The following is a 56,577-nucleotide window of genomic DNA, read 5'->3' on the forward strand; positions in this document are numbered from 1 at the left end:
CCTCGCATGTGGATTGGTCGGCGGGTGCGGTCGAGTTGGTCACCGAGACTGCCGCGTGGCCTGAGACCGGCCGGCCGCGCCGCGCGGCCGTGTCCGCCTTCGGTGTGAGCGGCACCAACGCCCACGTCATCCTCGAACAGGCTCCCGCCGAACCCGACACCGAGAGCACTCCCGACGACCACGTCGAGGGCCCCGTGCTGTGGCCGCTGTCGGCGGTTGACGAGGGCGCGCTCCGGGAGCAGGCCGCCCGACTGGCCTCCTTCGCGGCCGGGTCACAGGAGTCCCCGGCCGACGTCGGCTGGTCGCTGGCCACGGCCCGCACCGCGCACACGCACCGCGCGGTCGTGGTGGGAGCCGATCGTGATCAGCTCGCGGCGGGCCTGTCGGCGCTCGCACAGGGGACCTCGTCCACCGCCGTCGTGGCAGGCCGGGCCGTCGAGGGCAACGTGGTGTTCGTCTTCCCCGGCCAGGGCAGCCAATGGGTCGGGATGGGCCGCGAACTGCTGCGGACGTCGCCGGTGTTCGCCGCGTCGATGCGGCGCTGCGCCGACGCGTTCGCCGAGTACTTCGACTGGGACCTGCTGGAGATCCTCGACGACGCCGACGCACTGGAGCGGGACGATGCGATCCAGCCCGCGCTGTTCTCGGTCATGGTGTCGCTGGCAGAGCTGTGGCGCCACCACGGTGTCGTGCCGGCGGCCGTGGTCGGCCAGTCGCAGGGCGAGATGGCGGCGGCCCACGTGGCGGGCGCGCTGAGCCTGGACGACGCGGTCCGGGTCGTCGCGCTGCGCAGCCAGATCATCCGGGCGACGCTGGCCGGACGCGGCGGGCTGGTGTCGGTGCCCAGGTCCGCCGACGAGACCACGGCGCTGATCGCCTCGTGGAAGGGCCGGCTGTCCATCGCCGCCTACAACGGACCGCACACGACCACGGTGGCGGGTGATCTGCCCGAGCTGGAGGAGTTCCTGGCCGAGTGCGAACGGACCGGCGTGCGGGCGCGGCGCATTCCGATCGCCTACGCCTCGCACAGCCCCCACGTCGAGCAGGTGCGCGAACGCCTGCTGGAGGTGCTGGCCGGACTGCGGCCGACGCAGGCGACCACCGCCTTCTACTCCAGCGTGACCGGCGGGTTCCTCGAGCAGACCGAACTGGACGCCGAATACTGGTACGAGAACGCCCGCAGGCCCATCGACTTCGTCGGAGCCATGGCGGCGCTGCTGGAGGACGGCCACCGGGTGTTCGTCGAGTGCAGCCCGCACCCGGTGCTGACCGCGACCTTGCAGGACATCGTCGAGGAGGCGGGCGCGGACGCCGCCGTGATCGAGTCGCTGCGCCGCGGCGATGGAGGCATCGACCGGTTCCGCCGGTCGATGGCCGCCGCCCACACCGGCGGCGTGCCGGTGGACTGGGCGGCGGTGCACGGCTCCGGCCGCCGCGTGATCGACCTGCCGACCTACGTCTTCCGGCGGACGCGGTTCTGGGTGGACGACCGGCCGGAAACGGCCGCCGTCGACGCGGCGGGTCTGGGGCTGGAGACGTTCGACCACGCCCTCCTGGCCGCGGGCACGGCCCTGCCGGACGGCGAGGGACACCTGTTCACCGCCCGGTTGTCGACGGCCACGCATCCCTGGCTGGTCGACCACAAGGTGCGCGGCGTCGCCGTCCTGCCGGGGACCGCGCTCGTCGAGCTCGCGGTACAGGCCGCTGATCGCTCGGGATGCGCGCGAGTGGCGGAGCTGACGATGCTCGCGCCGCTCACCCTGCCCGCCGGATACGGGGTGCGGCTCCAGGTACGGGTCTCGGCCCCCGACGGGGCGGGGGCGCGGACGGTCACGGTGCACTCGGTCACCGACGCCGCGCCCCCCGACGCGGAATGGACCCTGCACGCGACCGGAACGTTGACGCCCGAGCCGGGACCGGAGCCGGTCAGCCTGCTCCAGTGGCCGCCTGCCGCGCCGGAGGTCGACATCACCGGCCTCTACCAGCAGTTCGCCGCCGCCGAGGTGGATCACGGTCCTGCCTTCCGCGGGCTGCGCCGAGTGTGGCGTACTGGCGAGGTGACCTTCGCCGAGGCGGAGCTTCCGGAGGGGACCGGACCCGAAGGGTTTGTCCTGCACCCGGCACTCTTCGACGCCGCCCTGCATGCTGCGATGGCCGGAGCCGAGGGTGAGGAGCCGCGGCTGCCGTTCGCCTGGTCCGACGTGATCCTGCACGCCGCGCACGCCTCCCGGGTCCGCGTGCGGCTGACGCGCGCGGAGTCGGGGATGACGACGGTCGATCTCTGCGACGCCGACGGCGTGCCCGTCGCAACGGCGTCGGTCGTGGTCCGTCCGCTGGCCGAGGCCGCGCCGGAGACCGGCCGGGCCGCCGGTGCCCTGCCCTATCGGCAACTGTGGAAGTCGGTTCCGACACCGTCCCCCGTCCCGGTCGTCTTCGTGGACGATCCGGCCGAGCTTCCGGCCGCCGAAGCGTTGCCGCCGGTGGTCGCCGTCCGGCTCACCCGGTCGTCGGATGCGTCGGACGCGGCGGCCCGCGAGCACACCCACCGCGTGCTGAAGCTGATCCAGGCGTGGACGGCCGACCCGAGGTCCGCCGCCGCGTGCCTGGTGTTCGTCACCGCAGGCGCGGTGGGCGAGGATGCGTCCGACCCGGCGCAGGCGGCGGTGTGGGGCCTGGTCCGGTCTGCCCAGGCCGAGCATCCGAACGCGTTCGTGCTGGTCGACGTCGCCCACCCCGACGACGGCTCCCTGGTGGGTGCCGCCGTGGCGACCGGCGAGCCGCAGGTGGCGGTCCGCGCGGGAGCGCTGCAGGCGCTGCGGCTGGTCCCGACCGTGGGGCCGCTGGGGGAAGTCCGTCCGATCGCGGATCCAGAGGGAACGGTACTGGTCACCGGTGCGACCGGAGGGCTGGGGCGGGTGCTGGCCGGGCATCTGGTCGCCGAGCACGGTGTCCGGCACCTGACCTTGGTGTCGCGCCGCGGCGCCGACGCGCCGGGCGCGCGGAAGCTGGTGGCCGAGCTGGAGGAACGGGGCGCGGCCGTCGCGCTGGTCTCCTGCGACGTCTCCGACCGGACCGCCCTGGCCGGGTTGCTGCGCGGACTCGACCGTCCGCTGCACGCCGTCGTGCACGCGGCCGCCGTGTTGGACGACGGCGTCGTCACAGCGCTCACCCCGAACCGACTGGACACCGTCCTGGCGGCCAAGGCGGACGCGGCGCTCCACTTGGACGAACTGACCCGAGAAGCCGACCTGCGGGCGTTCGTGCTGTTCTCCTCGCTCGCGGGCGTGCTCGGCGGACCAGGCCAGGGCAATTACGCGGCGGCCAACGCCTTCCTGGACACCCTGGCCACGACGCGCCGCGCCGCCGGACTGCCCGCGACCTCGCTGGCGTGGGGCATGTGGGAGCAGGAGGGCGGCATGGCCGGGCAGGTGGGCGCGGCCGACCTCAGGCGGGTCGCGCGCGACGGACTGCTGCCCCTCACCGACGAGCAGGGGCTCGCGCTGTTCGACGCGGCGCTGCGCCTCGACCACGCCGTGCAGGTCCCGGTGCGCCTTGACGTGCGGACCGTGGCGGCCACGCCGGGCGGGCCGCGGCCGATCCTGCGTGAACTGGCGGCGGGTCCGGCACGGCCCGTGGCGGCGGGAGGCCCGGTTTCCGCAGGTGGCGCGGACCTCGCCGCGCGCTTGGCGGAGCTGCCGCCCGCACGACGCGACCAAGCGCTCGCCGACCTCGTCCATGCCGAGATCGCGACGGTCCTCGGACACGGTGACCCCGCCCTGCTGGACCTGGCCCGGCCCTTCAAGGACCTTGGCTTCGACTCGTTGACGGCCGTTGAACTGCGCAACCGGCTGACCGCCGCGACGGGACTGCGGCTGCCCACGACCCTGGCTTTCGATCACCCCGACGCCGCCGCGCTGCTGGAGTTCCTGCGCACTGAGCTGTTCGGCGGCACTCACGAGCCGCCCACGGCGGCTTCCCCTTCGGTCGCCCTGCTCGGGGAGTTGGATCGGTTCGGCCACGCCCTGGCGAAGGCCGAACTGTCCGAGGCGGACCGCTCGGCCGTCGCCGCCCGGCTGCGGACGCTGCTGGACGGCTGGCAGGGCGCCGCTGACAGGCCGCGAGCCCACGACGACCTCGGGACGGCCACCGACGACGAGATGTTCGCGCTGATCGACTCGACGTTCGGCACCGAATAGGGCGGGGCCTGATCCGCCCGCCGCCCACCCGAATCCACTGAGAGGAACCAGGCAAGCTGTGCGCGTCATCTTCACCACCTTCGCCCAGTCCGCCCACTTTCTCGGCCAGGTCCCGCTGGCCTGGGCCTTCCGTGCGGCCGGACACGAGGTGCGGGTCGTCAGCCAGCCCGCGCTGACCGAAGCCATCGTGGCGGCCGGGCTGACCGCCGTGCCGGTCGGCGAGGACCACACCTGGCTGGAGGCCGTGGCGGGGGAGGACGGCGACGGCACCGGGGGTGGCTGGAACGCGGCCGTGGACTTCGACCCGGTCCACCCACGTGTGCACACCTGGGGCTTCCTCCAGGCGGCGAGTGAGCAGATGACCGAGCGGTTCTTCGCACCCGCCAACAACGCATCGATGGTCGACGGACTGGTGGAGTTCGCCCGCCAGTGGCGGCCCGACCTGGTGATCTGGGAACCGTTCACCCCCGCGGGGGCCGTCGCGGCCGAGGCCGTCGGCGCTGCGCACGCGCGGCTGCTGTGGGGAGCGGACCTGCTGGTCGACCAGCGTGAGGCCTTCCTGGAGGCGCTGGCCGGACGGCCGCCCGCCCAGCGCGCCGACCCCCTGGCCGCCTGGCTCGGCGGCGCGCTCGACCGGCACGGGCTGGTGTTCTCCGAACGGATGCTGCGCGGCCACTGGACGATCGACCAGATGCCCGCCGGGATCCGATTGCCGACCCCCGAACGCATCGTGCCGATGCGGTACGTCCCCTACAACGGCACCGCCGTGGTGCCCGACTGGCTGCGGGAGCCGCCGTCGGCCCCGCGCGTTTGCCTCACCCTGGGCATCACCGGGCGGGACGCCGAGTTCCTGGGGGTGCCGCTGCGCACGCTGCTGGACGCGGTCGCCGATCTCGACGTCGAGATCGTCGCCACCCTCAGCGCCGCGCAGCGGGAGGGGATCGGAGACCTGCCCGCCAATGTGCGTGCCGTCGACTTCGTGCCGTTGCACGCGCTGCTGCCGACCTGCTCGGCGATCGCGCACCACGCGGGGGCCGGGACCTGGGCGACCGCGGCCGCCGCCGGCGTGCCCCAGCTGATGTTCCCGTCGGCGTGGGACGACTTCTACCGCGCCCGGCGGACCGCCGAGCTCGGGGCCGGGCTGGTCGTGCCGTACACCGAACTGACCTCCGACGGGCTCCGCGAGGGGCTGCGGCGGCTGCTGGACGAGCCGGCCCATGCCGATGGCGCCGACCGGCTGCGCCGCGAGTTGCTCGCCGCCCCCGCTCCCGCCGATGTCGTCCCCCTTCTGGAGAAGCTCACCCTCGACCACCGGCAGTGACCACGTGGCCGGTGACCGCCGGCCACCGCGCAGGACCCCGACACCCCCCCACGAAACCCCAAGAGAAAGAGGACGCTGTGGACCCCCTCGCCGAAGCCGCGCTCACCGGAGCCTCTCCGGAGACCCTCACGAACCTTCCCGTGCCCGAGCGGTACATGGCCGCCCACCTCAGCGAGTCCGACACCGGAATGTTCACCGGCGTCGAGGACAAGGACGTGCGCAAGTCCATCCGGGTCGGGGAGGTGCCGATGCCCGAGCTCGCACCCGACGAGGCGCTGGTCGCGGTGATGGCCAGCTCCATCAACTACAACACCGTCTGGGCGGCCACGTTCGAGCCGCTTCCCACGTTCGGCTTCATCCGGCGCTACGGTCGGCAGGGCGGGTTCGCGGCGCGGCACGACCGGCCGTTCCACGTGATCGGCTCCGACGCGACCGGGGTGGTGGTGCGCACCGGTGCTGGCCTCAGCCGCTGGAAGGTCGGTGACCACGTCGTCATCTCGCCGTTGCAGACCGACGACCACGAGCCCGCCACCCACGCCGACAGTGTGCTCAGCCAGGGCCAGCGTGCCTGGGGCTACGAGACCAACTACGGTGGCCTGGCGACCTACACGGTGGTCAAGGGCAGCCAGCTGCTGGCCAAGCCCGCCCACCTCACCTGGGAGGAGGCGGGCAGCACCCAGCTGTGCGCCTCCACCTCCTACCGCATGCTCATCAGCGATGCGGGCGCCCGTATCAAGCTCGGCGACGTCGTGCTCATCTGGGGGGCGACCGGTGGCCTCGGGGCGTTCGCCGCGCAGCTCGTGCGCAATGCCGGGGGCATCGCGGTGGGCGTGGTCGGCTCCGAGGCCAAGGAGCAGGTGGCCCGCGACCTGGGCTGCGAGGTCGTGATCAACCGGGAGCAGATCGGGATGTCGGGGATCCCCACCCCCGACCAGGTCATCGAGCAGGGCAAACGCCTTGGAAAGATCATCCGCCGGGAGGTCGGAGAGGACCCGCACGTCGCGTTCGACTACGTGGGACAGGCCACCTTCGGGATCTCCGCCTTCGTCATCCGGCGCGGTGGCGCGGTCGTCACCTGCGGCTCCAGCACGGGCTACATGCACCAGTACGACAACCGCTATCTGTGGATGAACTCCAAGCGGATTCTGGGCTGCCACGCCGCCAACCTCCAGGAGCACGCCGAATGCGTCCGGCTGCTGGAGCGCGGACGCCTCGATCCGGTCGTTTCGCAGGTGTTCCCCCTTACCGAGGTCGGCGAGGCCACCCGCCACGTCCAGCAGAACCGGCACGTCGGCAAGGTCGGTGTGCTGTGCCTGGCGCCTGAGGAGGGGCTGGGCGTCACCGACCCCGCGCGCCGCGCGGAACTCGGCCTCGATCGGCCGAGCCCGCTGCGGGTGCTGGCGTCGAGCGAGAGCCGGACGTGACGACCGTATGAAGGCGCTCGTTCTCGCCGGAGGGTCCGGGTCGCGGCTGCGGCCCATCACCCACACCTCCGCCAAGCAGCTCGTTCCGGTCGCCAACAAGCCCGTCATGTTCTACGGGCTGGAGGCGATCCGGGACGCGGGCATCCGCGACGTCGGCATCGTCGTCGGCGCGACCGCCGCCGAGGTCCAGCACGCCGTCGGCGACGGTTCGCGGTTCGGCCTGGAGGTGACCTACCTCCAGCAGGACGCGCCGCGCGGCCTGGCGCACGCGGTGCTGATCGCCCGGGAGTACCTCGGCGACGACGACTTCCTGATGTACCTGGGTGACAACTTCGTCGTCGGGGGGATCCGCGACCTGGTGGAGCGATTCCACGCTGAACGGCCCGACGCCCAGATCATGCTGACCCATGTCGCCGACCCGCGCGCGTTCGGGGTCGCGGAACTGGACGCGGCGGGCCGGGTGGTGGGTCTGGAGGAGAAGCCGGAACATCCCCGCAGCGACCTCGCGCTGGTCGGGGTCTACCTGTTCACCCCGGCCGTGCACGAGATCGTCGCCGGGCTGAAACCGTCCTGGCGGGATGAACTGGAGATCACCGACGCCATCCGGGGTCTGCTGGAGCAGGGCCGCACGGTGTCCCCGACGGTGATCACCGGCTACTGGAAGGACACCGGCAACGTCTCGGACATGCTGGAGGCCAACCGGCTGGTCCTGGACGGACTGCGGCCCGCCATCGAGGGCGACGTGGACGATGACAGTGAGCTGGTCGGGCGCGTCGTGGTGGAGCACGGCGCGTCCGTCGTCCGCTCGCGCATCCTCGGTCCGGTGATCGTCGGTGCGGGCACCCTTGTCCGCGACTCCTACCTGGGGCCTTTCACTTCCGTCGACCGCGACTGCACCGTACTGGACAGCGAGATCGAGTACTCGATCCTGCTTTCGGGCACGCGGGTGGAGGGCGTCGGCCGGATCGAGGGCTCGCTGATCGGCCGGGAGGTGCGGGTCACCGCCGCGCCGCGCGCCCCCCATGCGCACCGCCTCGTGCTCGGCGACCACAGCACCGTGCAGATCAACAGTTCGAGGAGCGGAAGATGACACGCGTGCTGGTGACCGGCGGGGCGGGGTTCATCGGATCGCACTACGTGCGATCGCTGGTCGCCGATCCCGAGTTCAGGTCCGGGCTCGGGCCCCGCGGCGAGGTCACGGTGCTGGACGCGCTGACCTACGCGGGGAACCTGGACAACCTGGAACCCGTCTCGGGGGCACATACGTTCGTGCACGGGGACATTTGCGACGCCGAGCTGCTGGCCGAGCTGGTCCCCGGCCACGACGTGGTGGTCAACCTCGCGGCCGAGTCACACGTCGACCGGTCGATCGCCAGCCCGGGAGAGTTCGTCCGCACCAATGTGCTGGGCGTCCAGACGCTGCTCCAGGCGTGCCTGGAGGCCGGCGTGCCGCGCGTCGTGCACGTCTCCACCGACGAGGTGTACGGGAGCATCGGGGCCGGCTCGTGGGACGAGTCGGCCCCGCTGGCCCCCAACTCGCCGTACTCGGCGGCCAAGGCGGGCGGTGACATGATCGCCCGGGCGTATGCCCGCACCCACGGCCTGCCGGTGTCGATCACCCGGTGCGGCAACAACTACGGCCCCTACCAGTTCCCCGAGAAGGTCATCCCGCTGTTCGTCACGAACCTGCTGGACGGCCTGCCGGTGCCGCTGTACGGCGACGGCGGCAACGTCCGCGACTGGATCCACGTCGCCGACCACTGCCGTGGCATACAGACCGTTGTGGAGCATGGCCTGCCCGGCGAGGTCTACCACATCGCCGGAACAGCCGAGCTGACCAACCTGGAGCTGACGCGGCGCCTGCTGACGGAGCTGGGCGCCGACTGGTCGATGGTCGAGCGCGTCCCTGACCGCCCCGGTCACGACCGCCGCTACTCGTTGGCGGACGGCAGGCTGCGGGCCCTCGGGTACACGCCGTCCGTCTCGTTCGCCGACGGGCTGACCGACACCGTCCAGTGGTACGAACGCAATCGCGGCTGGTGGGAGCCCCTGAAGAAGGGCCCCCATCAGCCGCGGTGAGGTGAGGCGCCGCCGGTCGCTCAGACCACGCGCACGTCCGGGACGTACAGGATCCACTTGCCGCCGGCCGTCCGGAACGCCTGCTCGTTCGCCATGATCTCGTCGGCGTGGTTCCAGGCGAACAGCAGGGCGTAGTCCGGGTGGTCTGCGGCGAAGTCCTCGGGGCCGCGCACAGGGATGTGCGAGCCGGGCGTCAGCCGCCCCTGCTTGGCGGGGGTGGTGTCGGACACGAACTCGATCAGATCCGGGCCGAGCCCCGCGAAGTTGGCGACCGTCGCGCTCTTGGCGGTCGCGCCATAGGCCACCACCCGGCTACCCTCGGCGCGCAGTCGCTCCAGCAGGGCGCGCAGGTCGTCGCGGTTGCGCTGGACCGCCGCCCAGAACCTCTCCAGCGTCGCGGGCTCGGCCAGCCCGCGCTCCCGCTCCTCGGCGAGCAGCTCGGCCACCGCCGCCGCCGGCTCGCGCTCGCCCGCGCGGGCCAGCCAGTAGCGCACCTCCCCGCCATGCACCTCCAGCCGTTCGACGTCGACCAGCTCGAAACCGAAGCGCCGCGCCATCTCCTGCACCGAGCGGGCGGTGAAGAAGTAGAAGTGCTCGTCGTAGATCTGGTCGAACGAGGCGCGCTCGACGATCTCCCCCAGGTAGGGATCCTCGAAGACGAAGACGCCGCCGGGCTTCAGCAGCACGTCCGCCCCGCGCAGAATGGAGTCCAGGTAGGGGATGTGGCAGATGGTGTTGGCCGCGTAGATGACATCGGCCGGGCCTTCCTCCGCCGCGACCTCCCGCGCCGTCGACTCCTCGAAGAACGCGGTGCGGACCCGGATGCCCTTGGCCCGTGCCAGGTCGGCGACGCCGCCGGAGGGCTCGACGCCCAGATGCCGCACGCCCGCTTCCCGGACGGCGCCGAGCATCGCGCCGTCGTTGCAGCCGACCTCCACGATGAACGGTTCCGGCCCGGTCAGCTCGTCGTCCAGGAAACGCCGGGCGGTCTGCTCGAAGTGCTTGCGCATGACCGCCGACAGGGACGACTGATAGGGGTAGTCCTGATGGAACATCCGGTCCCGGGGGACCTCCTCGGTCAGCTGCACCATGGTGCACTCGGCGCACATCCCCACGGCCAGCCGGTAGAAGAACTCCCCCTCCTTCTGCTCGGGGGTGATGAAGGCGTCGGACAGGGGCTGTCGCCCGAAGTCGAAGTATTCGCGGACGGGACCGCCGCAGATCCGGCACTCGACCATGGTTTTCAGGGTCCTTCCTGTACTACGGACGGGTCAGGAGACTGCGCGTGCAGGCGACCAGTGTCCGGGCCTGGACGTTGAGGTAGTGGCTGTGCCGGAGTAGCTCGCTGAGCTGGTAGAGGGTCATCCAGCGGAACTGCCCGGGGTCTCGAACCGCTTCGAGGGGATCGTCGTCCGCCTCGGCCTCGACGACGAGGTAGCGGTTGCGCGCATGGTGGAAGCGCCCGCCCTCCTCCGACAGCACGGTGTCGAAGAGGATCCGGGACGGGGCGGCGTCCAGGACCTGGTCGAGCAGGTCCGGGTGCGCGCTGGGAGGCAGGTGCTCGAGGTTGGCCGGGGTGGTCTGGACGGTCGGGGCGAGCTCGGCTTCGTCCACGTAACCGGGTTCGTGGTGGATCCGCACCAGAGCGTGGAGCACCCCGGCGACGCGCCGCACGACGAAGGCGATGACGCCCTCGGCGCGCGGTTCGAGCATGGGCTGGGACCAGTGCGCGACCTCGCGGCCCTCAGCCTCCACACCCACGCCGATGATGTCGAAGAACGCCCCCCGCTCGTGGGTGATCCGGCCGTCGGCGAACCGCCAGTCCGGCAGGGAGTCCAGAGGGCGCGACCGGGCCCGCAGCGTGCTCATGGATCGCGCCGAGGTGATCCAGCTGAGGATCTCGCCGTTGCTGTGCAACGCCGCGTCCGGTCTGCAGGACCGCAGCAGGGCGGCGTGGAGGCCGTCCCCGTCGATGGCTCCGCAGGGCACCCCGCCGGCGAACGGCAGGCACGACAGCACGGTCCGGGCATCCATGTTGACCAGGTCGTCTACCGCGAGCAGCCGGTGGATCTGGGGAAGCGAGAACCACCGGAAGCCGTCGGCGACCGGGACGTCCTCGGTCACCTCCACCACCATGTTGCGATTGCGTTTGCAGAGGAACCAGGACCCCTGCTCGGACTGGCGGATGTCGGAGATGACGCGGTGTGGAGAGGTGTCCTGGAAGTAGCCCAGGTAGGGAACGGGCCGCCCCTGGTGGACTCGTGTGTAGTTGCTGCGCGTCGCCTGGACCGTGGGGGACAGTTGCAGGCCGCCGGCGTTGCCCGGCTCGGCCTTGGCCTGGAGGAGGAAGCGCGGGACACCGTCGAAACGGCGCATCAGGACGCCGAGGATGCCCACCTCCGGCTGGTTGATGATCGGCTGGTTCCAGTGCGGGACGGGCCCGTCGGGCCGGAGGACCTCCAGGCCTTCGACCGAGAAGAACCGGCCGCTGCGGTGCCGGATGTCGCCGCCGTCCGGCGCGCGGTACCACCCCTCCATGGCGTCCAGCGGGATGCGTTCGACCCGCATCTGCGAGCGGGTGCCATAGTCGTCCAGCCAAGCGCGCACGTCGGCGATGTCCGCGGCCCCGGATCCGGCGGCCAGGGCCGCGCCGACGAACGACGGCAGGCCCAGGTCGTGGGCGGAGGCCAGTGGGGGCGCGAAGTTGTTCATGGTGTGATCGGTCCCATCTGCTGTTCCTGCGGGTCAGCCGACCGCGAGAGCGCGGCAGAGCCGGTAGTCGGGAAGCAGCCCGCGCGCTTGCGCCTCGGCCAGGGAGAGGGCCGCACGGTCTCGTTCGGACAGCATGGGCTCGACGCCGTCCGGAATCGGCAATCCCAGGTCGGGGTCCAGCACCGACAGGGCCAGTTCGTTCTCCGGAACGTAGCTCTCGGAGAGCAGATAGGACATGACGGTGTCGTCGCTCAACGCGACGAAGGCATGGCCGACGCCTACCGGGAAGTAGACCGAGCGGAAGTCTCGCCCGTCCAGGTGGATGGCGTCCCACCTACCGAAGGTCGGAGACCCGGTTCTCAGATCGACCACGATGTCCAGGGCCTCGCCCTGGACGCAGCACACGTACTTGGCGCAGCCGGGCGGCGTGGCGGTGAAGTGCACACCCCGCACCACGTTCCGGCGCGACCTGCTGAAGCTGGTCTGGGCCACCGGGAACAGAGGCGCACCATGTGCCGCCGCGAACGCGGGTTCCTGGAACGGCGAGACGAACGTTCCCCGTTCGTCGGGGAAGACGCGCGGGGTGAACTCCAGCGCCCCTTCCACGGCGAGTTCGCGCACGTCCATGTCAGCCGTTCGCCAGGGCCTTGAGGACGGCGGAGATCACACGGTCCTGGAGTTCGACCGGCAGCGAGGGGTACATGGGGAGCGAGAAGATCTCCCGGGCCAGCGACTCGGTCGCCGGCAGGTCGCCTTCTCCGTACCCCAGGTGCGCGAAACCCGACATGGTGTGCACCGGCCACGGGTAGCTGATGTTGAGGTGGATGTCCTCGGCCTTGAGCGCATCGAGGATCGCGTCGCGCCGGGGGTGCCGCACTACGTACACGTAGTAGACGTGCTCGTTGCCGGACGCGGTCGCGGGCAGCACCAGGTCGGTGTCGCCCAGTGCCTCCTCGTATCGCCGCGCAACCGCGCGGCGCCCCTCGACGTAGGTGTCCAATCGGGTCAGCTTGCGGCGCAGGATCTCCGCTTGGATCTCGTCCAGGCGGCTGTTGTGACCCGGCGTCTCCACGACGTAGTACTGCTCGGCCATGCCGTAGTAGCGCAGCCGCCGCAGCCGCTCGTTCACCTCGCCCGAGGGCGTCACGATCGCGCCCGCGTCACCGTAGGCGCCCAGCACCTTGGTCGGGTAGAAGGAGAAGGCGGCCGCTTCGCCGAACGTTCCGGCCAGGGCGCCGTCCTGACGCGCGCCGTGCGCCTGGGCGCAGTCCTCGAGTATCGGCAGCCCGTGCCGGTCGGCGATCTCCCGGAGCGCGGCCATGTCGACGCACTGTCCGTACAGGTGGACCGGGAGCAGACACCGGGTCCGCTTGGTGATCGCCGCCTCGACGAGGTCGACGTCCATCAGGTAGTCCTCGGCGCGCACGTCGACGAAAACCGGCTTGGCACCCACCGCGTCGATCGCGACAACGGTCGGCGCGGCCGTGTTGGACACCGTGACGACCTCGTCGCCCGGGCCCACACCGAGCGCCTGGAGGGCGAGCTTGACGGCGTTGGTGCCGTTGTCGACGCCTACACAGTGCGGGAGGCCATGGTAGGCGGCGAATTCCTCTTCGAAGCCCGCCACGCTCGGGCCGAGGACGAGTCGGCCGGAGCGGAACACCGTGTCCACCGCGTCGAGCAGGTCCTCACGTTCAGCCTCGTATTCCGGCAGGTAGTCCCAGACGTACGTCGGCATCGATGGTCTCCTCAAGGTCGGTGCGGTTCGTTCAGCAACGCCAGGACCGTCCGGTCCAGGGCCGTGCGAAAACTCACGCGGGGCCGCCAGCCGGTGGCCGCGCGGAAGGCGGAGTCGTCGATGGACACGCTGTCGGAGTCGCCGGATGTGGCATGGCCGGGACGGGCGACCGGAACGACCGGGACGGGCGGCTCGCCGGTGTGTCTGGCCACGGCCTCGGCGATCGCGGCGAAGACGTCGCCGAGCGGCCGGTCGTGCCCGGAACTGATGAGCCAATGCCGTCCGGCCAGTGTGTCCACCCGATCAAGCGCGGCAGTGAAGGCCGCCGCGACGTCGGGCAGGTACAGCAGGTCCCGCGTGACGGCGCCCACGTCCCAAAGTGGGAGGGGCTCACCCCGCAGCGCCAGTCGGGCCATGGTCGCCACGACGCCGCGGTCGGCGACCGGACCGTGCCCGAAGACGGTGGGGAGCCGGATACTGACGCCGCGCGCCACGCCCTCGCGGGTGGCGTCCCGCAGCAGCGTCTCGGCGGCGAGCTTCTGCCGGTCGTAGGCCAGCACTGGACGGTCCGGCTCGGAGCCGTCGATCCGGGAGCCCGAGCGCGGCCCCACCTGCCCGGCGCTTCCCGCGTACAGCACGGTCGGTGGGGGCTGTTCCGCCGTCGTGGCGCGCAAGATCTCGACCAGGTTGCGCATGACGCCGACATTGACCCGCTCGGCCGCGGGGTCGCTCTCGGCCGAGCGCCAACCGCCCTCGTCCATGAGCAGGTAGATGATCACATCGGCGCCATCGACGGCCCGGGTCAGCGCGCAGCAGTCGGTCAGGTCGGCTGTGATCGGCTCGAACACGGCGGGCAGGGCGAGTGGCCGGGCGGTCGGACGGCGCGCGACGGCGCGGAGCAGCACAGGGTGCTCTGCCAGCGCGCGCAGCACCGCGGAGCCGATGAACCCGGAAGCGCCGAGCACGGCGACCACGGGCCGGCCGTCGGCGGCCGCCGCAGAACCTGATCTTTGGAACACGTCTCATCTCCCGTGCGGCTCTCCTGCGTCCAAATGATTCACAACTCGGCCCGCGCGCAACAGGAAGAAGGGGTGGCAGAAGGGAGCGGCTCCGGCGGGGACGCTTCGCGTCGTGGATCAGCGGCGCGACCTACGCGCGGTCGATCTCCAGCGCAACGCGGCAGCAGAGGCGGCCGCCGACCATGTCCCAGAATTCGACGCGATCGCCCTTGCCGGTCTGCTGGCAGCGTTGTCGCAACCAGGCGTGGCGGTGGAACCTTGACCACGTGGTGGACCCGCACGACAACACCATCACGTACTACTACGCGAAGGAGACCAACAACTACACCCGCTACCTGCAGACCAGCGGCGGCACCAAGTACGTCTCCGGCGGCTACCTGAGCCGGGTCGACTACGGCTCGCGCAAGGGGTCCAGCTACTCCAAGAACGCCACTGCCCGTGTCCGCTTCGGCGTCGAGAACCGTAGTGACCTGCCTGACGACCGGATCTGCGCGGACGGTGACGCCTGCGGGATTGGTGGCGCCGGTGAGTCGCTCGATCGTGGCGCCGTCGTCGTTGCGAGGCCGCCAGGTCTTGGCGGTGCGCCGCTTCGAGTGCCGCCCCGGACGGCGAGCAGAACACGAGGTCGTTGCACTGCCACAACCCCCCGCCTTGAGCTTCTGCGTGGCCTGACGAACATGGTGAGCCTTGAGCGCCTCGGCGGCCTGCGTCGGAAGCTCAAGCGTGCGCCGGGACTTCTCCGTCTTGGTATCCCCGTGCTTATGGACCGTTCGCCACGAGCGCGAGGGGCAGGGGCACGACCGCGACGTCCGCTGACCGACTGCGACACCGTCGCGTCGGGCGGAGCTATGGGCAGTTCAAGAGTGCGCATGGTGGTGACTGGGCGTCGCGGACGCTTCCGATCCGCACCCTGAAGGTGTCGGTCGACTGTGACAACGCTGCCAGCAACGAGCCCAACCTGGTCGCCGGGGACATGATCTCCGACACCAAGATGCTCTACGACAGCAAGGCCTACGGCGCCTACCCCACCACTGGCGACCTCACCAGCGCCGAGAAGGTCACCGGTGTTTCAGGCGGCCGTTCGACCATGGCCACCGACGTGACCAGCACCTACGACAACTACGGCCGAGTCCTTACCACCACCCAGGTCGGCGACACCGCCACGACAGCCGACGACCGCACCACCACGACCACCTACACCGACGCCACTGAAGGCTGGCTGAAGTCCAGCACCCTGACCAGCCCCCCGATCAGCGTCGGCGGCGCCCCAGCCGCGGGATTCACCACCACCACCGAGTACAACCCCGCCTTCGGCCTGGCGTCCAAGGTCACCGACACCAACGGACGCATCGGCGAAGGCGAGTACGACGGCCTCGGACGACTCGTGCGCGCCTGGCTGCCCAACAACACGCGCAAGGCCAACCCCGACCGCCCGTCCACCACCTACTCCTACGCCCTGCCGAGCAACGGCGACCCGGTCTCGATCACCACCAAGACTCTCAGCAACACCAGCCCGGTCACCTACGAGACCTCCGTTGACCTCCTCGACGGGCAACTCCGGCCCCGCCAGTCGCAGAACGAATCAGCCGACGGCGGCCGGATGGTCAACGACACCAAGTACGACAGCCGCGGCCTCGCCTGGAAGGCCAACGCGGGATACGCCCTCACCGGGGCTCCGTCCGCGGTCCTGACGACCCTGGACGACACCCAGATCCCCAGCCAGGCCTACAGCACCTACGACGGGGCCCAGCGAGTCCTCACCAGCACCCTCTACAGCCTCGGCACCAAGAAGTGGACCACCACCAACCGGTACGACGGCGAACGCACCACCGTCATCCCGCCCTCAGGCGCCATGCCGTCCGCAACGGTGACCGACGCCCTGGGCCGCACTGTCGAGTCGCGCCAGTACAAGACCAGCGACCTGAACGGCGCCTACGCCGCGACCACCGTCACCTACGACGGCGCCGGACGCCCATCCGAGCAACGCGACCCCGCAGGCAACGTCCGCAAGATCACCTACGACGTCCAGGGCCGTCCGGTCACCAGCACTGACCCTGACAAGGGCACCTCGAGCGTCACATACGACCCGCTCGACCAGGTCGCCACGACCAAGGACGCACGCGGCACCACGCTGACCTACGGCTACGACAAGCTCGGCCGGCCCTTGGACGTCAAGAACGGCACCACGCTCCTGACCTCTAGGACCTACGACACCGTCCCCTACGCCAAGGGCCTCCCTGCCACCGCGACCCGATACGTCGGCACCGACGCCTACGTCACCGCCGTCACCGGCTATGACGGGTTGTACAAAGCCACGGGATCCACCATCACGATCCCCGCCTCCCAGGGGGCCTTGGCGGGGACCTACACGACCAAGCAGACCTACCGGTTCAACGGGTCACCCGCAGTCACGTCCTATCCGGCGGTCGGCGGCACCACCGGGCTACCTGACGAAGACGTCGCCACCGAGTACACCCCCGAGGGTCTGCCCGAATGGACGCACGGCCTGACCACCTATGTCGCCGACACCGTCTACGACGGTGCTGGCGACATCACCCAACTGGCCATGGCGTCGGTATCGGACAAGTTCCTCTGGCAGACCTTCGACCGGGACAAGGCCACAGGAAACCTGACGCGCACCACCGTCAAGCGCCAAAGCTCAACGGCAGCGTTCGACGTCGAGACCAAGTACGACTACACCGACTCCGGGTCGATCAGGTCCATCCTGACCAACGCCGTCGACAAGGCGGCGGACCGCCAATGCTTCACCTACGACTACGCCCAACGACTGACCGATGCGTGGTCGACCACCGGCACCGACTGCAACGCCGCCCCGACCGCCACCACCATCGGCGGCCCGGCACCGTACTGGACCAGCTACCAGTACGACGCCGCTGGCAACTACGGCGACAAGGTCGGTAACCGCACCAAGGAAGTCCAGCACGCCTTCACCGGCGGCCCGGCCGCCGACAAGACCCGCACTTACAACTACCCGGCCGCGCTCGGCGGCAGCGGTACCAACAGCCCGCATGCCCTGAAGTCGCTCACCGAGACGCAGGGCAGCACCAACCGCACCGACCTCTACACCTACGACGAGGCCGGCAACACCCTCACCCGCCCAGGCCAGAAGCTCGTCTGGGACGCCGAGGGCAACCTGTCCAAGACCACCGATGATGCCGGCAAGGAACTCGCCAGCTACATCTACGATGCCGCCGGCAACCGCCTCATCCGCAAGGACGCAACCGGCAAGACCCTCTACCTCGCCAACCAGGAACTGAAGGTCTCGGCCAGCGGTGTCACCAGCGCAGTCCGCTACTACAGCCACGCTGGCCAGAACGTCGCCTACCGCACCGGCACCTCCAGCTCCACCATCCAGTTCCTCACCCCCGACTACCAAGGCACCGCCGACACCACCGTCAACGCCGTCGACCAGAACAACTGGAGCCTCCGCCGGTTCGCGCCCTTCGGCACCGAACGCACCAGCTCCTTCACTGCCTGGCCATCATCGATGGACCGCGGCTTCGTAGGCGGCAACAAGGACGCCGCAACCGGCCTGACCCACCTGGGCGCCCGCGACTACGACCCCGCCACCGGACGCTTTGTCAGCGCCGACCCCATCACCGGCGGCGGCGACCCCTTCACCGCCAACGGCTACGTCTACGCAGGCAACAACCCCATCGACGGCTCCGACCCCACCGGTCTCAACCGCATCGCAGATGGAAGCGGCCCAACCGCAGGCAACACCGGGAACCAGGACCGCTACGACCTTGGCCAACAACACCGCAACACCTTCACCCCCCACGGCTCCAGTAACCCCCTACCCCCACCGCCGCCTCCCAGCGGATGCGTGGTCGGCTGCGGAGGCGACTACAGCCCACCCGCTAAGAAACCCTGCGGACGGACCTGCAAGTTCAACAAGGCCAGCAACTGGGTCGACAAGCACAAAGCCACCATCGTCGCAACAGCTGCCAGCATTGCCGTGGGCGCCGCATGCGTGGGCGCGAGTGCTGCCACCGCAGGCGTAACAGCCGTCGGCTGCGCAGCACTCGGAGGCTACGTCTACGGCGTCGTCAACTACGCGATGAGCACACCGATCGATCAACAAAGCCTCATCGGCGGTGGCGTTGCTGGACAAGGTCGCCATCGACAACCTGATGTGTCCATGGCGTGGGTGGACGCCGACCTCAAGAAGGCCGTTGTCGCTCACGGCGCCGGCCTGGGCATCGGGGTGGCGGTCGTGCACCGTGATCCGGGCGGCCGCGGGTCCGCGCCGTTGTGATGCGCCCCGAACGTTCTGGACAGCTCATTTGCGGTTAGATCACGCCGTGAGCTGCAGTTCTAGCTAGTGAGCTGGTCCGGAGATTCTTGAGCAGTAGCGGCAGATGCGGTCGGTGATCTGGTCGGCGGTGGCGGTCCAGGTGAAGGGCCGAGCGTGGGTGTTCCAGGTTTTGATCCAGGTTTCGAGTGCGGTGGTCAGTTCGGCCAGGGAGCAGAAGACGCCGCGTTGGAGGCATCGGCGTTGGAGTTCGGCGAACCAGCGTTCGACCTGGTTGATCCAGGAGGAGTAGGTGGGGGTGAAGTGCAGGGTGAACCGGGGGTGGGCCAGCAGCCGGTGCTGGATGACCGGGGCCTTGTGCGCGGAGAGGTTGTCGCAGATCACGTGAACGGTCAGGGCGGGGTCGGTGTGCTGGTCGATCTGGTCCAGGAAGTCACGGAAGTCGACCGCGCGATGCCGGGTGGACAGTTTCCCGATGACTTGGCCGGTTGCGGTGTTGAGGGCGGCGAACAGGTCGATCGTGCCGTTGCGCCGGTAGTCGTGGCTGCGGCGTTCGGGGATGCCGGGCAGCATGGGGAGCACCGGCGCGGTCCGTTCCAGGGCCTGGATCTGGGGTTTCTCATCCACCGAGAACACCACCGCGTTCGCCGGCGGAGCCAGGTAGAGCCCGACTACGTCCCGGATCTTGTCGATCAGCAACGGGTCCGGGGAGATCTTGAAGTCCTCGGTGCGCCAGGGCTGCAGCCCGAACACCTTCCAGATCCGCTGCACGCTGGACGGTGAGATCCCCACCTGCCTGGCCAGTTCCCGCTTGAACCAGTGAGTGGCGCCCTCGGGCGTCTCCTCCAACGTCCGGACTACGACCTCCTCCACCTGCGCGTCGGTGATGGAGCGAGGAACCCCCGGCCGGGGCTCGTCACTCAAACCGTCCAGTCGGTGGGCCAGGAATCGTGCCCTCCACCGGGACACGGTGTTCCTGGCCACTCCCAACCTGGCCGCGACCGCCAGGTTGCTCCGGCCCTCAGCGCACTCCAGCACGATCCGCGCCCGCATCGCCAGGCCCTGAGCGGTCGAACGCCGCTTCGCCCAGCCCTCCAACACCAACCGCTCGTCCTGCGACAACACCAGCGGCACCAGCCGATTGTCGGCCACAACCACCAGCACAACCCGCCACCGCCCCCGACGTCACCCCCCAAACCAAGATCTGAAACAGAACCCGACACACGTGGCGACACCAGAACTCCAAAACCAGCTCACTAGGCGGATCGGATCGCCGCCGTCGAACGCAGCCTGCGGCACGTCCCGGCGGCCGCGCCCGGTGAGGACCACCTCGGCTAGATAGGGCCTCTCCAGCCGCACCCCGCGGTGCCGCAACTCCAGGTCGTCGCGCACGCCGTCGGGCGCCGTCAGCAGCGGCGCCGCCGTGCGTAGCCGGTACTCCAGCCGCTGCCGCGCGAACCGCGTCAGGAAGGTGACGACGATCGTCCCGACCCCGATGGCCAGCGCGACGAACACTCCCGCCGCCGTCCAGAACGTGCCCGAGCTGTACCACGCATCCGCCACCGTCATGCCCGGCATTCAAACCGATCACGGGCGCGCCCGACACCCGGTTCCGGCACAAACGCGGCCGTACCTCCCTACCGCCCCAGTCCACCCGCCCACGCGTCATCCACAGAACGCCTGCGCTGACCGGGGGCATCCTCGCGAGTCGGCTAGGTGCGGAGGCCCAACGCCTGTGGGGGCTTCCGCGAGGGCCGTCCTAGTAGCCCGGTTCCTGCTCGATGTGGTGGGCGACGACGGTCCAGCCGTAGTTGGCGCTCACATACGACTTCGTGTTGCCGCCGACCCACGGCCCAGCCTTCGTTGCCGTGCCACCCCAGGCTTGTTGAACTTCGCCACCACACAGTGCTGCCAGCCCACCGTTCCAGCCGGACACTGTGAACCAGCGGTGGGGATCAACCAGTCCACAAACGTGTGGCTCCAGCAGGGGCCGCTCGACACCGCCTGTGCTGAACTCGTCCTGTCATGGACAGCGCCGTGGCCGCCACAACGGCAGACGACAAGCAGTGGACCACGGTCGGACCCGGCGGAGGCGGCGAGGACGGTGGGGCCAGGCCCTCGGGGCAGATCGGACGTAGTGGTCGCGGGACAGCCACCATGGTGCTCGTGTGGGCGAGCTGCCTCGAACGTCGTGGGGCAGTGGACGGGCATGCGCAGACTCTTTCGCGACGATGTGACGCATAATCCACGCGAGCCGCCGTCGGGCAACACAGACTAGACCGCAGCGGTGAGCTGGACGGATGCGAATCGGGCATCGCATGCTGGACCGCTGTGTGACACATAATGCGGACTAGGCTCACAGTGGGGGACCGAGTGCCTTCCGTTGGAGCTCGCACGTCATCACGCCGAGACCCACCCGACGCGCGGTCCTGCTCCTCAGAGCCTCCCACCACGAACACCCCGGCCTCAGCTCACGCGGCGGACGCCCCGCCATCGTCAAAGAGGGACCTGCTGCGCTGGGCCCTGGACCTGCCCAACCCGGACAACTCGAGCAGCGGCATCGCCGAGTTGCTGGACGTCTCGGTTGGCGCGCTGTACAACCACATCTCCGACCCCTGCGAACTATGCGCCGCCGGGGCCGCCAGTGCGAGCGGTGAACTGCACCGGAGGGATCACGTCACGAGTTGTGAGCGTTCTCTTCGGTGAGCGAGGGTGGTGGGTCGAGGGTGGCCGGTATGACAGGTCGTGGCCGGGTTTGGATCGGCGGGGGGATCGCGCTGGCCGGGCTGGTGGGGTTGGCGGCGTATCTGGTCTCGGTGGGGCTGGACAAGGCCGACAAGTGGGCCAGCGTAATCGGGGTGTTCGTGGCGCTGATCTCGTTGGGGGTGGCGGTGCACAGCATTACTACCAACGGCCACGGCCCCGGTGAAAATGACGGAGGTAGCAACGACGACAACCCGGGGATCGCCCCCACAGTAGCCTCGCCCACCGAGGGCGCCACCCCCGGAAAGCCCGGTTTCCCACCCGCCCCCCTCGGAGGGAAGACAGAGGAGGCGTCGAAGCTCTTTGAAAAGTCTTGGACCGGCGACGAGGATCCGCGGGAGTTCACCAAGTACGACGAATCCCTCTTGAATGTTGCCTTCGTGGGCGGGCTCGCCTTCCTCCTCTTCGTTGCCGCCTTCTTCATACCCGGCCGGGAAAACCACAGGTGGGCTGAGGCTTTCATGCTCGGGGTGGCCGCTTTGGTGGCTTTGGGTGCGTGTGACCTCTCCGAAGGCTGGCGGTCACGCTGGACACTCCGGAGGAGCCTGTTCGACAGAACCCTGCGCATCGACGATGAAGGCATCACCACCATCGACTCTTCGGGTACCCAGCAAATCCGGTGGGACGCGATCGTAGGGATCGCCCTCCGCGACGCTGACAAGGCCGCCTGCGAGCACTTCCTTCTCGCACTCCACGTGCAGATCTCAAAGCCGAAGCCGGGGGCGTCCACGGTCCTGCACCGCCCGGCCGGATGGCCCATCAACGCAGACTTTCCGGACGTCTGCCGCGGCCCCCGTCCCCCCGACAAGGACGCCTGGATACCGGTGTGTGTGCTCGGCCCGCTGGACGAAGCCCAAGGAGTCGACCTGCAGAACACGATCGCGACCTATAACAAGGGGCGTCCGCTGGAGATGGAGGGGAACTGTTGACCTGAGAGCGACGACAAGGAAAGCTGCGCTGAGCGATTTGAATGACCAGTACGAGTCGCCCCACGGCGAGGGCGCCATCGGGCCGGGGGCGGTTCAGGGGCCTTCAAGTCCGATGATCGTGCCGAACGGGTCCTTAAGTTGGCAGATGCGTCGTCCGGGGTCGACCTGGAGGGGGCCGCGCCAGTGTTCGGCTCCGGCGGCGAGGAGGTGTTTGCGGGCGGTGTCGAGGTCGGGCACGGCCCAGTACGCGACGGGGCTGCCGCCGCGGGGGTTCCATGCGTCGTCAGCTTCATGCCACCCCATTTCCACGCTGTCCGCGACGCCGATCCAGGCGTAGAGCTGGCCGTCGTCGGCGACGTCGGTGTGGACATCGACGCCGAGGGCGTTGCCCCACCAGCGGGCGCACGCCTCAGGGTCATCGGCGAACGTCATGACCGTGCTGACGCGCTCGAACACCGTCGGGGACCCTTTCTCGCGGGAGCGCCCGACGGTAGCAGCCGCGCCGTGCCGAGGCCGTCAAGCTGCGAGGTTCCGTCGGTGTCTCAGTCGGCTGCGCCGTGCAGGGAGCGCAGACCGGCCGCGGCCGCGCACGCCCGGAGCGCGGCGGCGAGCGCGGTGTCGGTCCATCGGGCTCCGCGCTGGTTGGTGTGCTCGAAGTAGATGCGACGCACGGTGCGCGGCAGGGGGCTGGCGGCGTGGGTGTTGGCGAGGTGGGCGAGGGGTGATCAGGTCCCACAGGCCGGTGAGGTCGGGGCGGAGCGTCTCGACGTCCAGGATCTTCAGACGGCCTGTCGTGTCGCGGCGGGCGTGGTCACTCTTGAGGTCGAGGCACCCGAGCGGGACGTGCTGATCGCCGTGCGCGCCGGCGACCACCTCCAGGGCGCGCTGCCACTGACCGGGATGCGTGATCCAGTCCGGGACCGGGGCCTCAAGCAGAGCCCGCACCGTCCAGCCGGAGGCCGCATCGCTGGTCGCCCGGTCCCAGTAGGCCGAGGTCGTGTGGATTCCGGCGACGACGCCGATGAGTTCGTCCCACTCACAAGCATGGGTGAGCGCGACTGTGTGCGGGAGGTACTCGGTGAGCAGGGTGAGGGTGTCGTCGTTGGCCTCGCGCAGCTCCGGGACGAGTGCCTGGCCGTCGAGGAGCTGGTAGGCGAGGACCTCGCCGAGGTAGGCCGTGAAGTCGGCGTGCCGCTTGAGGATCAGGGCGGGTGGTGCCCCGACGGCGAAGGTCGCCGACCGGTATCGGGCGGTGAGGCACCGCAGCGGACCGACGGCCGCGGTGGGGTGGTGCCGGGTCAGCAGGTCGTGGGCCTGCTCGGTCGCGGCGGCGGGGTCGGTGGTCAGGGGGTGGGGGAGCCACCCGGCGGGCCGGGTTCGGGCTGCGCCGTCCAGCGGCCCGGCGGGTGGCCGGTTCACCGCGCGGCCTGCGCTGATTCGACCTTGGGAGTGCTGGTGAGGTTGTCGAGGCTGAACCGGTAGCAGCGTTCAGCCAGGGCGGGGCGGCGGTGCTCGCCGTAGACGTCCATCAACGCGTACACGGGGGAGTCGAGCGCGTCACCGATGAACCAGCCCTGGTAGGAGCCGCCGATGATGTCCCAGATCTGCGCGCGTCCATCGAGGAGCGCGACGAAGTCCTGGAAATGGATCTCCACACCGAACGGGTACGTCGCCATCGCGTCGTCACGTCCGGCGTCGGGGACTTCGACTAGGGCGGGGCCGGTGATGTCCCAGGCGTAGCAGGCGACGTCGCCGGGACGGCCCGGCGGGCTCAGCAGCCTGAGGGCCAGGCGGTGACCGTTCAACGGCCCGGACAGATAGTCGTGGATCTTGGTGGCCAGCGCGCCCGTTCGGGTCGCGATCAGGTCGCGGGCCAGGCGCGGGAGCTCGGCGGCGACCAGGTCCTGCGCGTTGCTCCACCGGCCGCAGGGCAGCGGCGCGGTGATGGGCGTCGGCTCGACCTGCCGGGGCTCGGCGAGGAAGGCGTCGAGTTCGGCGAGCGCGGCCTGCTCGGCAGCTTCGTCGACGGTGATCCAGGGGACTTGGGTGCAGGTCACCGGGCCGTCGACGGGAACGGTCAGCTTGTCGCCGGGCCAGGGGCCATGGACGGTGAACAGGTGCTGGAGGGCGTTGGCCTGGGCGGCGAGCGCACGATGGTCGGCGTACAGGAATGGACCGTGCGGGCTGCGGGGGGCGGTGAATCCGTTGCCGCACAGCGCGACGTCGGGGACGGGCCCGACCGGCCTGAGGTAGTCGGTCAGCAGCCCGTGCAGGATCTCCAGGCCCGTGGTCCGGTTGCGAGGCCCGTCCAGACCCGGCAACAGGTTGCAGTCGGCACCCAGAGCGCCGAACGGCACGGTCTGAGCGTTGTTGGACACCACCGCCATGCGCGGGGCCGGGCGCTGCGCGCCGCGCAGCTCCTCCAGGTAGAGGTCGGAAATGTCGGCGTCCACGCCGATCAGCACCTCCAGATCGGTGCCGGCGAGGGTGACGACGGGAGCGACGACGCGGGACCCCCAGAACGCCGTCTTGCCGCTGGCTGGGAACAGGGTGATCTCCAGGTTCCCGACTCGGATCGGGGTGGTGTGGTCGCGGCGCTCCACGGTGAACCCGAGCTCGCCGACAGCGGCCGCGACGGCGACCGGAACGGTCGCGCCCGTGTAGAGCGGCGCGGCACGATCGAGCCGGTTCAGCGAGGGGATGTGCAGGTGGTCCAGGTGCTCGTGGCTAAGGACCAGCGCTGCGGGCGCGGGCATCGCGGCGACGTCCACGGTGCGGGGCGGCCAGACCCGGAACTCCAGGTTGCCAGCGCCGAAGGACTGCTCCACGATCGGGTCCAGCAGCACCGAGGTGGTGCCGTCGGAGATGAGCCAGGTCTGATGTCCCAGGAAGGTCAGCTCCAGGGCGGCGGGCGTGGATATGGGTGCCGGCATCGTCGTGTTCCCTCGGTCTTCGTGACGGGACAGTGGGCGGGGTTCCCGCGCCCCCCGGCTACGGGCACCCCGTCTTTTCTTTGCTCGCTCCCCACCTACCGGTGGTAGGTGGTGGGGGCGGTCCCGGTCGCGTCGGCCGCGGTGAACGCAGCGATCCGCGCCTGAAGCGCCTGGACCTGCTCCGGCTTCACGGTCTTCGTGCTGGTGGCCATGGGGCTCTCCTCTGCTCGTGGGGGCATCGGAGCCACCCGCCCTACCCAACCCAAACCTGACCAGAGGCCTACATGTCGCTTCCGGCTCTCGAGGTCTTCACGCCCGCCTACACGACGCCCACGGTGCACGGGCCCGTCCAACGCCGCAGCCGCGCCATTGCCCGCTGAACCCGTCAAGAGGTGCTCTGCGGTCAACCTGCGTGCCTTCAGATCTGGCCATCCGTCAGCGTCCCGTCGCCGTCGGCGCCCCTTCTAGGAGCGCCGACGACGGGGACCTGTGGCACCGGCTGGCGCTTCACCTGGACGGACGACCAAGGCGAACTTGATCAGGCTCTCCGCCCCTGACCGTCCGCCGATCGATCCACATCCCGGAGATGGGCACGGCTTGGCTGCGGTTCGCGCCGATGTGCCCGACGCGGTTTGGAGTGCGAGCCCAGTAGAGGTGATTACCAGCCGCTGTGCTCCCGGATGTTGCCGTCGAACCGCTCTCCAACCCATTCCCGGACGGCGGTGAGCACCACGTCCATGCTCCGGGTCGCGGTGGTGATCTCACCGAGCCAGACGCAGTCGCTCAAGCCGGTGACCCGGGCGAAGCGCTCGACCAGCGGCTCGGACCAGAGGGGCGAATCGGCGTCGAGCACCGCCACCAGGGATGTCATCACGACGGCGTCCCGAGCTTGGCTGCCGGCCTTCTGGCGGATGATGAGGACCTCGTCCACCTGCTGCCAGGGGACGCGCAGAGTCTGGCCGTCCAGGCCGAGGTCGAACCCCTCGGAGTCCAGTGCCGCCGGAGACGCGGCCGCCGCGCGGCTCCTCAAGCCCCGGACGCCGATCACCAGATTGAAACCGCCGATCATCGCTCCGAGGGCCAGTAGCAGTAACCCATTGGATGATCCCCTGAACAGCCATATCGCGCCGGGTACCACGAAGACCGCACCAGCCGCTGCACCGGCCATTCCAAAGGAGTAGTTCTTGTCCGGTCCAGGGCTGGAACCGAGGCTGATGCGACTGACCTGAACACCGCTCATGATCACGACCATACTGCCGGACACCCGGATGAGGCTGACCTGCTCTGAACGCGGTGGCGCCCGGGCTGTCACAGCGACCGCCCCCCCCGGACGCTGGAAGCCGGTCCTGGATCGGCGCCGTCTGTGGCATTGCTGACTTGAGGAGGAATGGATGTCCAATGCCGTGTCCGCACCAAAGCTCCCACCGACCGAACCACCGCCACGGCACGCGCCCGTAATGCGCAACTCGTCATCACAGGGCATCATCGAGCTTGATCGACGCTGTGTATCGGGTGTCGGTGGAGCGGGCGGTGCTGCTCGGCCTGAGGCTGCGTCGAGCGGATGCGTGTTCTGGTGGACGGCGCGCGGAGGATGTTCCTTGAACTCTCCGCTACTCGCCATGTGTGGCAAGGCTGACTGTCGGCCGTCCGAGGGCGGTTGACAGCGCCCGCTGCTGATGGTGAGTCAGAGCATTGACGAAGACCACCACGTCCACTCCGTGTTCCTGGCAGGCAGCGGCTATCTCACGGACCTTCCCAGAACTCACCAGCGTTCGAGACGAGTAGGGCCGCGTCATCGCCCTCACGCCCCCAGCAGAGACTCCACGACGCTGCACGAACCGCTCCACCACTCGCCCCCCGAGATCAGCGATCACCTCAGCGGCGGCATCCATCTGGACCAGGTGGTCCTTCTGCCGGGCGGAGAAGAAGCCAGCCAAGGCGACATCAGCCCCATCGACGACGGTCAGGTCTGCAACATCGAGTTGCTTCCGTGCCCGCCGTCCCGGAAGCCGGTCTCGCCTGCCTCGCCCGTACATGGCTGAAACCTTAAGGCGGCAACGGATGCGGCGACATCCAATAGGCCGCGAACAACCACCCATGTGCCGAACGCACAGAGCGGAAGAAACCGACAAGCTGAGACCGATGGCGACGGATGAGCTGAGCGGCTCAAGCGATGATCGGGCTTGCCGGGCGTGTGAGGTAGTGGCCGATGCGCAGGCGCATTGAGCGGTCCATCGTGCGATCTGCCGCCGCCCGAGCGGGAACCCAAACGACTTCGCGTGATTCGTCACTGGGGCGGGGTGTGCCGCCGACCGGGCGGGCGGTGAGCAGGATGGAGAATTCCTGTCGGACCTCGTCGTTGCTGGTGTAGTGGATGAGGTGTTTGGGGTCGGAGTAGAGGCCGACGAGTCCGGTGATCTCGCAGTCGATCCCGGTTTCTTCCTTGGTCTCGCGGACGCCGGCTTGGGCGATGGATTCGCCGAGGTCGATGGCTCCGCCGGGGAGGGCCCAGTTGTCGTTGTCGGCGCGGCGGATCATGAGGATCTCGCCGCCCTCGTTGGTGACGACGACGTTGACGGACGGGACGAGGCTGTTGGCCTTGGGGGCGTTCGGGTCGTCGTAGTAGTCGATCCTGCGTCCCATGCTCATGCTCTCGGCGCCAGGGGCTCCGCGTCTTCCCAGACGTGTTCGAAGCTTTCGCGGTAGGTGCTGACGATCTCGCCGTCCGGGATCCTACGCATGTGCCAGAGCGGCGCATGATTCGCCGGGACGCCGTACACGTGCGGGTTGAGCTTGTCGTCGGGGGAGTAGGCCGTCTCGTCGGTACCGAGGCGGGAAGTCATGGCTGGACCGGTGCGCTGGTAGGGCTGGCGGTCCCGGGCGACCCAACGTTCGACCGTCTTTGGATCGACGCCGTCTTCGGTGAGCGCGGCGATCGTGATCCGCTTCTGACGAGGAGCGGCGCGTAGGCGTTCGTTCGGCATGCACCTGTCCGGGACTGGGACGACTTCGGGACGTCTCAGCCCACGGAGACCTTTCGAACACGGCTAGTGATACAACAATCTCGGACCGTCATATTGATGGGCTCTCATCGCGTACGCAGCACCGCCCAGCTGGTCTGTCGGTAGCGGGTCTGGCGTATCGCGCTGTTCGTGCGGCGCGCTGTTCGCGGGCGCGACGACACCAAGACGAAGTCTTGTCGCACTACTCGTCCGCGCCGGTTGCCGAAGGGGGGCGCTGGCACCGATGCAAGCTGCTGACCGCCGAGGGTGCAGAGGTCATCGACTCCGTGTTCGGTTGGCGTGGGTTCGCGTGAGTCTGTGCGGGCGGCTCCCCGTTTGGCTCCCGCGTTCCGCCCAGCAGGGAAGGAACGCGATCCCACATGCATCAAGATCAGTGACAGGGGCATGACTCTCACGCTCGATGCGGAGAAGGCCGCCAAGGCGACTCAAGTCTACCGGGGCCGGTTGGCTCGGTCAGAGGTCGACGTCACGACGATTGGCGCGCACCATGGCCACCGCGCACGTCGGCGCCGTCACCAGACCCGCGGCCACCACCGACGCCCATGCGGGGGACCGGCCCTCGGCGGCGTGGGCGAGCAGAGCGCCGCCCAGGGCCAGGCAGCAGCTCGACGCCGCCACCCTGCCCGGCGGCCGCTGCCCGACCGCCGCTCGGACCAAGCCCAGCAATCCACTCAGACACGCCGCCCCCGCGGTGACACCCGGCGGCCAGGTGCTGGTGCTGTACATAGCGTGCGGTTGCCTGTGCAGCGCGTGCGAGTAGTGCCCCCAAGAAGCGTTGCGCGTCCTCACTTATGGAACTATCTGGCGTCCTCACTACTTCGATCAGCCTTGGGGGTTGCTAGATGAAAATGAAGTTCGTCGTGGCTGGGGTGGCGTGCGCGGCGTTCGCGGTCACCGGTGGCGCGGTGGCGCTCACCGGATCGGGGGACCACGCGACCGAGGCGGCTCCGGTCGCCGCGACCGCCGCCGCGCCCAAGACGCTCACGCTGGTGCGCTACTTCGGTGGCGCGCAGCGCAAGCACTGGGTGACCACCGCCGCCGCGCCCGGCCCGCTCTACCGCAAGGAGGGAACGTTCCGCATCCTGGCGCAGCCCGCCAGCGGAACCAGGGCGCTCTACAGCTGCCTCAACGGCTACGTCCTACTGGACCAGTTCGTGTCCGCGCGTTCGGACTGTGAAAGCCCCAAGAGCGTCTACCTGGGCCGTATCGGCTATGTGTACCTCAAGCCGCCCAAGGGTGTGAAGGTCAAGCCGATCTACCGCTGCTCCATCCCGACCGGCTCCCATGCGGAGCACTTCCTGTCCGCCCGCTCGGACTGCGAGCGCCGTCCCACCTCCGGCAAGCTCCTCGTCGAGGGCCGCCTCGGGTACGCCCTGGCCTGAACCGCTTGAGGGGCCCGCCTGCGGCGCCCACAAGCAACGCACATCGGCAACCGCCCCAGAAGCTGTCCCTGAGAAGAGCGTCAGCGCCCTGGGGCGGGGTTCCGGTGAAGCATGAAGGGGCACAGGCCGGCCTCGGTACTCTTCGCTCGCTCAGCCACCAGCACAATCTGCTTACGGCACGCCGCAGGCGAGTGTCATCCCAGGGACGTGCCGATCCGAAGCCGGTTGCCGTCGGGGTCGCGCAACTCGATCTCCCGCCCCCACGGAGCGTCCTGCGGCTACGCCGTCATCGTCTGATGACCGGCGTCCGCACCGAGGAGGCGCGTGCCCTCCGCTGGGAGCATGTCGTTGCGTGGGATGCGAAGCGCAAGGCATGGCGTTTGGTCTCTGAAGCCGGGTTCGGGCACAAGCGGTTCGCGCTCTACGTCTGGCGCTCCGTTCGCAAGCACGGCGACACCAAGACGGAGAAGTCCCGCCGCACCCTGGAGCTTCCGACGCAGGCCGCCGAGGCGCTCAAGGCGCACCATGCTCGCCAGGGCGCGCAGAAGCTGAAGGCGGGGGAGTTGTGGCAGGGGCAATGACCTCGTGTTCTACTCGCCGACTGGGACGGCGCTGGACGCGGCGAGCGTGCGGCGCGCGTTCCGCCTCATCACCAGGAAGGCGGGTGTCGGTGAGGTGGACGCCTCGCGAGCTCCGGCACTCGTTCGTTTCGATCACGAGTGACAGCGGGGTCCCGCTCGAGAACATCGCCGACCTCTGTGGGCACGCGTCCACGGCGGTCACCGAAGAGGTCTACCGGCACCAGCTCAAGCCGGTGATCACCAAGGGCGCGGAGGCCATCAACTCCGTGTTCGGTCGCGGCGAGTCCGCGTAGGTCCGGTGCGGGTGGCTCCCCGATTGGCTTCCTGGGTACTGCGGGGAACGAAAAAGGGCCCCGGAGCGATGCTCCGAAGCCCTTTCTGACCTGGCTTAACGCGCCAGGCGATGAACGGAGGTGGCCGATAGTCGAGCCGACCGAGGAGCGGGCTCAGACCGAGCATGGCACGCCGGATGCCTGTGTGACACCAAATGCGGATTAGGTGCCACAGGCGGCCCGGGGCCAAGGGCTCGCCCCCGCCTCGCCCAGGCACCGACGGCTGCCGGTGTACGGACTCCCGGCAGGCAGAGCGGAGCGGGCCCGGCGGTCGTCAACGCCGCTGGGTCTCCACGTATTTGTTCCTGGAGCGGGACCGGGCTGTGGCGCCGCCTGCCACTTCTTCGGAAGTCGCAGAGGGTAGTCATCGGTTGGTGCGCTGCCCTTGAGGCGGCCTGGCGAGGAAGGCGGGGGACGGCTTGGGTATGCGATTGGTGTACGAAGACCTCGGGCTTTTGCTGGCTTCGCCTGGTGCGAGCGAGTCACCCCCCGATCCGACTCCGGAGCGGTTCACGCGTCGGGATCTGACAGTGGGGATCTGCACCTACGATGACTTTGATGGGGCCTGGTTCACTATTGCCTCGCTGCTGCTCCACCATCCTGGGCCGATGCGGGCAGCTGAAATCCTGCTTGTGGACAACCATCCCGTGGGGCCTGTGGCGCAGGCGTTGAAGCGCCTGGACGCCGAGATTCCGAACTATCGATATGTGCCGGTCACCTCGGTGCGTTCGACTGCGGTGCGCGATGTGCTGTTCCGGCTGGCGGTGGGCGAGGTCGTGGTCGTCCTGGACAGCCATGTGCTGTTGGCCGACGGGGCGCTTGAGGCGGCTCTGAGTTACTTGGCACGCCCTGAAGCGGCTCGGGACCTGGTCCAGGGGCCGGTGTTGCAGGACGATGGCGTGCAGGTCATGGCCACCCATTTCGCCCCCGCATGGTCCGCTGGCATGTACGGACGGTGGGAGGTGGACCAGCGTGGGCTGAACCCGAAGGGGTCTGCCTTCGAGATCCCGATGCAGGGGTTGGGGGCATTCGCCTGCCGGCGGGATGCGTGGGTGGGGATCAACCCGCACTTCAGGGGGTTCGGTGGTGAGGAGGGGTACCTGCACGAGAAGGTTCGCCGGGCGGGCGGACGGACGGTGTGCCTGCCGGCGATGCGGTGGGTGCACCGGTTCGAACGCCCCTACGAGGTTCCCTATCCGATTACCTGGGAGGACCACCTGCGCAACAACCTGCTGGCACACCAGGAGTTGGAACTTGATGAGGGGCTGCTGCTGGCTCACTACCAGGCCGAGATTGGTGCGCAGCGTACCCAAGCAGTGCGCGAGGCCCTCGCCGAGGAAAAGGCCCATCCTCTGGCCATGTTCGACGGGGTCGTGTGTCCGGTCATTACCGACAGCCATCAGGTTGGAGACGTGGGGGCGTCAGCGCGCCAGGGAGGCGATAGTTCCCGCTCCTACGCCGGCGGATACCGAGTCATGCCGGTCGAGGTGGCACCGCATCCTGACCCGGCGGTGGGTCAGGCGCTGGCCCACCGCCGTTGTGTCGCCTGCGCGCACCTGCACGGCTGGACCACCGTGCTGGTTGTGCAGGATGAAGCGGCCTTGACTGGCCCGGTTCCCGATCCGCAGCGGCTGGCCAGCCACGGATCCGCGCTCGCCCTCCGCAGCGCGGCCGGGGAGATCGTCTGGCGCTATCCGCGCGGTCCCCGCGACCGCGACGGCGCCGAGACGAGGGACATTGCCGCAGCGGCCTACCACCGCAGCGTGTTCTCGTGGCTGCTGGCAGAACTGCCGATCACCGACCGCGGGGCCGAGGCATGGGTGCGCGACGGCGGCCACTTGGAGGCACTGCTGCGGAGTTAGGTGGCAGATCCGTCGACCGTCACGACCTTGTTCTTTTGGAACGGAGGCTGCGGCTGCCCGAGGTTCTTGTCGATCTTGTAGGTATCGCTGGTGTGATGTTCGCCTACCGCGATGATCCGCATCTGCTCCTTGCCGTCAGTGGCGCCCTTGTTGATGAAATAATGGAAGATTGTGAGGCTTCCAATTTCGTTGTTTCCACTGCTGGCGTGGAGGATTTGGCGCTCCGTGCCGTCGACGATGCACTTTCCGCTGTCCTTGCCCTTGCCGTCGTAGGCGGCGGTAAGGGCTTGCTGTACCCTCTTCTGGCTTGCATCGTTTGGAAGATTATCTTGAAGGCGGGCCTTCATCGCCTCCTGCGCTTTCAGGGAAGTGCCCCAGTCGACCTTGTTCGTACTTGTGCTTTTGAAGATGTCCGCCGCGTGCCGGGTGCTGCCGCTGTCCTGGTTCGTGGTTCCCTTCGTTGGTTTCTTCGTGCTCTTTTTTCCAGTATCGACAGGAGTGATCTGGAACGGGCGCGATTTGAGAACCTTCCGCGTGGTCGGATCGCGGAGGACTATCTCGCCGTTGCTGTAGTAGTCGATCTCGATGATCTCCCTGATTCCCTTGTAAGTGTATCTTGATGACCAGTACCAATATAGAGAATCGTCCTTGCCGTTGTAGGCCAAGACCGTTCCCAAGACGGTTGCTACATAGTCCACCGCGATCTTGAGCTTTCCCCTGCTGGCGCTCAGTTCGGCGACCACTTCCTGCCCTGGCTCAAGTCGAACGCTGACACCGCTCTCGGAACCTACCTCAACTGTTTTGCTGTTGCTGTGACTTGATCCCCACTCGTGCGAATAGCCGAAGGATGTCTCGCCGCCGCCGCCGGTTCCCAGGAAGCTCACGTCGTAGCTGATCGACTGGTTGAAGCTCAGGGAGTTGGATTCACTCCAGCTGTTCTCCACCGTGTTCGACACCGAGTCGTGGATCGAGACGTTGAAATCGCCTGCGACACTGCTGTGGTTCTTGAATGTCTGCGTCTTGACGATCACTGGAGTGGATTCCAGGCCGATGATCGAGCCGCTTCTCGCTTCCAGGTCGACCCTGAGGGGATTCTTGGATCCGTTCTTGAAGCGGTCCCCGTATTTCCCGCAGGGATCACGGACCCATACGCTATCCGGCTTGCGGTATCCCTTGCTTTCGATAATGCGCTGAATGTCACTTTCGGTGGCCTTGAGTGATACTTGTTCGCCTTTCGTGATCGGGTGCTGGATCGATCCGGACACGCGGACCGCACAGTGATTCGCATCTGGGCCGGCGGTGATTGAAACACTAAGTCCCATGACGGTTCACTCCCTTGGGTGTTTGGCAGGTCCGGATGACGCGCCAATGCGTGACTACCCGGCGTGTCGATTGATAATCGGACGGTGATGTGACGATGGCGGGCGACAAGGTCACGACGATGTCGCCATCGCGCACATCTGGGAGCTGTGGTCAGCCTGTGGAAGGGACGCCGGGTGAGGTGGTTCAGGTTTAGAAGGGCCCAGGAGGTGGTGGTTATCGCTGAGAATGGCCTCGAGGTGGGGCTGGTTGAATAGACTGGCGGCCAGTGGTGCCTGCTGTACCTCCCGATTCCCCCACGAGGAACCCCCTGACGCCCAACGAACTCCTCTCCCGCTCCTTGCCTGGCCCACCAGTTGCCCAGATTCCGTTGCGGGGTTGAGGAACCTCTCTGCGGAATCGCGCGCTATGCCATCAGCTGGGCTCTTGGTGCTTTGACCTGGGACTATTGGGCGCTGGAGCCTTCGGGGGTCGGTTTGTCGATCTTCGGAGGGCGTTGTGGTGGTCGAGTGCCTGACCGATGAGCTGGCGGCCCGGTACGCGGTGTTCGTGAGGGCGCAGGCGCGGGCCGAGCTGGAGCGGTTCTTCGTCCTGGACGACGTGGATCGGGAGTTGGTCGAGGCGACGATGTCGATTCCAGAAGCGCAGACGCAGTCGGTGCCCGAAGTCAGAGCACCGCCCGTTGCCTGTAGTGCAGGGGTATCGGGGTCCCAGGCTTCCGACGGAAATCGGCCCGGGGCGCATGGCCTCAAGGCGGCAGACGGCTTCGTCGAGGGAACGGGGCGGCGCCGAGCAGCCACGGGTGCATAGCGCCCCGAAAAGGCACTGGGCGAACGCGGCATTTTTTGCGTTCGCCCAGGTCAAAGGTGGTGGGTCGCGTGGGACTCGAACCCACAACCTACGGATTGAAAGTCCGCCGGGCTACGTGCGCTGATCCTGAGGATGGCCAGGGAGGACGACGGCTGGGGATACCGGCGTATCCACGGCGAACTCCTCGGTCTCGGCTGCCAGCTGGCGCCCTCGACGGTGTGGCAGGTCTTGAAGAACGCCGGGATCGACCCCGCGCCGCACCGCGAGAACCAATCCTGGCAGCGGTTCCTGAAGCGCAGGCCTCCTCGATCATCGCCTGCGACTTGTTCGATACGATCTTCCTGAAACGGATGTACGTCCTGTTCTTCAGCGAACATGGCCGACGCCGCGTCCACGTGGGCGGTGTCACCACCCACCGACCGGGCAGTGGGTCACCCAAGCCGCCCGCAACCTCCTCATGGACTTGGATCAGCGTGCCAACGAGCTGAAGTTCCTGATCCGTGACCGCGGAGCCAACTTCACGGCCTCCTTTGACGCGGTGTTCACCGCTGCCGGGATATCCATCATCAAGACGCCAGTACAGGCTCCACGTGCGAACGCCATCGCCGAACGGTGGATCTCCAGTTGCCGACGAGAGGCCACCGACAAGATCCTCATCCTCGGCGAACGACACTTGCGCACCGTCCTGATCGAATACATCGATCACTACGACCGACACCGTCCGCACCGCACACTCGAGCAACGACCCCCGACGCCAAGGAACCAACGGCGGAGGCGCCAGAAAACCCGATCAAGATCAGACGACGTGATCGGCTTGGCGGACTGATCCACGAATACGCGCAGGTCGCATAGGGTGACACAATTTTCGGCACCGACAGGCCGGCATGTCGCCGGTCCGGGCTCGGGCTCTCTCAGGTCGATCCTTCGAGGGCCGACGAGATACCGAGCAGACGGGCCGCGTTGCCGCCGAAGATCCGGTGGAGGTCGGGCTCCGGCATGTTCATCTCGTGGCAGATCCGCATCTGATCGGCGAGGTAGCGGTAGCAGTAGCCGCGGGGAAACCACGAAGAGTCGCTGCCGAAGATGATCCGGTCGGGACCGATCGTCTCGTAGCAGCGGCGGAACAGGTCCTCCAGGGTGAGCCGGTAGGGCATCCAGCGCACCCACTGGTTGGATCCGGACGTGTCCACGCACACGTTCGGGCAGGCCCAGCAGAGGAACAGCATCTGCTGCACGTGCTGCACGCCGAAGTGCGGCACCACGAACGTGACGCCCGGATGCCGCTTGGCGACCGGCTCCAGCCACGCCGGCTCGATGTGCGCATTGTGCGCGATCCCGCCGCTGGACCCGCAGTGTCCGAAGTGGATCAGCACGGGGATGTCGTGGCGGGCGGCGACCCGCCACACCGGGTCTGCGGCCGGGTCGTCGATCCGGTGCGGCAGAAGCGGGGCGAACAGTTTCAGGCCACGCAGCCCGAGCACGGTGACCGCGTGCTCGAGCCGCTCCGCCGCGTCGGGGGCGGTCAGATCGGTCAGATTGGCCATCCCGGAGAACCGCTCGGGCGCCCTGGCCACCAGCTGCCCGACCCGCTCGTCGCCGCAGCCGGTGACGAAGGCCGCGTGCGCGATCTGGTAGCGGTCCAGCTCGGCCAGCCAGAGATCGGCCTCCGACTCCCAGCCACGCTCGGCGTCCGGCTTCGGGTCCGGGAAGTCCCAGGCCCGCCGCCAGCGCCGGGACTGCTCGGCCACCTGTTCGCGTCTCCTGCGCTCGGCCAGCTCGTCGTGGTCGGCACAGTGGAACTGGCCGCCGGCCAGCCCCCGGGTGGCCGCGTCATTCTCCATCTGGAAGTGCAGGTGGAAGTCGATGATCGGGATGCCCTGCACGGCCATGGTCACGATGCCGTCGCCCCCTGGAGCACCTCGTCCGGAGTGAACGTGCGGTCGTGCGAGGGCTTGCTGATCACGGTGGCGGCGACGCTGCTCGCGTACTCCACCGCCGCTTCCGGCTCGGCGCCGTCGGCGAGCCGGTGCAGCAGCCCCGCGTTGAACGCGTCGCCTGCCCCGGTCGAGTCGCGCACCTGTACGTTCACCGCCGCGTGAGCGGTCACCGGCTGCCCCGGCCTGGCGAGCAGCGCACCGCGAGCACCGCACTTGACGACGACGATGGCTCCCGTGGTGTCCGCGACCTCCCGCGCCGCCGCCTCGACCGACGAGTGCCCGGTCAGTGTCCGGATCTCGTCGTCATTGGGCAGGAACACGTCCACGTGCCGGAGCAGGGCCAGCACGTCGGCGCGGGTCTCCGGCGGCCACCCACCCGGATCCCATCCGGTGTCCAGCGCGGTGCGAGCCCCCGCGGCCCTGGCCCGGTCGAGCAGCGTACGGGCCGGCGCGCCCTGGATGCCGGGCAGCAGGAAGTACCCGGACAGCAGCACGAACGCCGCGGGCAGCACATCCTCCGGGACCGCGTCGGCGTCGAGGTCCGCCATGGCGCCGAGCGAGGACAGGAACGCGCGGTCCCGCCCAGGCGATTCCACGGCGACCGTCACCCCGGTGTGCGTTCCCGGCATCCGGGCCAGGCGAGTGTGCAGGCCGGGGATGTCGAGCTGCCGCCGCAGCAGGTGCGCGGTGTCATCGTCGCCGAGCAGACCGGCCAGCACGGTGGACCGGCCGAGCCTGGCCAGGGTGATGGCGGTGTTGGCCGCCGAGCCTCCCGTACGCAGGGCGATGGGCGGCACGATCCGTTCAGTGCCGGGCTCGGGCAGGTCGGCCACGTCGGACATCAGCACGTCCAGGTTGACGTTGCCGACAACCGTGATCCGGGAGCCCGCGGGCGCCTTGTCCACAGAGGCGCTCACTTGTCGGTTCCGGCCAGGTGGCCGTCCACTGCGGCACGCAGCGCGTCCTCGGCCTGCTGCAGTGCGAGGCGCCGCTCGGCGAACTCGTTGGACAGCGACCGCGCCGCCTCGGCCACTCCGGCAGCCGTACGTCGCACCGCGTCGCGGCCCGGGCCACCGACCTGGGGCCGGTCCAGTACGCGTTCCGGCCGCAGCCCCGCGTCCAGCGCGGCTCGTACCGCCGTGCCGTCGGCATCGCCCAATCCGGCTTCCTCGATCGCCTTGGCGACCAGGTCTTCCGTCCACTGCGCGGGCGGCGCCTTGCGGACCAGCGCGCCGACCACGGAGTGCGCGCCGCGCCACGGGATGCCGGCGCTGGCGAGGGCCTCCGCGATGGCGGTGGTGGTCGCGCCGGTGGCCACCACGTCCTCTGGTGCCGGCGGCGTCAGCGGCGTGATCTCGCTGAGCAGGCCGCGCATCAGGGTGAGGAAGCGCAGCGCCCGGTCGTTGGCCCGCCACAGGTGCTTCTGCACGTCGGTGGTGGCGTTGTTGGAGTCCTCGTACCAGGCGACGCCGACGTTGTTCAGGGTGGCGGCGAGGTCGGCCGCGGCGGCGCCGGCCATCGAGCACATGTGCTCCAGCACCACCGGGTTCTTCTTCTGCGGCATGATGCTGGACCCCTGGCAGTACGCCTCGGGGGTGACGATCCACTGCCAGGTCATCCAGTCCAGCATGGTCCGGGCCATCCGGGCGCCGGTGGCCAGGACGCGGGCCTGCACCGTGGCCGCGCGGACCAGGTGCTCGGCTCCGGCCACCGCCTCGTAGCTGGAGGTGAAGCTCGTGCGGAAGCCGAGCAGGGTGGTCAGCCGGTCGACGGAGATGGGCAGATCGGTGCCGGCGAACGCGCAGGAGCCGAGCGGGTTGACGTTCAGCTCGTCATAGACCGAGAGCATCTCCCTGACCTGGCTGACCAGTGCCTCGCCGTAGCCGGCGAGGACGTGGCCGAGGCTGGTCGGCTGCGCGGGCCGGCGATGGGTGAGGCCGGTGATCAGCACGTCGGCGTACCGGTCGGCCTGCTCCGCGGCGATCTCGGCGGCGGCGCAGGCCTGCGCCGCCTGCTCCAGCACCGCGTCGCGCAGCACCATGCGGAACACACCGGCGTCCAGGTCGTTGCGCGACCGTGCCAGTTGAACGTCCAGCTCGGACTGCTTGATGCCGGCGGCCTTGGCCAGCCGCTGCTCGGTCAGGTAGTAGACGTCCTCGACGCTGCCGTCGAAGGCCAGCTCGTCGTCCTCGGCGCTGAGCAGCGTACGCAGGCCGCCGAGCAGGCGACCGGCGCGGTCGGCCGGCAGCAGCCCCTGCTCGGCGAGCATGACCACGTGCGCGAGGCTGGCATGCAGCATCGGCCGGTACAGCTGCGGCGCGGATTCCTCGAAGGCCACCCGCAGGTGGTTGTCCCAGTAGACGGACAGGGGCATCTCAAACACTCTTTTCGTAAGTTCCAGGGCCAGGTCAGGAGGCCTTGACGGCCGGGGTGCGTCGCGGCCGCCGTCGGCGGCGCGGGCCATCCTCAAGCCGGCGGGAGGCGAACAGGACGAACAGGATGAGCACGATCTGCAGGCTGCCGAAGGCGGCCGCGGTGCCGAATTCCGAGGCGTAGATCCGGTTGTAGATCTCCACCGACATCGGGACCGTGCCGGGCGGATAGATCACCACCGAGGCGACGTACTCGCCGACGCCGTCCACGAACGCCAGCAGCGCACCGGCCATCACGCCACGCAGCACCAGCGGGAACGTCACCGTACGCAGCACGCGCACCGGGCCGGCGCCGAGGCTGCGGGCGGCCTCCTCCAGGGTGGGGTCGAGTTGCTCGAGCGAGGCGCCGGTGGAGCGGAACACCAGCGGCACGAACCGTACGAAGTAGGCCACCGGCAGGATCCACAGCGTGCCGACCAGCGTGAGGCCCAGGTTGGCCGCGCTCGGTTCGTTGAACGTGGTGACCAGGTTGACACCGATGACGGTGCCGGGCAGCGCCCAGGGCAGCATGATGACCACGTCCAGCGTCCAGCGGCCGGCCAGCTTCCAGCGGGCGACCACCCAGGCCGCCGCCGCACCCACCAGAATCGCCGCCAGGGTGGCCATCAGGCTCGTCTGGACACTCACCGAGACCGGCATCAGGCTTTTCGGGTCGGTGAAGATCCGCTGGTAGTTGGCCGCCGTGTACTCCGGCGGGAGCACCTGGGTCGTCCACGCGCCGTCCACCGAGAAGGACACCAGCACGATCACCAGGACGGGCGCCATCAGCACGATGGTGAGCAGCAGGCTGCCGATCCCGGCCGCGACCCTGGCCGCCCCGGAGGACAGGCCCCGCCGGACCGCGGCGGTTCCCTTGGACAGGCTGCGGTGGACTCGCCGGCCCTGGTACCAGCGCATGGACACGAGGAAGACGATGGACACCAGCGACAACGCGGTCGCCTGGGTCGCGGCCAAAGCCTCGTTGCCGGACGTGCGCGCCGAGACGATCTCCATGGTCAGCGTCTGCACGTTGTACAACTGCGGCGCGGTGAACGACGCCATCGACATCATGAAGGTGAGCAGCGCGCCGGACACCAGTGCCGGGGTGAGCATCGGCAGCAGAACGGTTCGCCACACCCGCAGCCGCCCGGCGCCGAGGTTGGTCGCGGCCTCCTCCAGTGAGGCGTCCTGACCGGCCAGAGCGGCCGAAACCGACAGGTAGAAGTACGGGTACATGGTGAACGCGTGCACCAGGATGACCCCGGACACGCCACCGATCGAGCTGCTGGCGGGACTCAGCCCCGTGAGGGAGTGCAATGTCCGCGGCACGATTCCGGTCTCGCTGTAGAGCAGGACGAACGCCACCGCACCGATCAGTGGGGGCAGCGCCATCGGCAGCACCGCGAACACTGAGAGCAGGCGCCGCCCGGGGAACTCGAAGCGGGTCAGGAGCACGGCGAGGAACGTTCCAAGGGCGCCGCAGAACAGCACGGACGCCAGTGAGATGCCCACCGACAGCAGCAACGCGTGCCCGGAGGCGCCGGAGAGCAGGTCGCGGTAGTTGTCGGCGAACCCGGCGCCCCCGGCGGAGCTGCGTGCCGTGGTGAGCATCGGAATGAGTACGAGGAACACCAGGATGGCCACGACCGGCAGCGCCAGTACGTAGACGAACCGGTCGGAGTCGCGGGCCGGGAGCCGCCGCGTACGCGGTGCCGCGACCGCCGAAGGCGGAGTGGTGACGGTACTCATCGAGCCACCAGCCACGCATGCCCCGGTTCCGCGCGTATACCCACGGTGTCACCGGGCCGGGGCAGCGCGGCGGAGTCCGGCACGGTGATCGACAGCTTCAGCCCGCCGGAATCCACCTCGAGCTGGTTGCTCGCTCCGGTGAACTCCACCGCGTGCACCACCGCGTCCAGCATTCCGCCGCCGGGCTCGGTCAGCCGCAGGTTCTCCGGCCGGACCGACACGGCGACCTCGTCGGTCGTCGCCATGTCGGCCGGGCGGGCGGCCTCGATCGTGGCACCGCCCGGCAACCTCACCACGGCGGTCTCCCCGGAACTGTCCACCACCTTGGCGTCCAGTACGTTGCTCCGCCCGATGAACCGGGCGACGAACGCGGTGGCGGGACGGTTGTAGATCTCCCGGGGAGTGCCGATCTGGTGCAGGCGGCCGGCGTCAAGCACCGCGATCCGGTCACTCATCGCCATCGCCTCGGCCTGATCGTGCGTCACATAAACGCTGGTGATCTTGGCCTCCCGCTGGGCACGGCGGATCTCCGTCCTGGTCTCCTCACGCAACTTGGCGTCCAGGTTGGACAGCGGCTCGTCGAGGAGCAGCACGTCCGGGGAGATCACCAGCGCCCGGGCCAACGCGACTCGCTGCTGCTGACCACCGGAGAGCTGTTCGATGCGCCGGTCGGCGTACCGCCCAAGCCCCACCGACTCCAGCGCCCGCGCCACCCGCTGGTGGCGTTCCGGCTTGCGCACCTTGCGGGTGACCAGGCCGTACGCGACGTTCTGAGCGACGTTGAGGTGCGGGAACAAGGCGTAGTTCTGAAACACCATGCCGGTGCCGCGCTTGTTCGGCGGGGTCGAGGTGACGTCACGATCGCCGAACAGGATGCGCCCGGTGGTGGGCGCGACGAATCCGGCGATCATCCGCAGGGTGGTCGACTTGCCACAGCCCGACGGCCCCAGCAGGGTGAAGAACTCACCCGACGCGATGGTCACGTCGATGTCGTTGACCACGGGGTTGTTCGCGCCGTAGCGCTTGCCGACGTGGTCGAGGCGAATGGGAATCATTTACCTATGCCTCAGCCCTTGTTCTTGATGGCGGAGCTCCAGTGGGAGATCCAGTCGTTCTCCTTGGAAGCGGCGAGGTCCCAGTCCACCGGCATCTCACGCAGCTTCAGCGGTGCCAGCCAGCTCGGCTCGGAGGCCCCCTGAACGGTCGGGATCTGGAACCACTCTTCGGCGAGCTTCTTCTGCTCGTCCTTGCCGAGCAGGAACTTCAGGAACGCGTCGGCGCCCTTGGAGTTCGGGCCCTTCGCGACCTTGGCGACACCGTCCACCAGCTGCGGCACGCCCGACGCCGGGGAGACCACGCTGAACGGCGCGTTGCTCTTCTTCTTCTGCAGCATCGCGTCCTGCAGGTTCCACACCGTCAGCGGCGCCTCCTGCCGCTGAACGCGCAGGTAAAGGTCGGTCGGGTTGGCCGCGTAGACCTTGGTGTTGGCGTCCAGCTTGCGCAGCCAGTCATAGCCCGCCGCCGGGTCGCCGCCCTGGCTCTTGCGCGCGATCATCGCGGAGTAGATGCTACGCATGGTCCCGGACGCGGCCACGTCCCGAATGATGATCTTGTTTTTGAACTCGGGCTTGATCAGGTCGTCCCAGTCCTTCGGGGCCTGCTCGGGCTTGAGCATCTTGTCGTTGTAGAAGATGACCTCATCCAGCAGCATTTCGCCGACCCAGCGGCCCTGCGGGTCGCGGTACTTCGCCGGGATGCTGTTCGTCACCTCGGCGGGGGCTTCGGAGACAAGCCCGGCGTTCGTGGCCTGGACGAACTGCTGCCGCGTGCCGCCCCACCAGATGTCCGCCTGCGGGCGGCGCTTCTCCGCGGTGACGCGTTCGAGCGCTTCCTGGGCGCCCAGGGTGAGCAGCCGGACCTTGCCCTTGTAGTCGGGGTTGGCCTTCTCAAAGGCGTCCACGACGCCCTGGGCCAGCTCCTTGTCCCGAGCGGTGTAGATGGTCAGGCTTGACTTGTCCGAGCTGCTGATGCCGCAACCGGCAGTGGCGGCGCCGAGCGTGAGCACGCTCGCCATGAGCAGAACGATCTTGCGCAATGTGGTTACTCCTTCGTGGCAGGGGGCTGCGCACTGATCACAGCCGACAACAACGTGGGCGACACCGCGCCCATATCCAGGGCGTGCGGCCCGAGCTCCGCGAACACGACCTCCGGAGCGGACGGCGCGGACGAGCGGACCATGGTGCGAAGGTCGGTGAGCCCATCCGCGCCCAGTTGGGTGGCCGCACCGGCGAAGACCACGCGTGCCGGATTGACCACACAAGAACAGACGATCGCCGCGAATGCCCAGGCCTCGATGACACTCCGGCGCAGGGCGGCGACGGCCGGTTCGCTCGCCCGCCGAGCGAGCTCGGCGACTGGTTCCTCCGGCATCTGTCCGCCCAGTTCGAACAGTGCGGCGCCGATGCCGGGAACGCTCCAACGCCGCTCGAACCGGCCACGCCCACCGCTGTGCGGCTCCGGCGGCAGTCCGGCGGGCAGGAAGCCGATCTCGCCGGCGAACCCGGCCGCGCCCCGGCACAGCGCCCCGTCATTGACCAGTGCGGCGCCGATGCCGTACCCGACATAGATCAGCACCAGGTCGTCGACGTTCGCGGCGGCGCCACGCTCTCGCTCGCCCAGCGCGATCAGGTTGACGTCGTTCTCCGTCTGCACCGGGAGTCCGAGCCGTTCGCTGAGCATGCTGGTCAGCGAGTCCTCGCCGAGCGCGTGCAGCACGGGCGAGAGAGCCACCGCGCCTTCGGCGGTGGCCACGCCCGGGACCGAGAACACCACGCGGCCGGGAGCGGGCCCGTCCGCGTCCTGGATCGCCTCGGAGATCAGGGTGGCCAGCCCCGTGAGCGGGTCGGCGGCGTCGACTCGCCTGGTGTGCTCCTGGTGCAGCTCGCCGGCCAGGTCCACGACGGCGACGCGGGCCCGCTCGCCTTCCAGCGACACGGTGACCAGCGTCTCGGCGGCCGGGTTGAACGCGAGCAGTCGGGGCCGGCGGCCTCCGGAGGAGTCCCCGGTGCCGACCTGGATGATGTGCCCGCTGTTCATCAGATCGCGCACGATCTCGGTCAGTGAGGACGGACGATACCCGGTGAGGTCGGCGAGGTCGGTGCGGGACACCGGACCGTGTGTGCGCAGCGCCGTCAGCACCGCATCGGTCCGGATCCGACGCAGTGCTTCATGCCCGGTTGGTGCCGAACGTCCGACTGCTCTAGAAGGCATGGCGTACTTCTTACTCCATCCGAAGTAAGTTTGCCTAGTGTTCAGCCTGTACCGCACGAAAAATCCGGTCGGGGTGTTGACCTGTGCAGTCTTGCTGCGGAGTGGTCGGTGGGGCTGGGAGTCTCGCGGGGTGCAGTGGTGGCCATCCTTGTGCGCCGGGAGGTGTCCAAGGACGCTGGACTACTGGTGCTTCGCCATGAGAACGCTGTGCTGCGCCGGCAGGTCAAGCGGGTGCGGTACAAACCCGCCGCGGCCTCGCCAACACGCACGTGGTTCCGCTCATCGGCAAGGCCAAACTCGCCGACCTGCGCGCGGACGACGTCGATGACTGGCTCGAAGGACTCGCCGGCGCCCTGTCGACGCGCACGCTCCGCCTCGTTCACGGGTTGCTCAAGCGCGCCATCCGGCAGGCTCAGGCGCGTGACAAGGTGCTCCGCAACGTCGCCGAGTTGGTGAAGACCCCGACGGGCAAGGCTGGGCGTCCGAGCCGGGCCCTCACGTTCGACCAGGCGAACGCCGTCTTGGAGAAGGCCAAGTCCTCCCGGCTGCATGCCTACGTTGTCATCAGTCTGATGACGGGCGTCCGCACCGAGGAGGCGCGTGCCCTCCGCTGGGAACATGTCGTCGCGTGGGATGCGAAGCGCAAGGCATGGCGTTTGGTCTCTGAAGCCGGGTTCGGGCACAAGCGGTTCGCGCTCTACGTCTGGCGCTCCGTCCGTAAGCATGGTGACACCAAGATGGAGAAGTCCCGGCGCACGCTGGAGCTTCCGACGCAGGCCGCCGAGGCGCTCAAGGCTCACCGTGCTCGCCAGGGCGCGCAGAAGCTGAAGGCGGGGGAGTTGTGGCGGTGCAAGGACCTCGTGTTCTGTTCGCCGACTGGGACGGCGCTGGACGCGGCGAACGTGCGGCGCGCGTTCCGCCTCTTCGCCAGGAAGGCGGGCATCGGTGAGAAGTGGACGCCTCGCGAACTTCGGCACTCGTTCGTCTCGATCATGAGTGACAGTGGGGTGCCGATCGAGAACATCGCTGACCTCTGTGGGCACTCGTCCACGGCGGTCACCGAAGAGGTCTACCGGCACCAGCTCAAGCCGGTGATCACCAAGGGTGCGGTTGTCGACTCCGTGTTCGGTCGCAGCGAGTCTGCGTAGGTCGGGTGCGGGTGGCTCCCCGTTTGGCTTCCTGGGTACTTCGGGGAACGAAAAAGGGCCCCGGAGCTGTGCTCCGAAGCCCTTTCTGACCTGGCTTAATGCCTGGTCGGGACGGCGGGATTTGAACCCACGACCCCTTGACCCCCAGGCAATCAAGGGCCGTCGAACAAGGTCGATCCGAGTCGAGCGGAGAGCCCCTCACCTGCTGAGACAGCATGAGGACGTCGCGGCGAGTCGAACGGAGTCGACAGGCATTGGCTCCCCGTTTGGCTCCCGCGGCTTCTCCCCGCAGGGAAGGAGCACGACCCATGTGCATCAAGATCGATGACACCCGCATGACGCTCACACTCGACGGCAAGAAGATCGCCGAAGCGATCCAGGCCGGCGATGTGTGGCACGTCAGTACGTGGCCAGTGCCGTTGAGCTACAACCAGGCGATCACGGCGCTCACACTCGCGGAGTGGCTCGCCACAGGCCAAGCAGCGAACGCCCCGTTCGCCGTCGCATGGCGTGAGGAGTTGCCCACCTGAGAACGCCGGATGCCCCGTCGAGCCGTCGGCAGGCTCTGCGGGGCATTCGCTTGATCCGCTCAGAAATCTGGGGGAAAAATCTGTGAGGCATCGAGGCCTTCCAGATGTAGTCCTATCGCCGCCTGCAGAAACTCCCCTTCGACGATGTTTCCGCTGATTTTGTTGGTGGCAAACTCTATGGATTTGGGGGTGAGGGAAATAGGCATCCCATTTGCCGTCTCCCATATCTCGGCAACGGTGACTGGAAAATCAAGGCTGGTCCAGCCCAAGGTGATGCCATATCGTCGTGACAGAAATTCGGAGTCTTCGGCATTGAAGAACTCTATCCGAAATCTATCGCCATTTCGGTAGGTGACATCGACGAGTCTGCCGTGAGGTGGGCAGACAAGCTCATCAAGGTCGGGCGCGATGAGCCAAGCGTTCTGTTCGATTTGGGCGCGGGGGCGGTCGGCTAGCGTGGGCATTCTTAGATTCAGTAGAAGGTAGCCGGCTTCATCCCGGTCAAACCAGATGCTCTTAACTCCATTGATCTCAAGGACGGTACTGACGTTGTAGAAAAAGTTGCCTGCGACTACTGTGAGGATGTCTCTCCTCATCCAGTCGAAGCGTCCCTTCACATGGATAGATCGGTCTATTCCGACCTTCTTTAGATGCCGAACTTGATCGTTGGTGAACGCACCGTGATCAGCCTTATCTGCATGTTCGCGGCAGAGTGCCACCATTCCCTGGGGGCGGTGGTGCCGCTCGCAGCGCCACGGTGGGTCGAAGTGATGCCAGGTTAGATAAGGTGATCCGCAACCGGAAACGGGGCAGCAGAAGCCAACCTCTTGTCGCAACTCCCTTAGGACATGACGGGGTGGAGTACGTGATGGGTCCTTGGTCATGTTCGCCCGCCTTCACGTGCGTGGTTTCCGTGAAAGGATATGCCGATTTGCATGAGAGCTTGGCTGGTTCGACTATCTTTGGTGAGCGCACCTGCGCGCCTAGTGCACCGGGACCTGACCTTGATCAGCGTTCTGGCGCTGATCACTGAGCATCTTGTCTGTTACACAGGCGGCACATTACGCCAGATCAGAGCCGACGAGATCCGTTCTGCTGCTCCGCAAGTGCTTCGTTCCTCAGCTTGCAGCGCTGTGCAGGGGGAGGAGCGAGGCCCTGACAGCTCCTATCCTCTGAAACGAGTCATGCTCGGTTTCGGCTTGTCGGTGGTGGCGGATAGGCTCGTCCTCTCGTCTGCTCCGAGGAGTCATGAGAGTGAAACCGCGTTACGCGCTGGCGTGCTCGGCTGCTGAACTTGCCGAGATGGACAGCAAGCATCTGGCTGAGACGCTGGAGGAACGAGTGCGGAGGATCTTCCGAAAGAAGCCTACTCCAGGGGAGTTGGAGTCTTGGATGGTCAGCCCCAAGACGGTCGCCGAGGTACTGGTCAGTGTTGGGCTGGGTGGGGTAGTGGTGCTCTTGGAAATGAGCACTCTGTCGAGTGAAGCCCGCATTGACATGCTCCTGGTTGGATCTCACCCCGAAGCTGGCGAACTGTCGGTAGTCGCAGTCGAGAACAAACAGTGGTCGGAACTGTCTGTAATTCCTCGCACTGGCAGGATCATGCATCGAGGGGCGAAGCCTGAGGGCAGCCAGCATCCGTTGGAGCAAGTTTGGGACTACTGCAAGGCGGTGCAGCATAACCTGCCAATGTTGCGCCGGAGATTTCATGGCGTCGTGAATTTGCACAATGCAGGCCCTGAGAGAGTGGCCATGCTTCTTCCTCCAGCTTATCAGATTCGAACTGACGTAGATCTTTTCCGGTTGCGTATTTTTGGCGGCAATTCAAAGGCGCGCCAGGAAATGGGGAAATTTCTGACCTCGGTCCTTAGTGCCGATGGCGCCTCCTCTTATCATGAGATGATTGATCGGGCACACGTTCGCCCGAGTGAGGATCTCATGATCGCGGCGCGCGAAGCGGTGCGTGGGCGGGCTTTGCTCCCTTTGCTCGATGAGCAGCGACGAGCGGTTGATTTGGTATTCAAAGCGGTAGAGGAAGGATTCACCGCAAATGAAAAGCAAGTCTTCATCATCACTGGTGGCCCTGGAACTGGAAAGTCGGTTCTAGCACTAGAATTGCTCGGAATGCTAAATGGTATCGGCAGTCCGACAATGCACGCCTCCGGCAGCACGGCATTTGCTCAAGCGCTGCGCGAACACGTAAAAGGACGCCGTGGAAGTGTGGATTCAGTCTTCACATACTTCCATCAACATCGGCGTCGAGAACGCAATCATTTGAATGTCTTGATATGTGACGAGGCGCATCGACTTCGAAAGAATTCGAGCTTGCAATATGATGCGAGAGATGACCGGTCTGAAACTCCACAGATTCAAGAACTTATCGACGCGGCTCGCGTGCCAGTATTTCTCTTGGATCCACTTCAAGTAGTGCGACGCAACGAGGTCGGCACTCCTGAAGAAATTCGTCGCATTGCTCTGGGGATGGGAATAGGCGAAGAGCGTATTCATCACATTGAGCTGTCATGCCAATTCAGGCAGCATCTGTGCCCTGAGTACGTCTCTTGGATCGAGTCCCTTCTCGGCCACCGGGATATCCCCCGCCCATGGGACGTCGACGAAGAATTCAAGTTGTTGAGGGCAGACAGCCCGGAGCAGATGGAGGATTATCTACGCATGCAGCTGGCGCTAAAGCGCACTGCACGTCTCACCGCCGGCTACTGTTGGAAGTGGACAAAAAATCCCCAGCCTGGAGGGCGTCTAAAGAATGATATAAACATCGGGGGTTGGGTGCGCCCCTGGAATGCCGAGAAGGCAAATAGACGAAGGAATATCCCTAGTAAGGAGATGTGGGCAACCGACCCAAACGGCTTCGAGCAGGTTGGCTGTATCTATACTTCCCAAAGCTTCGATTGGGACTTCGTTGGCGTCATCATGGGGACAGATTATATTTGGCGCGATAGTAGGTGGATTTCCGCTAAGAATGAAGACAGGGAATCTGGAGGTCCCAATAGGGATCAGCTTGTACGGAATATCTATCGGGTTTTGGCTACTCGTGGAAAATACGGTGCAGTGCTCTACTCTGTCGACCCTGGCACGAGGAGCCTATTGGCAACGTTGAACGTTCCGTCTGTTGAGCAGGAGTTGACGAATCTGCGTGACCAGCATCCCGAGCTGGAAAAAGCGCAACTGCGAACCTCTTATCGTCTTGATCCTGTGCAGGGAGAGCTTTTTGGGCTGGATCTCGACTAAGTTGCGTTGGCCTCGTTTGCCTTGCTCCCTGAGGCCTTTGGCAGCGCGTCCACGCGGGCTACCTTGATGTTTAGTTGAGTTTCCTCACTTACTCTACGTGCTTCGCTGTCAAGTTGCCTCCACCTCTCCTGCATTGCCGGAGTGTCGGAATCTTTGACAACAAGGAAGATGGCGTCTGCCACTTCTTGGCCTTGCATGTAGATGGGGGTTTGAATGTGCAGGCCATTCCAAAATTGGCCGTGCTTGAGCTTTTTGATCTCGAGTAGAATTCGCATTCTACGGTCTCCCGTAAATGTAAAATCGACAGGCCCTCTTCCGGTCTCTACTTCGCGATCAACGCGTACCCCTGCCATGGCACAGTAGCCCTCGACGACGCCCAAAAATAGCAATTGCATGTTTGTCTCTGGAATGGTTTCTAGCTTGGCGAGATTCTTCCAGAAGACTCTCCATCCGCCCTTATTTTCAACCCACTGACGGAACCTTTCAATTACTTCCTCGACGAAATCCATTAGTTCTTGAATGTTGGTGATGGAGGGCAGGTGTTCGGTGTCGGATTCCCGGAGTGCGTCTTTGGCTACTTTTCTCCATTTTACCAACAGTTTCGGGTCTCGGTCTACGTCGTAAGGCTTTGACCCGCGGGACTCTTGTGTTTCAATCCAAGCTCTTACGGCTGATTGAGATGAGCGTGCAGCCGAAATGATTTCTTTCTTGCGAACATTTTCAGAGATATGTAGGTTCAGGTCTAGGCGTAGCGAGTCGTCTAGAGAGTCGTACCAACTGGAGGCGCTAAGAGTTGGTAGTTCCCTCAGAAATCTCTTCGGCGTCAATAGGATTGGCTTCTGAGTGTCAGGGTCGACCGGAAGGAGCTGTCGCTCTGCGGTCCACCGGCGCCGCGATTCATCGAAGTGACCGTGAGGAACCATAACCTCCTGCATTGCTATTCCAAGAGAATGGCATGCGTGTTGTGTGTACTCGATGAAATTTGGCTTCAACAGGTTGCAGGTGACATCCGAGATCCGGTCCTTGTCGATCCCGGGAACAAGGATTCCCAGTTCCTCGAAGTGTCGGATATCTTCAAGGCCTCTTTTGATCGCCTCGCTCATGGCTTCGACGACTTTCTTGGCAAGTCCGCGGCCGTTTCCTGACCCATTGCTGCTTGCTTCTACATATCCGAGGCGAAATTCACGCGGCTCGGGAAATTCCATGAGAGATAGAGTGCGTCGATAATATTGATGCGACTGCTTCAGTCCACTCCGGGCCAGCAATTCAAATGCATTATGAAAATAGTCCATCATGCTATCGTGAGCCTGATTCCATCTCGGGTCTTCATCCGAGAAAATCAGGAATGGATCCACAAATAGCAGAGTGTCGCGTTCAAGTAGCGCGTCAAACCAATCAAAATCTTCCGGGTTTTCGATATTGAATGCTTCGCTGAAGTACATTTCCACCTCCAGGTTGGATCTTAAGTCATTCGTTGGAGGTGGTGTAGCTATAGTCGTGTATCCAACCTTGTCCGAAAGTGGTCAGCTACATTCGATTGGTGAGGAAGACCTTCTGCTCACTGCCCTCGCCGTGTCGGTGGCAGGCGTTGGTCGCAGTCCGGCCGTTGGATCCAAGTAGACCGCTCCGGGGCAGCCTCAGATGGGTGTCGAGGCGAGGCGAGGCGTTGGGGTGGCGCGTTCACTTGTCCGACCTGGATGGCAAGGTCGGATGTGGCTTGGTGGTTGTTGCGCTAGCCCAAACACCGGTGAAGCTGGATAGGTACGTGCTGGCCACGTCGTCGTCATCTGCGTGCCGCAGATGGAGGACGGGTGCGTCGGATGCGGCTACCCCAAAGGCGTGCGGATTGACCAACAGGTCCTCGTCGGCTCGGTAGATCGAGTTGTAGAGCACTGTGTCATGGAGCCGGATCTCAACATTGGGCGAGTTGCGGATTCGCTCGTACAGGACGAGGGCGTTACGGGTCTTTGCAGCGAGGGAGTCGCCGAGGCGTTCGTCCTCACCCCGTTTGCGGATATGTGTGCCATCGGGATCTCCGAGCAGGATGCGGACAGTGACGCCCACGCGTGCCCTGTCGGCGAGGGGGCGGATGATGCCGGAGTCCTCGGCGAGAAAGAGGCCAGCGTAGACGAGAATGTCGATCTCGTGCTTGGCGCGGTTGAAGTGACGAAGCCAGACGGTACGAGGGACGGCCCAGCGGTGGGGGTATACGCCCAGGACAGTCACCGGGGGAGGCTCGGGCGCCGAGTTGCTCGGGGTGAGACTCGGCCAGATGAGCACCTCATCCAACTTCAGCAGGTCGGCGAGATTCTTACGATGGCGGGGGTAGGGAAGCCGGCCGTCGATCCAGCGTTGGACGGTCTTGGGATCGACACCGAGGCGGCGCGCCACCTGGTGATGGGTGAGGCGCGCATCGGCGAGGGCGCTGCGCAAAAGGTCGTTCACCTAGCCTCCCGGAGCTGGCGTTATGCCAGACGCTAACAGAAGACGTCCCTAGACGTCCCTAGTTGCCGGTGGAGACGTCCCGGCGTCCGGACGAACCTCTTGCACAAGCCCGCCGAGTCACTGCCCGTAGCGATCGACTCGGCAAGCTCCCACATCCGTGACCTGCGACGAGGAGTCGCCATGCCCTTCGAAGCGCCGCGCGGCGGAGACCGCAGCGCCCCACCGACACGACCCGAGACAAAGCCGCCCGCGCACCTCAACAGCAAGCCGTCCACCGACGACCAGAGGCTTGCCGACCTGCGTGAGGAGTTCAGCGGTCACCGCATCTGGCGCTCCCCGCGCAGGGACGGGGGCCTCGGGAGTTGGATTGCCACCCTGCATGACCCGACGCAGGGCGTCGATCCCACGGTCATTCGCGACAGCGCCGACCAGTTGCGAAGTGCGTTGCTGGAAGAGCGGGATCTTGCGGAACGGCGGGGTGATCGGCCGTGACCGTGCTCGGTACCGACTCGTCCGGCGAGGGCCCGGCGTACTTCACCCCCTCTTACCGGCCGATGCCGGAGCATGAGCCGCTGGTCCTCCCCGTGCCCTGCTGGCTCGCTGACGCGTGGACGGGCTTCCGAACGCGCCGTCACCTCAACCGGTTGGAGCGACGTCTCAACCGGCTCGGCTGGCAGACCAAGCACCTGTACCAGTGCTCCCCGCCGTTGCTTCGGGTCTTCTCTGAGGCTGCACCGTCCATCGGTGAGCACCTCTCTGCCGTGCGTGGCACGGACGGCTGGGCGTACTGGAGCAGCACGGGGGATCACCTCGCCGACTGCGACGACACCATCAATGCCGCGCATGCGCTGACCACGTGCTTGGGCCCGTGGCTGGTCGCCATCCTCACCACGAAGCCGGTTCAGGACTGATGTCCCGTCCGGCTGGCAAGCACCGCCGGAACCGTCGTCCGGCGCATGCGCGCACCGAGACCGACGCGGCGGGACGGACGGCGTCCGCTGGGTACCCCCGTACCAGTGGATCATCCCGTCCCGCCGCGTCATCCACCCCGCTTCCACCTGTCCACGAGCGGAGCGGCGGACGCCACCGACGCGGGCTTGCGCGACGCATCATCGGCTCACTGGTGGATCTGGAATGACACAGGACATCCCGTCCAACCGGGAGGCTCGGAGTTCCGACTCCGAGCCTCCCGCATGTGTCCCGCTTGGTGACGGACGGACTCCATGGGGCACCTACAAGCGCATCGCCGCCGTACTCCGGACGCGCGTGGTGGAGGGCACCTATGAGCCTGGTGCGCGTATGCCAGGCGAACACGCCCTATGTGCTGAGTTCGCGACCACGCGCAACACCCTTCGCCGTGCACTGGACATTCTCCAGGCGGAGGGCCTGATTGAGGTGCACGCGGGCATGGGGCGGTTCGTCCGTGACGGCGGCGCCGAGGAACGGCCGCCTGTTCGCCCGGTCTACCAGCGCATCGCCGCTGATCTGCGCGCCCAGATAAGGAACGGTGATCTTGTGCCGGGTGCTGCCCTGCCCAGCGAGCGTGAACTTTGCGAGCGCTATGGTTGCGTCCGCTTCACGGTTCGGCAAGCGCTCGCCGAACTAGAAGCCGATGATCTCGTGGAGGCTGTGCAGGGGAGGGGACGTTTCGTCGCCTCAAGACGTCCCTAGATGATCCCCTGACGTCCGTGGATGTCTGCCCCCGCGCTCTTACCGTCGAGTACATGAGCAATGCAGCCAGGTGGGCGCGGGACCTCGCCCGAGAACACCTTGAGTCACCGCTTCCGCGTCGTTGGGCGCACACACAGGGCGTAGCCCGACAAGCCCGCACCCTCGCCCCGATGCTCGGCGACCAGGCGGACCTTCTCGAAGCCGCCGCCTGGCTGCATGACATCGGCTATGCCCCCGACCTTGTCGATACGGGGTTTCATCCCTTGGACGGAGCCCGTTACCTCCGCGACGTCCAGTGCGCCAGCGACCGCCTGTGCCGCCTGGTCGCCCATCACTCATGCGCCATGGTCGAGGCCCGTGAGCGCGGCCTTGCCGACCTCCTCGTCAGCGAGTTCGGCGCGATACCTCCCGACCTCACCGAAGCACTCATCTACTGCGACATGACCACGAGCCCGAGCGGCGACTACCTCCCCGTTGAACAGCGCCTCGCCGAGATTCTGTCGCGCTACGGAGACGGACACCTCGTCACCCGCTCGATCACCAGATCATCGCCAGTCTTGATCGACGCTGTGCATCGGGTGTCTGCGGAACTTGGAGAGCGCTCCCGTTCCGCCTGAGGTTGTGTCGAGCGGAGGAGTGTCGCCGGCAACTGCGATGCTTCCTGCATGTCCCCCGCAGACCCCTACACCTCCCGGGCTGAGGCCGAGAACTGCGACGTGATCGGTGATCCCTCCGAGGACGCCATCTTCATGCTGCTTGAGGACCTAAACAGCACGGACAACACGTTCGTGATCATTGAGCCGATCAAGCCGGAGCTGGGGTGGTACGTGTCGATCGCTCTACTTGCATCGGGGGAGTATGAGGTCGAGTTGCGTGATCCTGACACCCGTGAGCACGAACTGACCGTACAGACCGACGTCGGCTGTGTCGCAAAGGAAGTGACCGTGTGGATGGCGTTGCGTCCCAGCTCACCACGTCCGCCCCTTCGCGACGAATGACGTGAGTGTTCAGGCGATGATCGGGCTCGCTGGACGTGCAAGGTAGTGGCCGATGCGCAGGCGCATTGAGCGGTCCATCCGGCGATCTGCCGCCGTCTCAGCCGGGACCCACAGCACTTCGCGTGATTCGTCGCTGGGCCGGGGCGCGCCGCTGACCGGGCGGGCGGTGAGCAGGATGGAGAATTCCTGTCGGACTTCGTCGTTGCTGGTGTAGTGGATGAGGTGTTTGGGGTCGGAGTAGAGGCCGACGAGTCCGGTGATCTCGCAGTCGATCCCGGTTTCTTCCTTGGTCTCGCGGACGCCGGCTTGGGCGATGGATTCGCCGAGGTCGATGGCTCCGCCGGGGAGGGCCCAGTTGTCGTTGTCGGTGCGGCGGATCATGAGGATCTCGCCGCCCTCGTTGGTGACGACGACGTTGACGGATGGTACGAGGCTGTTGGCCTTGGGGGCGTTCGGGTCGTCGTAGTAGTCGATCCTGCGTCCCATGCTCACGCCTCCGGTGCCAGGGGCTTGGCGGCGTCCCAGACGCGTTCGAAGCTCTCGCGGTAGGTGCTGACGATCTCGCCGCCTGGGATCCTGCGCATGTGCCAGAACGGCGCGTTGCTCGCTGGCACGCCGTAGACGTGGGTGTTGACGAACAGTTCGTCGTCGGCGAAGTAGATCGAGTTGTAGAGCACGGTGCTGTGGAGCCGGAACTCGACGCCCTCGACGGCGCGGAGCGGCTTGTAGAGCGAGATGACGCTTCGGACCTTGGCGGCCATGGTTGCGCCGATGCCTTCGTCCTCGCCCCGCTCGGAGACTTGTGACGAATCCGGGTCTCCGAGGAGGAAGCGGACGCGGACACCTGCACGGGTCTTGTCGGCTAGGAGGCGGTGAACGCCGCTGTCTTCGGCGAGGAACAGTCCGCTGTAGACCAGGATCCCGATCTCGGTTTCGGCGTCGGCGAAGAGACGTCCCCAGGCGTCCCGGGGGACGGCCCAGCGGTGCGGGTAGATCGTGACGATCTCGCTGTTGGATGCGGACGCGACCTGGTCTGTGGTGAGCGCGTCGGGCCAAAGGTAGGTCTCGTCCGCGCCGAGGAACGAAGCCACAGCTAGACGGGTGCGCCGGTAGGGCTGGCGGTCTTGGGTGACCCAGCGTTCGACCGTCTTGGGATCGACGCCGACTTCTTCGGCAAGCGCGGCGATCGTGATCCGCTTCTGGAGAAGAGCGGCGCGTAGGCGTTCGTTCGGCATGCACCCGTCCGGGACTGGGACGACTTCGGGACGTCTCAGCCTACGGAGACGTCTTGAACACGTCCAGTCATGCGGTGATCTCGTCCCGCCACGTCGGAGCACTCTCGATCACGTAGCGCACACAGCCCGAGTTGCTTCGCCGGACACGGGCCCTGCGTAAGGGAGGCACCGCATGTACTACCTCGGAAGCACCCTCGACGGCTGGAGCCGTCGCTGCCCCTGCGGCGCGAACGCCACCACCAACTACGGCCAGTGCCGCAAGTGCCGCGCCCGCAGCCGCTACGCCATCAACCGCGCCCGGCGCTTCGGCCGCTTCTTCCGGACGGGACGGTAACCCGTGATGATCCTCGTTCTCGTCTCCATCATCGCGGTGTTCTTCGCCGGGAGCATCTGCGGCATCTTCGCCCTCATCGTCCTCGGCACCCACGCCGAGGAACGCCGCGCCCGCACCAACAACGCCCCCAGCACCGCCGGAACCGTCTCCAGGCGCGTCCTCAGCACCCGGACCGGCGACAAGCCGCCGGTGAAGGTCGGGGCTGGTCGATGAGGACGGCTCGCATGCCGCGCATCATCACCGGCCACGCCTGCTCGTGCGGCGCTCGCATCGAGCCCGGCAAGCGCGGCTGCCGCAAGTGCCGCGCCCGCGCCCGGTACGAGCGCCGCCGGCTGGGCTCCCGCTACCCCGACCTGTGGAACTGACCGAAAGGAGGTGAACCGCTCCGTGACCATCACCGTTCCGCTCGTGGTCCTGGTCGGCGTGGCCGTGTGGATCGCCTGGCGCTACATCGGCCTGCGGGTCTGGCACCTGGTCTTGTGCCTGGTGTTCGGGTTCCTGCTGGCGTCCAGTGCCGCCGCGCCGAGCATCGACCGCCTGCTCACCGGACTCGTCCGGATGGTCACCACCAAGCACTGACCGGCCCCCGGAAGCGAAGGAGGGATGCCGAGTGCCCAACACGCCACGTCGACCACGGTCAACCTCACGGAGGTCCGCGAGAAGAACCGTATCGCCCGAGAGGTCGTCTCCTACCTCGATGACGCCATCCCGTCCATGGCTGAACTGTGGTGGCGCATCTACGCCGCCCTCGCCGACACCCTCATGTTGATCGTGGAGATCAACCGCCTCAACGCCGCCAACCGCGGGCTCCGCACCGACTACGTCAACCTTCTCGCCGCCGCCCGCGCCCTCCTCGGCGCGGCCGAGGAGGGCACCGACCCCGACCCGCTCTACTACGTG

General features: G+C 67.2%; 56 protein-coding genes (1 of these 56 only partly in view). 29 read left to right on the top strand and 27 right to left on the bottom strand.

Translation table 11 applies throughout. From position 1 onward, the window contains the following. Window positions 1–8 precede the first annotated feature (8 nt). The 5 genes from AB0L06_RS30600 to rfbB all read left to right on the top strand — a co-directional run bounded on the left by AB0L06_RS30600 (window position 9) and on the right by rfbB (window position 9,020). A complete protein-coding gene (locus AB0L06_RS30600; protein WP_500234808.1) occupies window positions 9–4,196 on the top strand; it encodes an SDR family NAD(P)-dependent oxidoreductase in 4,188 nt (1,395 codons plus the stop codon). A gap of 58 nt (window positions 4,197–4,254) precedes the next feature. After that, window positions 4,255–5,517 (top strand): activator-dependent family glycosyltransferase, encoded by a 1,263-nt coding sequence (locus AB0L06_RS30605; RefSeq protein ID WP_500234595.1) that lies wholly within the window; start codon window positions 4,255–4,257, stop codon window positions 5,515–5,517. Between the two features lie 77 nt (window positions 5,518–5,594). After that, the gene (gene ccrA / locus AB0L06_RS30610; protein ID WP_500234596.1) at window positions 5,595–6,941 is read left to right on the top strand and encodes a crotonyl-CoA carboxylase/reductase; all 1,347 of its coding nucleotides are present in this window, start codon (window positions 5,595–5,597) and stop codon (window positions 6,939–6,941) included. Window positions 6,942–6,948: 7 nt separating this feature from the next. Then, on the top strand, window positions 6,949–8,031 hold the full coding sequence (locus AB0L06_RS30615) for a glucose-1-phosphate thymidylyltransferase (protein WP_500234597.1): 1,083 nt from the start codon (window positions 6,949–6,951) through the stop codon (window positions 8,029–8,031). After that, a complete protein-coding gene (gene rfbB / locus AB0L06_RS30620) occupies window positions 8,028–9,020 on the top strand; it encodes a dTDP-glucose 4,6-dehydratase (protein ID WP_500234598.1) in 993 nt (330 codons plus the stop codon). Before AB0L06_RS30615 ends, rfbB begins: the two co-directional genes overlap by 4 nt. A 20-nt stretch (window positions 9,021–9,040) precedes the next feature. Here rfbB and AB0L06_RS30625 read toward each other — a convergent pair whose 3' ends face one another. The 5 genes from AB0L06_RS30625 to AB0L06_RS30645 are packed head-to-tail and all read right to left on the bottom strand — an operon-like array spanning window position 9,041 to window position 14,489. Beyond that, window positions 9,041–10,258, bottom strand: coding sequence for a methyltransferase domain-containing protein (locus AB0L06_RS30625; protein WP_500234599.1), 1,218 nt, complete (start codon window positions 10,256–10,258; stop codon window positions 9,041–9,043). Window positions 10,259–10,280: 22 nt separating this feature from the next. Next, the gene (locus tag AB0L06_RS30630; protein WP_500234600.1) at window positions 10,281–11,732 is read right to left on the bottom strand and encodes an NDP-hexose 2,3-dehydratase family protein; all 1,452 of its coding nucleotides are present in this window, start codon (window positions 11,730–11,732) and stop codon (window positions 10,281–10,283) included. Window positions 11,733–11,765: 33 nt separating this feature from the next. Next, entirely contained in the window at window positions 11,766–12,359 is a 594-nt protein-coding gene (locus AB0L06_RS30635; RefSeq protein WP_500234601.1) for a dTDP-4-dehydrorhamnose 3,5-epimerase family protein, read from the bottom strand. Between the two features lies 1 nt (window position 12,360). Further along, window positions 12,361–13,470 carry a DegT/DnrJ/EryC1/StrS family aminotransferase gene (locus tag AB0L06_RS30640; RefSeq protein ID WP_500234602.1) on the bottom strand — a complete coding sequence of 370 codons (1,110 nt, stop codon included), beginning with the start codon at window positions 13,468–13,470 and terminating at the stop codon, window positions 12,361–12,363. Between the two features lie 11 nt (window positions 13,471–13,481). Further along, window positions 13,482–14,489, bottom strand: a complete 1,008-nt coding sequence (locus tag AB0L06_RS30645) for an NAD-dependent epimerase/dehydratase family protein (RefSeq protein WP_500234603.1) — start codon at window positions 14,487–14,489, stop codon at window positions 13,482–13,484. Between the two features lie 112 nt (window positions 14,490–14,601). On the opposite strand from AB0L06_RS30645, the gene AB0L06_RS30650 reads away from it, so the two are divergent. Genes AB0L06_RS30650 through AB0L06_RS30660 form a run of 3 tightly spaced genes read left to right on the top strand, consistent with a single transcriptional unit; the run spans window position 14,602 to window position 18,768 of the window. Then, window positions 14,602–14,751, top strand: coding sequence for a hypothetical protein (locus AB0L06_RS30650; RefSeq protein ID WP_500234604.1), 150 nt, complete (start codon window positions 14,602–14,604; stop codon window positions 14,749–14,751). A 4-nt stretch (window positions 14,752–14,755) separates the two neighbouring features. After that, window positions 14,756–15,403 (top strand): hypothetical protein, encoded by a 648-nt coding sequence (locus AB0L06_RS30655; protein WP_500234605.1) that lies wholly within the window; start codon window positions 14,756–14,758, stop codon window positions 15,401–15,403. A gap of 2 nt (window positions 15,404–15,405) precedes the next feature. Then, entirely contained in the window at window positions 15,406–18,768 is a 3,363-nt protein-coding gene (locus tag AB0L06_RS30660; protein WP_500234606.1) for an RHS repeat-associated core domain-containing protein, read from the top strand. A 63-nt stretch (window positions 18,769–18,831) separates the two neighbouring features. On the opposite strand, the gene AB0L06_RS30665 is transcribed toward AB0L06_RS30660, so the two are convergent. Both AB0L06_RS30665 and AB0L06_RS30670 read right to left on the bottom strand, forming a co-directional pair. Further along, window positions 18,832–19,917, bottom strand: coding sequence for an IS630 family transposase (locus AB0L06_RS30665; RefSeq protein WP_500234607.1), 1,086 nt, complete (start codon window positions 19,915–19,917; stop codon window positions 18,832–18,834). A 33-nt stretch (window positions 19,918–19,950) separates the two neighbouring features. Further along, entirely contained in the window at window positions 19,951–20,334 is a 384-nt protein-coding gene (locus AB0L06_RS30670) for a hypothetical protein (protein WP_500234608.1), read from the bottom strand. A 1,133-nt stretch (window positions 20,335–21,467) separates the two neighbouring features. Between AB0L06_RS30670 and AB0L06_RS30675 the strand changes: the two genes are divergently transcribed. Further along, window positions 21,468–22,457, top strand: coding sequence for a hypothetical protein (locus AB0L06_RS30675; protein WP_500234609.1), 990 nt, complete (start codon window positions 21,468–21,470; stop codon window positions 22,455–22,457). 93 nt (window positions 22,458–22,550) lie between these two features. On the opposite strand, the gene AB0L06_RS30680 is transcribed toward AB0L06_RS30675, so the two are convergent. The 7 genes from AB0L06_RS30680 to AB0L06_RS30710 form a co-directional block, all read right to left on the bottom strand. Then, the gene (locus AB0L06_RS30680) at window positions 22,551–22,913 is read right to left on the bottom strand and encodes a VOC family protein (protein ID WP_500234610.1); all 363 of its coding nucleotides are present in this window, start codon (window positions 22,911–22,913) and stop codon (window positions 22,551–22,553) included. Between the two features lie 60 nt (window positions 22,914–22,973). After that, window positions 22,974–23,876 carry a hypothetical protein gene (locus AB0L06_RS30685; RefSeq protein ID WP_500234611.1) on the bottom strand — a complete coding sequence of 301 codons (903 nt, stop codon included), beginning with the start codon at window positions 23,874–23,876 and terminating at the stop codon, window positions 22,974–22,976. Then, entirely contained in the window at window positions 23,873–25,390 is a 1,518-nt protein-coding gene (locus AB0L06_RS30690) for an MBL fold metallo-hydrolase (protein ID WP_500234612.1), read from the bottom strand. Before AB0L06_RS30690 ends, AB0L06_RS30685 begins: the two co-directional genes overlap by 4 nt. Window positions 25,391–26,048: 658 nt before the next feature. Continuing rightward, a complete protein-coding gene (locus AB0L06_RS30695; RefSeq protein ID WP_500234613.1) occupies window positions 26,049–26,630 on the bottom strand; it encodes a hypothetical protein in 582 nt (193 codons plus the stop codon). A 370-nt stretch (window positions 26,631–27,000) separates the two neighbouring features. Continuing rightward, window positions 27,001–27,489, bottom strand: a complete 489-nt coding sequence (locus AB0L06_RS30700; protein ID WP_500234614.1) for an HflX-like GTP-binding protein — start codon at window positions 27,487–27,489, stop codon at window positions 27,001–27,003. A 67-nt stretch (window positions 27,490–27,556) separates the two neighbouring features. Beyond that, on the bottom strand, window positions 27,557–28,033 hold the full coding sequence (locus AB0L06_RS30705; RefSeq protein WP_500234615.1) for an NUDIX hydrolase: 477 nt from the start codon (window positions 28,031–28,033) through the stop codon (window positions 27,557–27,559). 2 nt (window positions 28,034–28,035) lie between these two features. Next, the gene (locus tag AB0L06_RS30710; protein ID WP_500234616.1) at window positions 28,036–28,374 is read right to left on the bottom strand and encodes a hypothetical protein; all 339 of its coding nucleotides are present in this window, start codon (window positions 28,372–28,374) and stop codon (window positions 28,036–28,038) included. A gap of 526 nt (window positions 28,375–28,900) precedes the next feature. Here AB0L06_RS30710 and AB0L06_RS30715 point away from each other — a divergent pair. The 5 genes from AB0L06_RS30715 to AB0L06_RS30735 all read left to right on the top strand — a co-directional run bounded on the left by AB0L06_RS30715 (window position 28,901) and on the right by AB0L06_RS30735 (window position 32,570). Further along, entirely contained in the window at window positions 28,901–29,173 is a 273-nt protein-coding gene (locus tag AB0L06_RS30715) for a hypothetical protein (protein WP_500234617.1), read from the top strand. A gap of 82 nt (window positions 29,174–29,255) precedes the next feature. Continuing rightward, window positions 29,256–29,795, top strand: a complete 540-nt coding sequence (locus AB0L06_RS30720; protein ID WP_500234618.1) for a hypothetical protein — start codon at window positions 29,256–29,258, stop codon at window positions 29,793–29,795. Between the two features lie 296 nt (window positions 29,796–30,091). Then, window positions 30,092–30,376, top strand: coding sequence for a site-specific integrase (locus tag AB0L06_RS30725; RefSeq protein ID WP_500234619.1), 285 nt, complete (start codon window positions 30,092–30,094; stop codon window positions 30,374–30,376). Between the two features lie 89 nt (window positions 30,377–30,465). Beyond that, window positions 30,466–30,669: a tyrosine-type recombinase/integrase gene (locus tag AB0L06_RS30730; RefSeq protein WP_500234620.1), complete on the top strand. Its 204-nt coding sequence runs from the start codon at window positions 30,466–30,468 to the stop codon at window positions 30,667–30,669. Window positions 30,670–31,133: 464 nt separating this feature from the next. Further along, a complete protein-coding gene (locus AB0L06_RS30735) occupies window positions 31,134–32,570 on the top strand; it encodes a glycosyltransferase family 2 protein (protein WP_500234621.1) in 1,437 nt (478 codons plus the stop codon). Here the strand turns inward: AB0L06_RS30735 and AB0L06_RS30740 are convergent. Beyond that, complete coding sequence (locus tag AB0L06_RS30740; protein WP_500234622.1) at window positions 32,567–33,835, bottom strand: hypothetical protein; 1,269 nt, start codon at window positions 33,833–33,835, stop codon at window positions 32,567–32,569. The genes AB0L06_RS30735 and AB0L06_RS30740 overlap by 4 nt on opposite strands. A gap of 556 nt (window positions 33,836–34,391) precedes the next feature. Here AB0L06_RS30740 and AB0L06_RS30745 point away from each other — a divergent pair. Further along, complete coding sequence (locus tag AB0L06_RS30745) at window positions 34,392–34,700, top strand: hypothetical protein (protein ID WP_500234623.1); 309 nt, start codon at window positions 34,392–34,394, stop codon at window positions 34,698–34,700. Between the two features lie 457 nt (window positions 34,701–35,157). Beyond that, a complete protein-coding gene (locus tag AB0L06_RS30750) occupies window positions 35,158–35,526 on the top strand; it encodes an integrase core domain-containing protein (protein WP_500234624.1) in 369 nt (122 codons plus the stop codon). Between the two features lie 85 nt (window positions 35,527–35,611). Here the strand turns inward: AB0L06_RS30750 and AB0L06_RS30755 are convergent, their stop codons facing one another. Genes AB0L06_RS30755 through AB0L06_RS30785 form a run of 7 tightly spaced genes read right to left on the bottom strand, consistent with a single transcriptional unit; the run spans window position 35,612 to window position 44,067 of the window. Continuing rightward, window positions 35,612–36,589 carry an amidohydrolase family protein gene (locus AB0L06_RS30755; RefSeq protein ID WP_500234809.1) on the bottom strand — a complete coding sequence of 326 codons (978 nt, stop codon included), beginning with the start codon at window positions 36,587–36,589 and terminating at the stop codon, window positions 35,612–35,614. A gap of 2 nt (window positions 36,590–36,591) precedes the next feature. Further along, window positions 36,592–37,554, bottom strand: a complete 963-nt coding sequence (locus AB0L06_RS30760; RefSeq protein WP_500234625.1) for a carbohydrate kinase family protein — start codon at window positions 37,552–37,554, stop codon at window positions 36,592–36,594. Further along, entirely contained in the window at window positions 37,551–39,011 is a 1,461-nt protein-coding gene (locus tag AB0L06_RS30765; protein WP_500234626.1) for a lyase family protein, read from the bottom strand. The genes AB0L06_RS30760 and AB0L06_RS30765 overlap by 4 nt, the downstream gene beginning before the upstream one ends. Window positions 39,012–39,045: 34 nt before the next feature. Beyond that, window positions 39,046–40,797: an ABC transporter permease gene (locus tag AB0L06_RS30770; RefSeq protein ID WP_500234627.1), complete on the bottom strand. Its 1,752-nt coding sequence runs from the start codon at window positions 40,795–40,797 to the stop codon at window positions 39,046–39,048. Further along, entirely contained in the window at window positions 40,794–41,852 is a 1,059-nt protein-coding gene (locus AB0L06_RS30775; RefSeq protein WP_500234628.1) for an ABC transporter ATP-binding protein, read from the bottom strand. The genes AB0L06_RS30770 and AB0L06_RS30775 overlap by 4 nt, the downstream gene beginning before the upstream one ends. An 11-nt stretch (window positions 41,853–41,863) precedes the next feature. Next, window positions 41,864–42,892: an extracellular solute-binding protein gene (locus tag AB0L06_RS30780; protein WP_500234629.1), complete on the bottom strand. Its 1,029-nt coding sequence runs from the start codon at window positions 42,890–42,892 to the stop codon at window positions 41,864–41,866. Between the two features lie 5 nt (window positions 42,893–42,897). After that, complete coding sequence (locus AB0L06_RS30785) at window positions 42,898–44,067, bottom strand: ROK family transcriptional regulator (protein ID WP_500234630.1); 1,170 nt, start codon at window positions 44,065–44,067, stop codon at window positions 42,898–42,900. Between the two features lie 269 nt (window positions 44,068–44,336). Between AB0L06_RS30785 and AB0L06_RS30790 the strand changes: the two genes are divergently transcribed. Both AB0L06_RS30790 and AB0L06_RS30795 read left to right on the top strand, forming a co-directional pair. Further along, window positions 44,337–45,215, top strand: a complete 879-nt coding sequence (locus AB0L06_RS30790; protein WP_500234631.1) for a tyrosine-type recombinase/integrase — start codon at window positions 44,337–44,339, stop codon at window positions 45,213–45,215. Window positions 45,216–45,523: 308 nt separating this feature from the next. Beyond that, window positions 45,524–45,745, top strand: a complete 222-nt coding sequence (locus AB0L06_RS30795) for a hypothetical protein (protein ID WP_500234632.1) — start codon at window positions 45,524–45,526, stop codon at window positions 45,743–45,745. A 59-nt stretch (window positions 45,746–45,804) separates the two neighbouring features. On the opposite strand, the gene AB0L06_RS30800 is transcribed toward AB0L06_RS30795, so the two are convergent. After that, on the bottom strand, window positions 45,805–46,341 hold the full coding sequence (locus tag AB0L06_RS30800; protein WP_500234633.1) for a hypothetical protein: 537 nt from the start codon (window positions 46,339–46,341) through the stop codon (window positions 45,805–45,807). Window positions 46,342–47,047: 706 nt separating this feature from the next. Between AB0L06_RS30800 and AB0L06_RS30805 the strand changes: the two genes are divergently transcribed. Next, the gene (locus tag AB0L06_RS30805) at window positions 47,048–48,994 is read left to right on the top strand and encodes a DUF2075 domain-containing protein (RefSeq protein WP_500234634.1); all 1,947 of its coding nucleotides are present in this window, start codon (window positions 47,048–47,050) and stop codon (window positions 48,992–48,994) included. On the opposite strand, the gene AB0L06_RS30810 is transcribed toward AB0L06_RS30805, so the two are convergent. Beyond that, entirely contained in the window at window positions 48,991–50,436 is a 1,446-nt protein-coding gene (locus AB0L06_RS30810) for a DUF8370 family protein (protein ID WP_500234635.1), read from the bottom strand. The genes AB0L06_RS30805 and AB0L06_RS30810 overlap by 4 nt on opposite strands. A 238-nt stretch (window positions 50,437–50,674) precedes the next feature. Continuing rightward, window positions 50,675–51,439 carry a DUF5919 domain-containing protein gene (locus AB0L06_RS30815; RefSeq protein WP_500234636.1) on the bottom strand — a complete coding sequence of 255 codons (765 nt, stop codon included), beginning with the start codon at window positions 51,437–51,439 and terminating at the stop codon, window positions 50,675–50,677. 180 nt (window positions 51,440–51,619) lie between these two features. Here AB0L06_RS30815 and AB0L06_RS30820 point away from each other — a divergent pair, with 180 nt between their 5' ends. The 5 genes from AB0L06_RS30820 (at window position 51,620) to AB0L06_RS30840 (ending at window position 54,108) form a co-directional block, all read left to right on the top strand. Then, a complete protein-coding gene (locus tag AB0L06_RS30820; RefSeq protein WP_500234637.1) occupies window positions 51,620–51,931 on the top strand; it encodes a hypothetical protein in 312 nt (103 codons plus the stop codon). Continuing rightward, complete coding sequence (locus tag AB0L06_RS30825; RefSeq protein ID WP_500234638.1) at window positions 51,928–52,350, top strand: hypothetical protein; 423 nt, start codon at window positions 51,928–51,930, stop codon at window positions 52,348–52,350. Before AB0L06_RS30820 ends, AB0L06_RS30825 begins: the two co-directional genes overlap by 4 nt. A 331-nt stretch (window positions 52,351–52,681) precedes the next feature. Continuing rightward, window positions 52,682–53,110, top strand: coding sequence for a GntR family transcriptional regulator (locus tag AB0L06_RS30830; RefSeq protein ID WP_500234810.1), 429 nt, complete (start codon window positions 52,682–52,684; stop codon window positions 53,108–53,110). Between the two features lie 53 nt (window positions 53,111–53,163). Further along, on the top strand, window positions 53,164–53,727 hold the full coding sequence (locus AB0L06_RS30835; RefSeq protein WP_500234639.1) for an HD domain-containing protein: 564 nt from the start codon (window positions 53,164–53,166) through the stop codon (window positions 53,725–53,727). A gap of 48 nt (window positions 53,728–53,775) precedes the next feature. Then, window positions 53,776–54,108, top strand: coding sequence for a hypothetical protein (locus tag AB0L06_RS30840; RefSeq protein WP_500234640.1), 333 nt, complete (start codon window positions 53,776–53,778; stop codon window positions 54,106–54,108). 9 nt (window positions 54,109–54,117) lie between these two features. Here AB0L06_RS30840 and AB0L06_RS30845 read toward each other — a convergent pair whose 3' ends face one another. Next, a complete protein-coding gene (locus AB0L06_RS30845) occupies window positions 54,118–54,594 on the bottom strand; it encodes an NUDIX domain-containing protein (protein WP_500234641.1) in 477 nt (158 codons plus the stop codon). Between the two features lie 2 nt (window positions 54,595–54,596). Continuing rightward, window positions 54,597–55,343, bottom strand: a complete 747-nt coding sequence (locus tag AB0L06_RS30850) for a helix-turn-helix domain-containing protein (protein WP_500234642.1) — start codon at window positions 55,341–55,343, stop codon at window positions 54,597–54,599. Between the two features lie 172 nt (window positions 55,344–55,515). On the opposite strand from AB0L06_RS30850, the gene AB0L06_RS30855 reads away from it, so the two are divergent. The 5 genes in view from AB0L06_RS30855 to AB0L06_RS30875 are tightly spaced (at most 24 nt apart) and all read left to right on the top strand, a layout consistent with a single transcriptional unit that may run on beyond the window. Beyond that, the gene (locus AB0L06_RS30855) at window positions 55,516–55,677 is read left to right on the top strand and encodes a hypothetical protein (RefSeq protein ID WP_500234643.1); all 162 of its coding nucleotides are present in this window, start codon (window positions 55,516–55,518) and stop codon (window positions 55,675–55,677) included. A gap of 6 nt (window positions 55,678–55,683) precedes the next feature. Next, the gene (locus AB0L06_RS30860) at window positions 55,684–55,890 is read left to right on the top strand and encodes a hypothetical protein (protein WP_500234644.1); all 207 of its coding nucleotides are present in this window, start codon (window positions 55,684–55,686) and stop codon (window positions 55,888–55,890) included. Window positions 55,891–55,901: 11 nt separating this feature from the next. Continuing rightward, entirely contained in the window at window positions 55,902–56,042 is a 141-nt protein-coding gene (locus tag AB0L06_RS30865) for a hypothetical protein (protein WP_500234645.1), read from the top strand. Window positions 56,043–56,064: 22 nt separating this feature from the next. Further along, complete coding sequence (locus tag AB0L06_RS30870; protein ID WP_500234646.1) at window positions 56,065–56,256, top strand: hypothetical protein; 192 nt, start codon at window positions 56,065–56,067, stop codon at window positions 56,254–56,256. A gap of 24 nt (window positions 56,257–56,280) precedes the next feature. Then, window positions 56,281–56,577: the 5' portion of a hypothetical protein gene (locus tag AB0L06_RS30875; protein ID WP_500234647.1), read on the top strand. It continues 48 nt past the right edge of the window; 297 of the gene's 345 nt are visible here — the first part of the coding sequence; the start codon lies at window positions 56,281–56,283; its stop codon lies beyond the right edge, outside the window.

It is taken from the genome of Spirillospora sp. NPDC052269, assembly GCF_040679435.1.
Taxonomy (GTDB): Bacteria; Actinomycetota; Actinomycetes; order Streptosporangiales; family Streptosporangiaceae; genus Spirillospora.

What these genes read in the sequence shown, in the direction of transcription:
- AB0L06_RS30770 (WP_500234627.1), bottom strand. Translation starts at nt 40,797, where the DNA reads ATGAGTACCGTCACCACTCCGCCTTCGGCGGTCGCGGCACCGCGTACG.
- AB0L06_RS30625 (WP_500234599.1), bottom strand. Translation starts at nt 10,258, where the DNA reads ATGGTCGAGTGCCGGATCTGCGGCGGTCCCGTCCGCGAATACTTCGAC.
- AB0L06_RS30640 (WP_500234602.1), bottom strand. Translation starts at nt 13,470, where the DNA reads ATGCCGACGTACGTCTGGGACTACCTGCCGGAATACGAGGCTGAACGT.
- AB0L06_RS30690 (WP_500234612.1), bottom strand. Translation starts at nt 25,390, where the DNA reads ATGCCGGCACCCATATCCACGCCCGCCGCCCTGGAGCTGACCTTCCTG.
- AB0L06_RS30820 (WP_500234637.1), top strand. Translation starts at nt 51,620, where the DNA reads ATGCCCTTCGAAGCGCCGCGCGGCGGAGACCGCAGCGCCCCACCGACA.
- AB0L06_RS30775 (WP_500234628.1), bottom strand. Translation starts at nt 41,852, where the DNA reads ATGATTCCCATTCGCCTCGACCACGTCGGCAAGCGCTACGGCGCGAAC.
- AB0L06_RS30795 (WP_500234632.1), top strand. Translation starts at nt 45,524, where the DNA reads ATGTGCATCAAGATCGATGACACCCGCATGACGCTCACACTCGACGGC.
- AB0L06_RS30750 (WP_500234624.1), top strand. Translation starts at nt 35,158, where the DNA reads ATGGACTTGGATCAGCGTGCCAACGAGCTGAAGTTCCTGATCCGTGAC.
- AB0L06_RS30865 (WP_500234645.1), top strand. Translation starts at nt 55,902, where the DNA reads ATGCCGCGCATCATCACCGGCCACGCCTGCTCGTGCGGCGCTCGCATC.
- AB0L06_RS30755 (WP_500234809.1), bottom strand. Translation starts at nt 36,589, where the DNA reads ATGGCCGTGCAGGGCATCCCGATCATCGACTTCCACCTGCACTTCCAG.
- AB0L06_RS30715 (WP_500234617.1), top strand. Translation starts at nt 28,901, where the DNA reads ATGGCCACCGCGCACGTCGGCGCCGTCACCAGACCCGCGGCCACCACC.
- AB0L06_RS30735 (WP_500234621.1), top strand. Translation starts at nt 31,134, where the DNA reads ATGCGATTGGTGTACGAAGACCTCGGGCTTTTGCTGGCTTCGCCTGGT.
- AB0L06_RS30835 (WP_500234639.1), top strand. Translation starts at nt 53,164, where the DNA reads ATGAGCAATGCAGCCAGGTGGGCGCGGGACCTCGCCCGAGAACACCTT.
- AB0L06_RS30860 (WP_500234644.1), top strand. Translation starts at nt 55,684, where the DNA reads ATGATCCTCGTTCTCGTCTCCATCATCGCGGTGTTCTTCGCCGGGAGC.
- AB0L06_RS30810 (WP_500234635.1), bottom strand. Translation starts at nt 50,436, where the DNA reads ATGTACTTCAGCGAAGCATTCAATATCGAAAACCCGGAAGATTTTGAT.
- AB0L06_RS30840 (WP_500234640.1), top strand. Translation starts at nt 53,776, where the DNA reads ATGTCCCCCGCAGACCCCTACACCTCCCGGGCTGAGGCCGAGAACTGC.
- AB0L06_RS30855 (WP_500234643.1), top strand. Translation starts at nt 55,516, where the DNA reads ATGTACTACCTCGGAAGCACCCTCGACGGCTGGAGCCGTCGCTGCCCC.
- AB0L06_RS30720 (WP_500234618.1), top strand. Translation starts at nt 29,256, where the DNA reads ATGAAAATGAAGTTCGTCGTGGCTGGGGTGGCGTGCGCGGCGTTCGCG.
- AB0L06_RS30800 (WP_500234633.1), bottom strand. Translation starts at nt 46,341, where the DNA reads ATGAGGAGAGACATCCTCACAGTAGTCGCAGGCAACTTTTTCTACAAC.
- AB0L06_RS30805 (WP_500234634.1), top strand. Translation starts at nt 47,048, where the DNA reads ATGGACAGCAAGCATCTGGCTGAGACGCTGGAGGAACGAGTGCGGAGG.
- AB0L06_RS30785 (WP_500234630.1), bottom strand. Translation starts at nt 44,067, where the DNA reads ATGCCTTCTAGAGCAGTCGGACGTTCGGCACCAACCGGGCATGAAGCA.
- rfbB (WP_500234598.1), top strand. Translation starts at nt 8,028, where the DNA reads ATGACACGCGTGCTGGTGACCGGCGGGGCGGGGTTCATCGGATCGCAC.
- AB0L06_RS30850 (WP_500234642.1), bottom strand. Translation starts at nt 55,343, where the DNA reads ATGCCGAACGAACGCCTACGCGCCGCTCTTCTCCAGAAGCGGATCACG.
- AB0L06_RS30695 (WP_500234613.1), bottom strand. Translation starts at nt 26,630, where the DNA reads ATGAGCGGTGTTCAGGTCAGTCGCATCAGCCTCGGTTCCAGCCCTGGA.
- AB0L06_RS30725 (WP_500234619.1), top strand. Translation starts at nt 30,092, where the DNA reads ATGACCGGCGTCCGCACCGAGGAGGCGCGTGCCCTCCGCTGGGAGCAT.
- AB0L06_RS30700 (WP_500234614.1), bottom strand. Translation starts at nt 27,489, where the DNA reads ATGGGTGGTTGTTCGCGGCCTATTGGATGTCGCCGCATCCGTTGCCGC.
- AB0L06_RS30635 (WP_500234601.1), bottom strand. Translation starts at nt 12,359, where the DNA reads ATGGACGTGCGCGAACTCGCCGTGGAAGGGGCGCTGGAGTTCACCCCG.
- AB0L06_RS30710 (WP_500234616.1), bottom strand. Translation starts at nt 28,374, where the DNA reads ATGCCGAACGAACGCCTACGCGCCGCTCCTCGTCAGAAGCGGATCACG.
- AB0L06_RS30670 (WP_500234608.1), bottom strand. Translation starts at nt 20,334, where the DNA reads ATGACGGTGGCGGATGCGTGGTACAGCTCGGGCACGTTCTGGACGGCG.
- AB0L06_RS30615 (WP_500234597.1), top strand. Translation starts at nt 6,949, where the DNA reads ATGAAGGCGCTCGTTCTCGCCGGAGGGTCCGGGTCGCGGCTGCGGCCC.
- AB0L06_RS30705 (WP_500234615.1), bottom strand. Translation starts at nt 28,033, where the DNA reads ATGGGACGCAGGATCGACTACTACGACGACCCGAACGCCCCCAAGGCC.
- AB0L06_RS30765 (WP_500234626.1), bottom strand. Translation starts at nt 39,011, where the DNA reads ATGCCCCTGTCCGTCTACTGGGACAACCACCTGCGGGTGGCCTTCGAG.
- AB0L06_RS30630 (WP_500234600.1), bottom strand. Translation starts at nt 11,732, where the DNA reads ATGAACAACTTCGCGCCCCCACTGGCCTCCGCCCACGACCTGGGCCTG.
- AB0L06_RS30845 (WP_500234641.1), bottom strand. Translation starts at nt 54,594, where the DNA reads ATGGGACGCAGGATCGACTACTACGACGACCCGAACGCCCCCAAGGCC.